At 70.9% G+C, this 55111-nt stretch carries 59 protein-coding genes; 34 read left to right on the plus strand and 25 right to left on the minus strand.

Translation table 11 applies throughout. The annotated features are described in order from the left end of the window. The first annotated feature begins 134 nt into the window (after positions 1 to 134). Positions 135 to 707, plus strand: coding sequence for an HNH endonuclease signature motif containing protein (locus Aco03nite_RS46495; protein WP_203808469.1), 573 nt, complete (start codon positions 135 to 137; stop codon positions 705 to 707). 50 nt (positions 708 to 757) lie between these two features. Here Aco03nite_RS46495 and Aco03nite_RS46500 read toward each other — a convergent pair whose 3' ends face one another. Then, positions 758 to 1645: a YihY/virulence factor BrkB family protein gene (locus tag Aco03nite_RS46500; RefSeq protein WP_203808471.1), complete on the minus strand. Its 888-nt coding sequence runs from the start codon at positions 1643 to 1645 to the stop codon at positions 758 to 760. Positions 1646 to 1699: 54 nt separating this feature from the next. Beyond that, positions 1700 to 2155, minus strand: coding sequence for a hypothetical protein (locus Aco03nite_RS46505; protein WP_203808603.1), 456 nt, complete (start codon positions 2153 to 2155; stop codon positions 1700 to 1702). Between the two features lie 47 nt (positions 2156 to 2202). Here Aco03nite_RS46505 and Aco03nite_RS46510 point away from each other — a divergent pair, with 47 nt between their 5' ends. The 3 genes from Aco03nite_RS46510 (at position 2203) to Aco03nite_RS46520 (ending at position 4333) form a co-directional block, all read left to right on the plus strand. Continuing rightward, positions 2203 to 2904 (plus strand): hypothetical protein, encoded by a 702-nt coding sequence (locus tag Aco03nite_RS46510; protein WP_203808473.1) that lies wholly within the window; start codon positions 2203 to 2205, stop codon positions 2902 to 2904. Between the two features lie 239 nt (positions 2905 to 3143). Next, the gene (locus tag Aco03nite_RS46515) at positions 3144 to 4076 is read left to right on the plus strand and encodes an NADP-dependent oxidoreductase (protein WP_203808475.1); all 933 of its coding nucleotides are present in this window, start codon (positions 3144 to 3146) and stop codon (positions 4074 to 4076) included. Between the two features lie 41 nt (positions 4077 to 4117). Continuing rightward, entirely contained in the window at positions 4118 to 4333 is a 216-nt protein-coding gene (locus tag Aco03nite_RS46520) for a nuclear transport factor 2 family protein (RefSeq protein WP_203808477.1), read from the plus strand. Between the two features lie 29 nt (positions 4334 to 4362). On the opposite strand, the gene Aco03nite_RS46525 is transcribed toward Aco03nite_RS46520, so the two are convergent. Further along, positions 4363 to 5043, minus strand: coding sequence for a hypothetical protein (locus tag Aco03nite_RS46525; protein ID WP_203808479.1), 681 nt, complete (start codon positions 5041 to 5043; stop codon positions 4363 to 4365). A 202-nt stretch (positions 5044 to 5245) separates the two neighbouring features. Here Aco03nite_RS46525 and Aco03nite_RS46530 point away from each other — a divergent pair, with 202 nt between their 5' ends. Next, on the plus strand, positions 5246 to 6280 hold the full coding sequence (locus Aco03nite_RS46530; protein WP_203808481.1) for a hypothetical protein: 1035 nt from the start codon (positions 5246 to 5248) through the stop codon (positions 6278 to 6280). Between the two features lie 22 nt (positions 6281 to 6302). Here the strand turns inward: Aco03nite_RS46530 and Aco03nite_RS46535 are convergent, their stop codons facing one another. Next, positions 6303 to 7610 (minus strand): extracellular catalytic domain type 1 short-chain-length polyhydroxyalkanoate depolymerase, encoded by a 1308-nt coding sequence (locus Aco03nite_RS46535; protein ID WP_203808483.1) that lies wholly within the window; start codon positions 7608 to 7610, stop codon positions 6303 to 6305. A gap of 323 nt (positions 7611 to 7933) precedes the next feature. On the opposite strand from Aco03nite_RS46535, the gene Aco03nite_RS46540 reads away from it, so the two are divergent. The 7 genes from Aco03nite_RS46540 (at position 7934) to Aco03nite_RS46570 (ending at position 15130) form a co-directional block, all read left to right on the plus strand. Continuing rightward, complete coding sequence (locus Aco03nite_RS46540; RefSeq protein WP_203808485.1) at positions 7934 to 9067, plus strand: efflux RND transporter periplasmic adaptor subunit; 1134 nt, start codon at positions 7934 to 7936, stop codon at positions 9065 to 9067. Then, complete coding sequence (locus Aco03nite_RS46545) at positions 9064 to 10251, plus strand: ABC transporter permease (protein WP_203808487.1); 1188 nt, start codon at positions 9064 to 9066, stop codon at positions 10249 to 10251. The genes Aco03nite_RS46540 and Aco03nite_RS46545 overlap by 4 nt, the downstream gene beginning before the upstream one ends. A 51-nt stretch (positions 10252 to 10302) precedes the next feature. After that, positions 10303 to 10866: a hypothetical protein gene (locus Aco03nite_RS46550; RefSeq protein ID WP_203808488.1), complete on the plus strand. Its 564-nt coding sequence runs from the start codon at positions 10303 to 10305 to the stop codon at positions 10864 to 10866. Positions 10867 to 10892: 26 nt separating this feature from the next. After that, positions 10893 to 11582, plus strand: coding sequence for a response regulator transcription factor (locus Aco03nite_RS46555; RefSeq protein WP_203808490.1), 690 nt, complete (start codon positions 10893 to 10895; stop codon positions 11580 to 11582). After that, positions 11579 to 13345, plus strand: a complete 1767-nt coding sequence (locus Aco03nite_RS46560; RefSeq protein ID WP_203808492.1) for a sensor histidine kinase — start codon at positions 11579 to 11581, stop codon at positions 13343 to 13345. The genes Aco03nite_RS46555 and Aco03nite_RS46560 overlap by 4 nt, the downstream gene beginning before the upstream one ends. 73 nt (positions 13346 to 13418) lie before the next feature. Then, positions 13419 to 13919, plus strand: a complete 501-nt coding sequence (locus tag Aco03nite_RS46565; RefSeq protein ID WP_203808494.1) for a SigE family RNA polymerase sigma factor — start codon at positions 13419 to 13421, stop codon at positions 13917 to 13919. Then, positions 13916 to 15130, plus strand: a complete 1215-nt coding sequence (locus tag Aco03nite_RS46570; protein ID WP_203808496.1) for a hypothetical protein — start codon at positions 13916 to 13918, stop codon at positions 15128 to 15130. The genes Aco03nite_RS46565 and Aco03nite_RS46570 overlap by 4 nt, the downstream gene beginning before the upstream one ends. A 104-nt stretch (positions 15131 to 15234) precedes the next feature. Here Aco03nite_RS46570 and Aco03nite_RS46575 read toward each other — a convergent pair whose 3' ends face one another. Continuing rightward, entirely contained in the window at positions 15235 to 15876 is a 642-nt protein-coding gene (locus tag Aco03nite_RS46575) for an NADPH-dependent F420 reductase (protein ID WP_203808498.1), read from the minus strand. Between the two features lie 115 nt (positions 15877 to 15991). Between Aco03nite_RS46575 and Aco03nite_RS46580 the strand changes: the two genes are divergently transcribed. Next, positions 15992 to 16786: a sulfite exporter TauE/SafE family protein gene (locus Aco03nite_RS46580; protein ID WP_203808500.1), complete on the plus strand. Its 795-nt coding sequence runs from the start codon at positions 15992 to 15994 to the stop codon at positions 16784 to 16786. 322 nt (positions 16787 to 17108) lie between these two features. Here Aco03nite_RS46580 and Aco03nite_RS46585 read toward each other — a convergent pair whose 3' ends face one another. Further along, positions 17109 to 17252: a hypothetical protein gene (locus Aco03nite_RS46585; protein WP_203808502.1), complete on the minus strand. Its 144-nt coding sequence runs from the start codon at positions 17250 to 17252 to the stop codon at positions 17109 to 17111. Between the two features lie 129 nt (positions 17253 to 17381). Then, positions 17382 to 17984: a TetR/AcrR family transcriptional regulator gene (locus Aco03nite_RS46590; RefSeq protein ID WP_203808504.1), complete on the minus strand. Its 603-nt coding sequence runs from the start codon at positions 17982 to 17984 to the stop codon at positions 17382 to 17384. Positions 17985 to 18082: 98 nt separating this feature from the next. Between Aco03nite_RS46590 and Aco03nite_RS46595 the strand changes: the two genes are divergently transcribed. The 3 genes from Aco03nite_RS46595 (at position 18083) to Aco03nite_RS46605 (ending at position 21107) form a co-directional block, all read left to right on the plus strand. Then, positions 18083 to 19021, plus strand: a complete 939-nt coding sequence (locus tag Aco03nite_RS46595; protein ID WP_203808506.1) for an aldo/keto reductase — start codon at positions 18083 to 18085, stop codon at positions 19019 to 19021. 192 nt (positions 19022 to 19213) lie between these two features. Next, positions 19214 to 20491 carry a phenylacetate--CoA ligase PaaK gene (gene paaK / locus Aco03nite_RS46600; RefSeq protein WP_203808509.1) on the plus strand — a complete coding sequence of 426 codons (1278 nt, stop codon included), beginning with the start codon at positions 19214 to 19216 and terminating at the stop codon, positions 20489 to 20491. Between the two features lie 13 nt (positions 20492 to 20504). Then, positions 20505 to 21107 carry a TetR/AcrR family transcriptional regulator gene (locus Aco03nite_RS46605; RefSeq protein WP_203808511.1) on the plus strand — a complete coding sequence of 201 codons (603 nt, stop codon included), beginning with the start codon at positions 20505 to 20507 and terminating at the stop codon, positions 21105 to 21107. Here the strand turns inward: Aco03nite_RS46605 and Aco03nite_RS46610 are convergent. The 6 genes from Aco03nite_RS46610 to paaA are packed head-to-tail and all read right to left on the minus strand — an operon-like array spanning position 21104 to position 25536. After that, complete coding sequence (locus Aco03nite_RS46610; protein ID WP_203808513.1) at positions 21104 to 21904, minus strand: 3-hydroxyacyl-CoA dehydrogenase family protein; 801 nt, start codon at positions 21902 to 21904, stop codon at positions 21104 to 21106. The genes Aco03nite_RS46605 and Aco03nite_RS46610 overlap by 4 nt on opposite strands. A gap of 12 nt (positions 21905 to 21916) precedes the next feature. After that, positions 21917 to 22975, minus strand: a complete 1059-nt coding sequence (paaE, locus tag Aco03nite_RS46615) for a 1,2-phenylacetyl-CoA epoxidase subunit PaaE (RefSeq protein WP_203808515.1) — start codon at positions 22973 to 22975, stop codon at positions 21917 to 21919. After that, entirely contained in the window at positions 22976 to 23476 is a 501-nt protein-coding gene (gene paaD, locus Aco03nite_RS46620; protein ID WP_203808594.1) for a 1,2-phenylacetyl-CoA epoxidase subunit PaaD, read from the minus strand. Further along, positions 23470 to 24312, minus strand: a complete 843-nt coding sequence (paaC, locus tag Aco03nite_RS46625) for a 1,2-phenylacetyl-CoA epoxidase subunit PaaC (RefSeq protein ID WP_203808517.1) — start codon at positions 24310 to 24312, stop codon at positions 23470 to 23472. The genes paaD and paaC overlap by 7 nt, the downstream gene beginning before the upstream one ends. Before the next feature lie 7 nt (positions 24313 to 24319). Beyond that, complete coding sequence (paaB, locus tag Aco03nite_RS46630) at positions 24320 to 24607, minus strand: 1,2-phenylacetyl-CoA epoxidase subunit PaaB (protein ID WP_203808519.1); 288 nt, start codon at positions 24605 to 24607, stop codon at positions 24320 to 24322. Further along, positions 24604 to 25536: a 1,2-phenylacetyl-CoA epoxidase subunit PaaA gene (paaA, locus tag Aco03nite_RS46635; RefSeq protein ID WP_203808521.1), complete on the minus strand. Its 933-nt coding sequence runs from the start codon at positions 25534 to 25536 to the stop codon at positions 24604 to 24606. The genes paaB and paaA overlap by 4 nt, the downstream gene beginning before the upstream one ends. A gap of 90 nt (positions 25537 to 25626) precedes the next feature. Here paaA and paaZ point away from each other — a divergent pair, with 90 nt between their 5' ends. The 4 genes from paaZ to Aco03nite_RS46655 all read left to right on the plus strand — a co-directional run bounded on the left by paaZ (position 25627) and on the right by Aco03nite_RS46655 (position 29547). Continuing rightward, positions 25627 to 27636, plus strand: a complete 2010-nt coding sequence (paaZ, locus tag Aco03nite_RS46640; RefSeq protein WP_239146000.1) for a phenylacetic acid degradation bifunctional protein PaaZ — start codon at positions 25627 to 25629, stop codon at positions 27634 to 27636. Between the two features lie 10 nt (positions 27637 to 27646). After that, positions 27647 to 28168 carry a hypothetical protein gene (locus Aco03nite_RS46645; protein ID WP_203808523.1) on the plus strand — a complete coding sequence of 174 codons (522 nt, stop codon included), beginning with the start codon at positions 27647 to 27649 and terminating at the stop codon, positions 28166 to 28168. Next, positions 28168 to 28875, plus strand: a complete 708-nt coding sequence (locus Aco03nite_RS46650) for a DUF7003 family protein (protein WP_203808598.1) — start codon at positions 28168 to 28170, stop codon at positions 28873 to 28875. The genes Aco03nite_RS46645 and Aco03nite_RS46650 overlap by 1 nt, the downstream gene beginning before the upstream one ends. A 78-nt stretch (positions 28876 to 28953) precedes the next feature. Further along, positions 28954 to 29547 carry a TetR-like C-terminal domain-containing protein gene (locus Aco03nite_RS46655; protein WP_203808525.1) on the plus strand — a complete coding sequence of 198 codons (594 nt, stop codon included), beginning with the start codon at positions 28954 to 28956 and terminating at the stop codon, positions 29545 to 29547. Positions 29548 to 29571: 24 nt separating this feature from the next. Here the strand turns inward: Aco03nite_RS46655 and Aco03nite_RS46660 are convergent, their stop codons facing one another. Together Aco03nite_RS46660 and Aco03nite_RS46665 are read right to left on the minus strand one after the other, a co-directional pair. Next, the gene (locus Aco03nite_RS46660) at positions 29572 to 30171 is read right to left on the minus strand and encodes a Type 1 glutamine amidotransferase-like domain-containing protein (RefSeq protein WP_203808527.1); all 600 of its coding nucleotides are present in this window, start codon (positions 30169 to 30171) and stop codon (positions 29572 to 29574) included. Between the two features lie 53 nt (positions 30172 to 30224). Then, the gene (locus Aco03nite_RS46665) at positions 30225 to 31076 is read right to left on the minus strand and encodes a TIGR03619 family F420-dependent LLM class oxidoreductase (protein WP_203808529.1); all 852 of its coding nucleotides are present in this window, start codon (positions 31074 to 31076) and stop codon (positions 30225 to 30227) included. A 369-nt stretch (positions 31077 to 31445) separates the two neighbouring features. Between Aco03nite_RS46665 and Aco03nite_RS46670 the strand changes: the two genes are divergently transcribed. The 5 genes from Aco03nite_RS46670 (at position 31446) to Aco03nite_RS46690 (ending at position 35038) form a co-directional block, all read left to right on the plus strand. Next, positions 31446 to 31673, plus strand: coding sequence for a hypothetical protein (locus Aco03nite_RS46670; RefSeq protein WP_203808531.1), 228 nt, complete (start codon positions 31446 to 31448; stop codon positions 31671 to 31673). 84 nt (positions 31674 to 31757) lie between these two features. Next, a complete protein-coding gene (locus Aco03nite_RS46675) occupies positions 31758 to 32603 on the plus strand; it encodes a helix-turn-helix transcriptional regulator (protein ID WP_203808533.1) in 846 nt (281 codons plus the stop codon). A 69-nt stretch (positions 32604 to 32672) separates the two neighbouring features. Further along, the gene (locus Aco03nite_RS46680; RefSeq protein ID WP_203808535.1) at positions 32673 to 32900 is read left to right on the plus strand and encodes an MmyB family transcriptional regulator; all 228 of its coding nucleotides are present in this window, start codon (positions 32673 to 32675) and stop codon (positions 32898 to 32900) included. A gap of 135 nt (positions 32901 to 33035) precedes the next feature. Further along, positions 33036 to 33959, plus strand: coding sequence for an NADP-dependent oxidoreductase (locus Aco03nite_RS46685; protein ID WP_203808537.1), 924 nt, complete (start codon positions 33036 to 33038; stop codon positions 33957 to 33959). A 14-nt stretch (positions 33960 to 33973) separates the two neighbouring features. Beyond that, a complete protein-coding gene (locus tag Aco03nite_RS46690) occupies positions 33974 to 35038 on the plus strand; it encodes an alkene reductase (protein WP_203808539.1) in 1065 nt (354 codons plus the stop codon). Positions 35039 to 35048: 10 nt separating this feature from the next. Here Aco03nite_RS46690 and Aco03nite_RS46695 read toward each other — a convergent pair whose 3' ends face one another. Together Aco03nite_RS46695 and Aco03nite_RS46700 are read right to left on the minus strand one after the other, a co-directional pair. Further along, positions 35049 to 35660 (minus strand): DsbA family protein, encoded by a 612-nt coding sequence (locus tag Aco03nite_RS46695; protein ID WP_203808541.1) that lies wholly within the window; start codon positions 35658 to 35660, stop codon positions 35049 to 35051. A 77-nt stretch (positions 35661 to 35737) separates the two neighbouring features. Then, positions 35738 to 36229, minus strand: coding sequence for a MarR family winged helix-turn-helix transcriptional regulator (locus tag Aco03nite_RS46700; protein WP_203808543.1), 492 nt, complete (start codon positions 36227 to 36229; stop codon positions 35738 to 35740). A gap of 113 nt (positions 36230 to 36342) precedes the next feature. On the opposite strand from Aco03nite_RS46700, the gene Aco03nite_RS46705 reads away from it, so the two are divergent. The 5 genes from Aco03nite_RS46705 to Aco03nite_RS46725 all read left to right on the plus strand — a co-directional run bounded on the left by Aco03nite_RS46705 (position 36343) and on the right by Aco03nite_RS46725 (position 41611). Next, a complete protein-coding gene (locus Aco03nite_RS46705; protein ID WP_203808545.1) occupies positions 36343 to 36705 on the plus strand; it encodes a hypothetical protein in 363 nt (120 codons plus the stop codon). Next, a complete protein-coding gene (locus tag Aco03nite_RS46710; RefSeq protein ID WP_203808548.1) occupies positions 36695 to 38149 on the plus strand; it encodes a sensor histidine kinase in 1455 nt (484 codons plus the stop codon). The genes Aco03nite_RS46705 and Aco03nite_RS46710 overlap by 11 nt, the downstream gene beginning before the upstream one ends. Positions 38150 to 38225: 76 nt before the next feature. Then, positions 38226 to 38897: a response regulator transcription factor gene (locus Aco03nite_RS46715; protein WP_203808550.1), complete on the plus strand. Its 672-nt coding sequence runs from the start codon at positions 38226 to 38228 to the stop codon at positions 38895 to 38897. Beyond that, positions 38894 to 40402, plus strand: a complete 1509-nt coding sequence (locus Aco03nite_RS46720) for an SLC13 family permease (protein WP_203808552.1) — start codon at positions 38894 to 38896, stop codon at positions 40400 to 40402. Before Aco03nite_RS46715 ends, Aco03nite_RS46720 begins: the two co-directional genes overlap by 4 nt. Before the next feature lie 15 nt (positions 40403 to 40417). Further along, complete coding sequence (locus Aco03nite_RS46725) at positions 40418 to 41611, plus strand: glycerate kinase family protein (RefSeq protein ID WP_203808554.1); 1194 nt, start codon at positions 40418 to 40420, stop codon at positions 41609 to 41611. Here Aco03nite_RS46725 and Aco03nite_RS46730 read toward each other — a convergent pair. Next, positions 41608 to 44337, minus strand: coding sequence for an nSTAND1 domain-containing NTPase (locus Aco03nite_RS46730; RefSeq protein WP_203808556.1), 2730 nt, complete (start codon positions 44335 to 44337; stop codon positions 41608 to 41610). The two genes, Aco03nite_RS46725 and Aco03nite_RS46730, sit on opposite strands and share 4 nt — an antisense overlap. A gap of 89 nt (positions 44338 to 44426) precedes the next feature. Here Aco03nite_RS46730 and chvE point away from each other — a divergent pair, with 89 nt between their 5' ends. The 3 genes from chvE to Aco03nite_RS46745 all read left to right on the plus strand — a co-directional run bounded on the left by chvE (position 44427) and on the right by Aco03nite_RS46745 (position 48934). Next, positions 44427 to 45539 (plus strand): multiple monosaccharide ABC transporter substrate-binding protein, encoded by a 1113-nt coding sequence (gene chvE, locus Aco03nite_RS46735; protein ID WP_203808558.1) that lies wholly within the window; start codon positions 44427 to 44429, stop codon positions 45537 to 45539. A gap of 103 nt (positions 45540 to 45642) precedes the next feature. Further along, positions 45643 to 47994: a carboxypeptidase regulatory-like domain-containing protein gene (locus tag Aco03nite_RS46740; RefSeq protein WP_203808560.1), complete on the plus strand. Its 2352-nt coding sequence runs from the start codon at positions 45643 to 45645 to the stop codon at positions 47992 to 47994. A gap of 79 nt (positions 47995 to 48073) precedes the next feature. Further along, positions 48074 to 48934 (plus strand): hypothetical protein, encoded by an 861-nt coding sequence (locus tag Aco03nite_RS46745; protein ID WP_203808562.1) that lies wholly within the window; start codon positions 48074 to 48076, stop codon positions 48932 to 48934. Between the two features lie 17 nt (positions 48935 to 48951). Here the strand turns inward: Aco03nite_RS46745 and Aco03nite_RS46750 are convergent, their stop codons facing one another. The 3 genes from Aco03nite_RS46750 to Aco03nite_RS46760 all read right to left on the minus strand — a co-directional run bounded on the left by Aco03nite_RS46750 (position 48952) and on the right by Aco03nite_RS46760 (position 50710). Continuing rightward, the gene (locus tag Aco03nite_RS46750) at positions 48952 to 49359 is read right to left on the minus strand and encodes a hypothetical protein (protein WP_203808564.1); all 408 of its coding nucleotides are present in this window, start codon (positions 49357 to 49359) and stop codon (positions 48952 to 48954) included. Between the two features lie 64 nt (positions 49360 to 49423). Further along, on the minus strand, positions 49424 to 49759 hold the full coding sequence (locus Aco03nite_RS46755) for a cupin domain-containing protein (RefSeq protein ID WP_203808566.1): 336 nt from the start codon (positions 49757 to 49759) through the stop codon (positions 49424 to 49426). 60 nt (positions 49760 to 49819) lie between these two features. Continuing rightward, positions 49820 to 50710: an SDR family NAD(P)-dependent oxidoreductase gene (locus Aco03nite_RS46760; RefSeq protein WP_203808568.1), complete on the minus strand. Its 891-nt coding sequence runs from the start codon at positions 50708 to 50710 to the stop codon at positions 49820 to 49822. A 59-nt stretch (positions 50711 to 50769) separates the two neighbouring features. On the opposite strand from Aco03nite_RS46760, the gene Aco03nite_RS46765 reads away from it, so the two are divergent. After that, positions 50770 to 51681, plus strand: a complete 912-nt coding sequence (locus Aco03nite_RS46765; protein ID WP_203808570.1) for an AraC family transcriptional regulator — start codon at positions 50770 to 50772, stop codon at positions 51679 to 51681. 8 nt (positions 51682 to 51689) lie between these two features. Here the strand turns inward: Aco03nite_RS46765 and Aco03nite_RS46770 are convergent, their stop codons facing one another. From Aco03nite_RS46770 to Aco03nite_RS46785, 4 genes are all read right to left on the minus strand, one after another. Then, on the minus strand, positions 51690 to 52157 hold the full coding sequence (locus Aco03nite_RS46770; RefSeq protein WP_203808600.1) for an RrF2 family transcriptional regulator: 468 nt from the start codon (positions 52155 to 52157) through the stop codon (positions 51690 to 51692). Positions 52158 to 52229: 72 nt separating this feature from the next. Further along, positions 52230 to 52979 (minus strand): SDR family oxidoreductase, encoded by a 750-nt coding sequence (locus Aco03nite_RS46775; protein WP_203808572.1) that lies wholly within the window; start codon positions 52977 to 52979, stop codon positions 52230 to 52232. 117 nt (positions 52980 to 53096) lie between these two features. Next, complete coding sequence (locus Aco03nite_RS46780) at positions 53097 to 54554, minus strand: restriction endonuclease (RefSeq protein WP_203808574.1); 1458 nt, start codon at positions 54552 to 54554, stop codon at positions 53097 to 53099. A 166-nt stretch (positions 54555 to 54720) separates the two neighbouring features. Further along, on the minus strand, positions 54721 to 55104 hold the full coding sequence (locus Aco03nite_RS46785; protein ID WP_203808601.1) for a DoxX family protein: 384 nt from the start codon (positions 55102 to 55104) through the stop codon (positions 54721 to 54723). Positions 55105 to 55111 lie beyond the last annotated feature (7 nt).

Here is a 55111-nt window from a genome sequence, read left to right on the forward strand (position 1 = left end):
CCGGCACACGCAGCGGCAGAACGCCCGGAACACCCAGGATCGCATAGGAAAACCGAGACGCTGCCCGGGCACTCTGGCGCAAGACGAGCACCCGGACCAATGTGGCGGAGCCATTACGAGTAGTCCTGCAACGGATGGCGCCGGACATCGAACGTTGCATGTACTGCAGGGACAGCTTCGGTACCGACATCGACCACCATGAGCCGATCGTTCGGAATGCGCTGCGAACCTTCGATTGGAACAATCATCTCCTTGCCTGCTCCCATTGCAACAGTCATCACAAACGAGAAGCCTTTCCCGTGGACGAACACGGAAATTCGCTACTGATCGACCCGTCTTCGGAGGATCCGTTCGAACACTTGCTGCTCGCCTTGTCGATGGGGGAGTACGTGCCTTTGACTGAAAAGGGCCGGGCAACCATCACCGTGTTCGGTCTCAATCGCTTTCCTCTGGCGCGAGCGCGTCAGCAAGCGTATCGAGTGGTGGTCCTGTGCCTACGGCAATGGCGACGGGAAATCCTCGAACAGTCCACGAACCTTGCCGACGCGATGCTTCACACCATCCGGGAACAGCCGTGCGCCGACGTCTGCCAAGCGATGCTTCGACAGGTCGAACAGCCAGGAGCTGCCATCGTCTTCGCTGACGCACCTGACATCGTCGATCTGTTGCGCGATCAGACCGTACGCCGAGCACTTCTCCTGAGCTGACTCAGCCCGCGTTGGCTGACCGGGGACGGATCAGACCGGCGACGTCGAGCTTACGGGCGTTCGTCGGGTTCGGTGTCGGTGGTGGCCAGGTCGCGGAAGTGGCCTGTCGTGCTCGTCGCGGTGAGGGCGGCTGCGAACAGCAGCAGCTGGTTCACCGCGTTGAGCAGGACCAGCAGGCCGACCGACCCGGCGACCAGCTGGTAGACCGGGTTGGCCTCGGCGGCCTGGACGTACCGGCTGCCCAGCGTCTTGAGCAGTTCGATGGCGACACCGGCCGCCAGCGCCGGGCCGAGCAGGCGCCGCCACGACATCCGGATCCGGGGCAGGCCGGTCAGCGCGCCGCAGGCCAGTGCGGTATTCACGCCGGTGCCGACGGCGAACCCGACCAGCTGGAGCAGAAATCCGGAGACCCCGGCGCCGGGGTCCGCGACCGCGGTGACCCGGCCGGCGGCGACCGTCGTCACGTAGGCGACCACCAGCGACGCCACCAGCAGCGCGCCCAGGCCGGCGAGCACACCGAGGTCGATGAGCACCCGCTTCGGCAGCCGGCCGGGGTATTCGTGCAGCTGCCAGATCCGGCGGATGGAGGAGCGGTAGGCGTCGATCCAGAACCAGCCGGTGACCGGCAGACCCACAAAGGCGATCACCCCCGCGGTGGTACGGGCGTCGCGCAGCGCCTGCACCTCCAGCCCGGTCATGTCCTGCCCCAGATAGCGCTGCACCGCCCCGAGCACCTGCGGGTCGCCCAGGAGGGAACCGAAGACGGCGAAGCCCATCAGCCAGGCGGCGAACGTACCGAAGAACGCGTAGTACGTCACCGCCGCGGCCAGTCTGCCGCCGTCGGCCTCGTCGTAGCGGATCCCGGCCCGCGCCACGTGATCGACCCACGCGAAGCGGTGCCGCAGCTCCCGCCAACGGGCCGTGATCCGCCCTGTCACATCGGGGTTTCTACCCGCCCCACCGGCAGGTCACGCGTACCGGCGGCTGCTGGTTCACAGGCCGAGCGCGGTCACGAAGGCCGAGAACGTCGGAGTCACCTGCCGCCACGAACACGGTCCCGGCCCGGTCCAGAAGTCACTCGCGACCACCCTCGGGTCCGCGGGGCCGGTCCGGTAGTCGAGTGCCACGGCCACGTCGTCGCCCGCTCGCTCGTTCACCGCGATGAGCACCGCCTTGTCGACATCCAGCCAGGGCAGCTCGACCGGTGCGGCCCGCTCGGTGCCTCGGGCCTGCCTGAAGAGCTGAGCTGTCAGGGCGTCGTCGGTGAGGAAGTCCAACGACTTCGACTCTCCCGCCATCGCGTGTAGGTCGGTGAGAAAGTGCAGTGGATCCTCGAACCACGGCATCACGCGGGCGAGAGCGACTTCGCCGGGGTGCTGCCATCTGCCCTCCTCGATGAGGCTCAGCAGCAGCGGCGGAACAGCAAGGCCACGGACCTGGCTCGTCATACGGCGTCTTCCCCTGTTTCGTTCGGCATCGAAGATTATGATCAGCTGTGCGCTCCGTGGTGCGGTCGGTCGGACTACTCGTGCTGTGGGTCGTCGTCTATGGGACGGCGGCTCTTCTTCTCCAGCTTGGCGGCTGGGGCATGTCGACGCTGCGGTACACCTGTCCCGATCTGTTCCTCGCCCTCTTCGGGGTTCCCCTCACCGGTTTTCTGCTTTTCCGGTTGCTGCGCCGGCTGGCCCGCCGCTGGGCGTTCCGCCGGTTCGCCGATGGCTCCGGCTGGCAGCGGGTCGATCCGGGGTGCCGGGACTGGCCGTGGGCCGGACCCGGGTTGCACCGGGACGACCCGGCCCGGTTCCGGGTGCGGGGCCGGGTGCTGGTCAGGTCGGCCTGGACATTCCGATCCGGAGACCGTCAAGTAACCGTCGGCGAGGTGACCGGGTTCGGCGGCATCCTGCGGGGCACTCTCGAACACGACTTCGGGCAGATCGTGTTCGTCCTGGTCACGTTGCCCGCACCGCTCGGTTCGATGGCGATGCGCAAGCCGTTCGAGTTCATCGGTGACCGTCATGGCTACACGTCGACCTTGAATGTCGCGTTCCTGAACGGCGAGATTCCTCCGTGGACGGTGCGCGGCGACGAGCTGTTCACCTTTCAGAGACTCCGAAGCGGTACCGATCCGAGCGGGATCCCGGCAGCCGTCCAGCGTGCTCTCCGCGTCGCGGAACTGTTGCCGGAACCTACCCGCTGACCCGCCGGGCGCCGGGTGCCCATGATCGCTTTCAGGGCTGGGGCCGCTGACGTCATCCATGGTCTGCGAAACCATGGATGACGCCGACATTCATCCGCCTGCCGTTTCCGGCCATGCTGGGGCGGTCTGGCCGGGCGGGGTGCCCGGCAGGTCACACCAGAACGAGGTTGCTTCGAGTTCGAAGCATGCTACTGTTCTCGAGTGCTTCGAGTTCGAAGCAAACCTGATGGAGGTCGGTCATGAAGGCAGTGCGTTTCCACGAGTACGGCGGCCCCGAGGTCCTGCGGGTCGAAGACGTCGCGCAGCCGGTCCCCGGTTCCGGTGAGGTCCGGATCCGGGTGGCGGCGACGTCGTTCAACCCGGTCGAGGGCAACATCCGGTTCGGCCGCATGCAGGGCCCGATCCCGGTGGCTCTGCCGCACACCCCGGGCATCGACATCGCCGGCACGGTCGACGCCCTCGGCGACGGTGTCACCGGCTTCGCCGTCGGTGACCGGGTCATCGGTGCCCTGACGCTGACCGACGACGGCGCCGCCGCCGAGTACGTGATCGCCCCGGCCGCGTACCTGACCGCTGCGCCGGTGAGCGTCCCCCTCGAAGACGTGGCCGGCCTGCCCCTGGTCGGGCTCACCGCCTGGCAGGCCCTGTTCGAGCACGCCGCGGTGACGGCCGGCCAGCGGGTGCTGATCAACGGTGCGGGCGGCGTCGTCGGTTCCTACGCCGTGCAGCTGGCCAAGAACGCCGGCGCGTATGTCATCGCCACCACCGGCGCGCACAGCGCCGAGCAGGCGAAAATTGCCGGCGCCGACGAGATCCACAGTGCGGGCCTGCCGGACCTGGCCGGGCCGGTCGACGTGGCGCTCAACTTCGCGGCGGTCGACCCGGAGCAGCTGGCCGCTACCGCCGGCCTGGTCCGCGACGGCGGCGTCGTCGTCAACACCACGATCTGGATGCCCGCGCCCGCCGACGAGGCCCGCGGTGTCCGCGGCATCAACCTCTTCTTCCACCCCGATGCCGATCAACTCGCCCGCATCGTCGCTCTGATCGACGCCGGCGTGCTGCGCCTCGGCCCGACCCGGCGGGTGCCACTGGCCGACCTGGCGCGGGTCCACGCCGAAACCCTCGAGGGCCCGATCACGGGCAAGGTCGTCGTCGTGACCTCCGGCAACTGACGGACAGCCGAAACACCGATCACATCCCCGAAAGGTTGATCATGATTCGCTCGCCGCAGATCCGGTTCGTGAACCAGCAGTGGTCGGTCTCCGACGATGCGCGCTACGTCCACCTGCACGCCGACGGCGACATGGTGGCGAAGACCGGCGCCCCGTACCGCAACAAGTATGTCTACCGGCTGACCTTCCGCGACGGCCGGATCGCTGCGATCGACGAATACGCGAACCCGGTCGCCTGGGTGAACCTGGGCCTCTGACCGCCGATGGCGCCGCGGCCGGAACCGTCCTACTGCAGGCGGGTGTCCAGGCGCAGGGTGGATCTGGTGGGAATCAGGTCGATGGTTGCGGTCTTCTCGCGGCCCTCGATGCGGACGTAGCAGTGCTGGGCGATCGGCCGGCCGGTCGGGACGAGGGCGACCTGGGGGAGTTCCTCGCATCGGAGGTCGCTGAAGCGTGGGGTGCGGAATCGGTCGGCCACCGCGGTCAGTATGCCGGTGCGGGTCACCACGTTCTGGGCCGTGTCGGCGTCCCAGGAGAAGGTGAGGCCGCTGCTGGGCTTGGCGTTCACCTCGTACGTCACGGTGTTCTTCTCGTAGGTGACCGTGCAGGAGAACGTCGCCGCCGAGCCGCCGGTGAATCTGCCGGGCAGGTCGCAGGAGCTCTTCGTGGGCTTCGCCGTGCCGGCCGACTCCAGTACCCAGGATTCGAGTTCGTGCCGGATCTGCAGTTCCGGGTTCGGGTCGGTGAGTTCGTTCGGTGGCTGCCACGTCGGTGCCGGGGCGGACGGGGTGGTGCTCGCGGCGGGGACCGGGGTGCCGAGCCCGGCCAGATCGTCACGGCTGGTGATCTTGGTGATCCACTGGAACAGGCCGCACAATGCCACGACGACGACGATCACGCCGATCAGTACGAATACCGGCTTCTTCGTACCGGACGGTGGCTTCGGTGCGGCGGTGGGTTGCGTCATGATCAGCGACCGTAGCCGCAGGTGGGCGGGTCTGCAGCGGTCGTGTGACGCACTGTCCCCGTTCAGCCCCGTATGCGCCATACCGATGCCGTGGCGCTCGAGTGGAGGAAGCCGGGCAGGGCGGTTACCGTCGGATCATGATCATTTCGCTGGCCGAGGGAACCGCCCTCATCGCCTACGTCGTCGTCCTCGCCGGAATCTGATGCGGACGCGACGACTTCTTCACCTCGATCTCGTACGGTCGGAGAAGGCCGGCGTCCATCTGACGACGTTCGTCGTCTCCGCCGTCTCGACCATCCTGGTGACCCGGGCCTATCTGGCGTTGACCGGATATCCGCAGATCGGCGGCGACAGCGGCCTGCACATCGCCCACGTGCTGCCCGGTGGTCTGCTGATGGCGGCGGGGCTGGTGATCGGGTTCGCCTACATCGGCCGCGGTCCCCGGCCGGTCGCCGCCCTGCTGGGCGGGGTGGGATTCGGGCTGTTCATCGACGAGGTCGGCAAGTTCGTCACCGCCGACAACGATTACTTCTTCGAACCGGCCGCGGCCATCATGTACATCATATTTGTCTGTCTGGTGGTGGGTGCCAACGTCTGGCGCCGCCGACGCCCGCTGACCGACGAGGAGAAGGTCGCCAACGCCGCCCATGTGCTCGTCGACGGGCTGGCGGGCCGGCTGCCCGCCAACCGCCGCCGGGAGGTCCTGCGCACTCTGGAGTCCCTCGGTGACGCCCGCGGTGCCCGGCAACTCCACGATTTGCTCACGACACTCGAGCCACGGACGTCACCGCTCCCGCAACGCCTGGAATTGCTCTGGCACCGGATCGCGGAGGCCTTCACACGGTTGGCGGCATCCCGGTTCGCGGCGGCGGTCGTGGGCGCGCTGCTCGTACTGCAGGCGGTCGGAGCCGTGCTGGTGGTCGTCGTACTGTGGCGTGCGAATGGCTCCTCTGCCCCGGTCATGGCGGGAACCGCGACGGGCACGGTCATCTCCCTGGCCCTCGCCGCCATGGCGTGGTGGCGGTGGCGCATCGGTGATCGCCGCGGCGCGGTGGAGTGGTTGCAGCGCTCCGCGCTGGCCAGCCTGCTGATCACTCAGGTGTTCCAGTTCGCCGCCTCGCAGTTCGCCGCCGTCGTCGGTCTGTTCGTCGACCTGCTGCTGCTCGGAGTCGTCGGTGGAGGGCTCCGGGCCCACGACACCGGCCGGGCCTCCGGCGATCAGGTGCGGTCGCCCTGACCGGCGGAAGCCCGCCTGCTGGTCAGCGGGCGGTGCAGGTGGCGCCGGCCGGGCCGGTGCCGGTGCCCTGGAAGTCGAACTGTGTGGTGCCGCCGGCGGCGACGGTGCCGTTGTAGCTCACATTCGTGAAGCTCACCGTTCCGGTGGTGCCGTTGCCGGTCGCGCTCCACGCGTTGGTGACGGCCGAGCCGGCCGGCAGGGTGGTGCCCACGGTCCAGCCGTTGATCGCCGCTGTGCCGGCGGTGACCGTGACAGTGGCGACGTAGCCGCCGTTCCACGAGTTCAGCGAGATCGAGGCGGTGCAGCCGCCCGGAACCGGTGAGGTCGACGGCGACGGGGACGGCGACGAAGGCGACGGCGACGGCGAGCCGGTGGTCGTGTCCAGGCCGAAGAAGCTGATCACCATCTTGGCCTGGCCGGACAGCGGCAGCGAGTGACCGACACCGGCGAGACTGATCGCCTGGACCGGTGGCTGCCCGGACGTGTTGCCGTACCAGGTGCGGGTCCAGCCGGACTGCGGCGTGTCGGTTCGGACCGGTGTCTGGCTGACGCCGACCACGTCGGTCCACTGCTTGATCTCTTCGCCGAAGTTGTTGTAGTGCAGCGTGGTGTCGTCGGTGCCGTGCCACAACTGCATGCGCGGCCGGGTGCCGGAGTAGCCGGGATAGGAGTTGCGGACCGCGTCGCCCCATTGGGCCGGAACCTTGCTGACCTGCCCGTTCGCGCACGCGCTGTTCCATCCGGCCTGCTGGGTGGGGTCGGCGGGATTGCCCGCGCTCGCCTGGAAACAGGTGTCCGGCACACCCATGAACGCGGCCCCGCCGGCGAACACGTCCGGGTAGTCGGCGAGCAGCACATTGGTCATCATCGCGCCGGACGAGGCGCCGGTGACGAAGGTCCGCGAGGTGTCGGTGGTGTACCGCTGCTGCACGTACCGCACCATCGAGGTGATGCCGGCCGGGTCGCTGTTGCCGTTGTGGGTCAGTGCGCCCGCCGAGGAGACGTCCCAGCAGTTGCCGGTACGCACGGTCGACGGGTAGATGACGATGAAGCCGTACTGGTCGGCCAGTGATTTGAACTCGGTGCCGGAGTAGAACGCCGGGCCGGAGCCGGTGCAGTAGTGCACGGCGACCAGCAGCGCCGGTCTGGTGGGCAGCCGGTCCGGGACGTACAGGTGCATCCGGAGACCGGTGGGATTGGTGCCGAACCCGGTGACCTCGGTCAATGCCGCCGCGGCGGCCGGTGACGCCGGGAGGAGCGTGGTGGTGGCCACCGCGCCGGCCAGAACCGCGGCGGCCGAGGCCAGCACCGCACGCCAGTGTCTTCTCATGAACGGATCCTCTCGGGATACGGCCGGGGCGGCGGGCCCGTGATCGGGCAACGAGCGAAACATTACCGGTGGTTAGTCGGCAAGAACAGCGATAGGTATTCGCTGTCCCTGACACTTCAGACGCGAATGTCGGCAGAAAAAACGCATTCAGCTGCGTAAATGCTAGTGGTGTCGGCCGATCGTCTTCCGGAAGTTCCGGAATTCCGCGCCGTCTTGTCGGGAAGCCGCGCGGCCCGGCCTAATCGGATGCTGACATCAGGCGGTCACAATCCGGCGCTGTGCAGCAGACTCAGCCATCACCGGCTCAGCGCCGGAATCGCCGCGTGATCGCCATCGCGGTACCGACAGCGACGGCCGTTCTGGTCGCAGCCGGTTACCTGTGGTTCGAGCGGCGCGCCGCGGCCGGCCCGGCCCTCGACGACGCGGTCGCGGTACAGACGCAAGCCGTCGTCCGGACCGATCTGTCGGTCACCGCATCGCTGACCGGTTCCCTCGGGTACGGCGGGGCGGTGCCGGTGAAGGGCGGCCCGGACGGCATCGTCACCTGGCTGCCGCGGTCGGGCGCGCAGATCCGGCGCGGTGAGCAGGTGTTCCGGGCCGACGACCGGCCGGTGCCCCTGTTCTACGGCGTCATGCCGCTCTACCGCGACCTGGTGACGCCCGGCATGGTGGGCCGGGACGTGCGGATCGTCGCCGTCAACCTCAGAGCGCTCGGTTATCCGGTCGGGCGGCAGCCGGGCGCCGGGCAGACGGTCACCCGGACGGTTCCGGTCCCCGCCACGGCGCCGTCCGCGGCACCCGGCACGAAGACCGAGCGGACCACCGTACGAAAAGGGGAAGGGGTGTTGACCTCGGGTCTCATCGCGGCGCTCAAGCGCTGGCAGCAGGACCGGAACCTGCCGGTGACCGGAACGATCGGGCCCGGTGACGTGGTGGTGCTGCCGGGTGCCGTGCGGGTCGATGCCGTCACGGCCTTGAAGGGCGACAGCGCCGCCACCCCCCTGATGACCGTGACGTCGACCGCGAAGGTGGTCACCGCGTCGGTCGCGGTCGAGGTGGCGGGCACGATCCGGGCCGGGGACCGGGTGACGGTGCTGCTGCCCGGCGACACGTCGGTGCCGGGTGAGGTGTCGGCCGTCGGCACCGAGGTACAGCCGGGCGAGGACGGAGGCTCGGCCGGGGAGCCGAAGCGGACCGTCACGGTCACGCTCGACAGCACGAAGCAACTGAACGGGATCGAGGCCGCGCAGGTGCAGGTCGAGTTGGCGGGGGAGACCCGCGAGGGGGTGCTGGCGGTTCCGGTGGGCGCCCTGGTCGCGCTCAGTGAGGGCGGTTACGCGGTACAGGTGTCCGGCGGCGGTCTGGTGGCGGTCGAGACGGGCTTGTTCGCCAAGGGCCTGGTCGAGGTGACGGGTGCCGGGATCGCCGAGGGCGTGCGGGTGGTGACGACGTCATGACCGGGTCGGCCCGCCCGGTGCGGCTCGCGGTGTCCGACCTGCTCGCCCTGGGGCTGCTGGGGTTGCGTACCCGCAAGATGCGGGCGGTGCTGTCGGCGCTGGGCATCGCCATCGGCATGGCCACCATGGTCGTGGTCACCGGCATCCCCGCGTCCAGCCAGGCGCAGCTGATGCGCGAGCTGTCGGCGCTGGGGACCAACATGCTGGAGGTGCGCGCGTTGCCCGATCAGCAGCCGCCGGTGCTGCTGCCGGAGGAGTCCGTCGGCATGGTCCAGCGGATCGGGCCGGTCACCCGGGCCAGCGCGGTCGCCAACACCCACTCGGTCGTACGCCGTTCCGACCGCACCGATCCACAGGACGGCTCCGGGCTGACCGTACTGGCCACCCGCCTGGATCTTCTGGCAGCCGTCAACGCCCGGGTGGCGCACGGACAGTGGCTCAACGAGGCGACCTCGCGGTTCCCGGCCGTGGTGCTCGGCTCGGTGTCGGCGGCCCGGCTCGGCGTCACCGGCAGCGGCCAGCAGCTGATGATCGGCGACCGGTGGTTCACCGCCGTCGGCATCCTCGCCACCACGCCCCTGCTGCCGGAGATCGACCGCTCGGTGCTGGTGGGCTGGCCGGTGGCGCGGGAGCTGCTCGGCTTCGACGGTCATCCCACGGTCCTGTACGTCCAGGCGGCGGAACCGTCCATCGAACAGGTCCGTGGTGTGCTGCCGGAGACCGTGCACCCGGCCTACCCGGCCGGCGTGGCGGTGAGCCGGCCCTCCGACGCGCTCGCCGCCAAACGGGCCACCGAGAACGCGTTCTCCGCCCTGTTCCTGGGCCTGGCCGCGGTGGCCTTGCTGGTCGGCGGGATCGGCGTGGCCAACACCATGATCATTTCGGTGCTGGAGCGCCGCGGTGAGATCGGCCTGCGCCGGGCCCTGGGAGCGACCAGAGGCCAGATCCGCGCCCAGTTCCTCACCGAGGCGGTGATGTTGTCAGCGCTCGGCGGACTGGCCGGAACCGTGCTCGGCGTGCTGGCCACGTTCGGTTACGCGGCGTACCAGCAGTGGCCGCCGGTCATCCCGCTGTCGTCGACGCTGGCCGGGCTGGGTGGGGCGCTGCTGGTCGGGGTGGTCGCCGGCCTGTATCCGTCGATGCGGGCGGCCGCACTCCCGCCGACCGTGGCGCTGGCGCTGTGAGATCCCGCCACCCTTGCAAGATCTGAACATTGGTCTGTCAGGGTTCCTGACATGTCGTACAGAACACGCCTCATCGTCGTCACCGCCGGCCTCGCTCTCGCACTCTCCGGATGCTCCGGCGCCGGTGACACGGCGGAGACGCCGTCGGTGGCCACGCTGCAGAGCGGTGTGCCGGCCGCCGGCGCCGCGGCCGGCGCGCAGCGGCCGGTCTACCGGATGGACGCCACCGAGGACGAGATCAAAGCCCTCGCCAAGCCGTGGATGGACTGCCTGGCCGGCGAGGGCGTCCAGAACCCGGACCAGGCCCTGGGCGTCGTCCTCAAGGGCGGCACCGTCGAAGACCTGCGGAAGGTGGACCTGGGCGGGCAGGAGGCCGCCTGGAAGACCTGCCTGGCCGAGCAGCCGGAATCGTTCGAGCAGAACCAGCTGCGCAGCGACCCGACCGAGTTCAAGGACAACCAGCGCGAGTGGTACCGGTGCGCCCAGGCCGCCGGTTATAAGCTGACCGCCCCGGATCCGGAGACCGGCCAGTTCGGCATCACCGAGGTCGGCCCGAACGGGGACTTCGGGTCGGAGAAGATGCAGGAGTGCCGTCGCCAGGCCTTCGAGAACTGACCACCGGCGCGGTTAGGGTCATCGGAGTGTGCGCATATGTGCTGGTCGCCGAGGATGACCGCGGGCAGGCCGAGGTACTGCGACGGTATCTGACCGCCGCCGGTCACGACACCGTGGTGGTGCATGACGGGTCCGCCGCGCTGGAGCAGGCGCGGCGGCGGCGCCCGGATCTGCTGGTGCTGGACGTCATGATGCCGGGGCTGGACGGCCTGACCGTGGCCCGGGTGCTGCGGGCGGAGTCGGAGGTGCCGATCCTGATGCTGACCGCGCGGGCCTCCGAGGACGATCTGCTGGCCGGCCTGGACGGCGGCGCCGACGACTACCTGACCAAGCCGTACAGCGCCCGGGAGCTGACGGCCCGGGCCCGGGCCCTGCTGCGGCGCAGCCGCGGAAGTCAGGGGAAGGAGACGGTGCTGCTCGTGGGGGCGCTCGCCGTCGACGTCGGCCGTCACCAGGTGCGGGTGGACGGCGAGCAGGTGGAGTGCACACCCGGCGAGTTCGCGATCCTGGCCGCGATGGCGGGGCAGCCGGAGCGGGTGTTCACCCGGGCGCAGTTGCTGGAGCACACCAACGGTGTGGAACGGGAGTCGGTGGAGCGCAGCATCGACGTGCACGTGCTCAACCTGCGGCGCAAGATCGAACCGCAGCCGAAGCGGCCGGCGCGGCTGCTCACGGTGTACGGGATCGGCTACCGGCTGACCGCGGGCACGGTATGACCCACGTACCGCTGCACCGCAGTCTGATCTTCCGCCTGCTGGTGACGTCGGTGACGATCGCGATCATCGCGGTCGTGGCGACGTCGTGGCTGGCCGCGCAGTCCACGTCGCGGGCGATCCGGCAGGAGATCGGGCAGACGCTCAGCGACGACAAGAGCGTGTACGACGAACTGCTCACCTACGCCGCCACCCACCGGGACTGGTCCGGGGTGCGGCCGCTGATCGCCGACCGGGCGGATGCGCTGGGCCGGCGGATCACACTGATGACCGAGAACCGGCAGCTGATCGTGGACTCGGCGACCGGGCCGTCGCTGGAGCTGGCCCGGCCGTCGGCGACCGTGGACCCGTTGCAGGTGGATCTGGTGCTCACCGGGCGTACCGAACGTATCGATCCCCGGATCGTCGGCCCCTACCGGCTGACGGCGGCGGAGCAACGGGCGATGCGCGATCAGCTCGACGAGGCGCTGGAATGTGTCCGCGGCTACGGCAGCGAGGCGATCATCACGACCGGCCCGCATGCCCGGCCCCGGCTCGCCGTCACCAGGGCCGGCGTCGTGCCGTACGCCTGCCCGCTCGCTCCGGACCTGACCCGCAGCGAACGGGCGCCGATCGAGGAACTGCGCGAACTCGTCGCCGCCTGCGCGCAGGAGCGGGAGGTGACGGTGACGCCCGATCTCGTCGTCGCGGTCCTCGACCCGGTGAAGGGCGTGCCGATCCCGGACCGGACCGAACGGGCCGCCGACTGTCTGGACAGCGCCCGGTACACGCAGCTCAAACCGTACGTGGCCCCGCCGGCCCTGCTGTTCGTGACCGACCCGGCGGATCCGTACGCCGCTCCGGCGTCCCCGTTCTCCCGCGACAACATCGTCCGGACCGGCACGACCACGGCTGTCGTGCTGGTCCTCGCCGTACTCGTCACCGTCGTGGTGGGCGGCCGGCTCGTCCGCCCGCTACGGGCGCTGGCCGAGGCCGCCCGACGACCGGGGAACCATCAGCGGGTGCCGGTGACCGCCAAGGACGAGATCGGCTATCTGGCCACCGCGCTCAACGAACTCGCCGAGCACCGGGAACGGGCCGAACAGTTGCGTCAGGCGATGGTCGACGACGTGGCCCATGAGCTGCGTAATCCGCTGAACAACATCCGCAACTGGCTGGAGGCGGCACAGGACGGGCTGGCCACGATCGACGGGCCGGTCCTGACACTGCTGCACGACGAGACCATGCACCTGCAGCACATCGTCGACGACCTGCGTGACCTGGCCGCCGCGGATGCCGGCAACCTGCGCATGCATCCCGAACTGCTCTACCTCGACGACGTGATCGAACAGGTCGCCGAGGCACACACCCGCAGCGCCACCACGGCCGGAGTGTCCCTGGTGACCTCCTTCGACGGCGATCCGGCGGTGGTCGCCGACCCGGTGCGGCTACGTCAGCTCATCGGCAACCTGCTGTCGAATGCGATCCGGCACAGCCACCGGGACGGCACCGTGACGGTGCGATCCTCGACCGGCGCGGGCCGGGTGACGATCGCGGTGACCGACACCGGTTCCGGGATCGCGGCGGAGGACCTGCCGCGGGTGTTCGACCGGTTCTGGCGGGCCGACGAGTCGCGGGCCCGATCGACCGGCGGCAGCGGCCTGGGCCTGTCGATCGCCCGCAAGCTCGCGGAGGCGCACGGCGGGAACATCACGGTCGAGAGCGTGCCCGGCGCCGGCACGACGTTCACGGTCCGCATCGCGGTGGCGGCGCAACCATCTTCCTGAGGTCGTCTCAACCTTTCCGGGTGCCGGTCGCGACAGTAAGCCGACAACACATCCCCTTCGAGAAAGGAGCAGGATGCGGCCCGAGAGAGTCCGGGAGTTCGTCGATTTCGTTTCCGGCCGGCTGCCACGCCTGCACCGCACCGCGTACCTGTTATGCGGCGACCGACACCTGGCCGAGGACATCGTCCAATCCACCCTGACGGCACTGTTCGTCCAGTGGAAACGCAACACGACCATCGAGAACGCCGATGGCTACCTGCAACGGATCCTGGTACGCCGCTACCTGGACGAACGCCGCCGCAGGTGGTTCGGCGTCCTGCTCGGTGACCGGCTGCCCGACACACCGGCACGGCCGCAGGCGGCCGTCGAGGAACGCGACGCGCTGATGACGGCGCTGCGGACCCTGCCGAACAAGCAGCGCGCGGCGATCGTGCTGCGCTACTACGACGACCTGTCCGTCGAGCAGACCGCCGAACTCCTGCGCTGTTCGCCGAGCACCGTCAAGAGCCAATGTTCCCGTGGCCTGATCGCCCTGCGCGAGGTCCTGCAAACAGAGATGCGAGTCCAGTCGTGAACGATGAACAACTGCTGCGCGATCGCCTGAACGAGGTCGTCGTACCGCCGATGGGATCGATCCTGGACCGGGCGGTCGCCGACGGCGAACGCCGGGTCCGCCGGCGCCGGACGGTGACCGCGTCCGCGGCGGCCGTGGTCAGTCTCGGACTGCTCGTGGGTGTCCCCACCCTGCTGCCCGGTGACCGCGACCCCGGCGGCGCATCGCCCGTGAACCGGGACATCCCGGTGGCGGCGGCCCCGTCGACGGCCCCGGCCGGGTTGACGTGCCGGACGGCCGGCGCGCTGGAGAAGCCGAAGAACGCCGAGGACGTCGTGGTCGCCGCCACCGATCCGACCGGCCGGTACGCCGTCGGCAACGGCTCGAAGGGCCAGGATTTCGTGCCCTTCCTCTGGACCGACGGCAAGCCCGAACGGGTTCCCTACCCGGAGGCCTCCGGTGAGATGATCGACGTCAACTCCGCGGGGGTCGCGGTGGGGCGTGGCTCCGACGGCGGAAGCGGGCCCGACACCTTCTTCCGGTACGCCGACCGCAAGATCGTCGAGTTGAGGATGCCGGCCGGGGAGTGGACCACACACGGCTGGCCGCAGATCAACACGGCCGGCGACGTCCTCGCCACCATCCAGCCCCAGGGGAGCTCCGAGGGGCGCGGCGCCTACATCGTGCTCTGGCCGGCCGGCTCGGTGGAACCCCGGAAACTGCCGCTGCCGTCGAACGCCACCTCCGACATCGTCTCGGACAACGGCATCGTCGCCGGTGTCCTGCGTAACCGGGAGGGCCGGGAAGGCTACGACACCGAGGACATGCAGAGCCTGCCGGAGGGCACCGCCGAGGACGGCACCCTGGCCTACGTCTGGGACCTCGCCGGCAAGGGCCGCCGGCTGGAGACGCCGGCCGGCTGGTCCAGCGCGGGCTACGGCATCAGCAGCGACGGCGCCTGGGTCACCGGCGGTCTCTGGAACGATGCCCCCGGTGACCCCAGAAGCCCGGAGACGGGCCTGTGGAACGTCGGCACCGGCAAGCTCGTCGCCAAGATCGCCATCAGCGACATCGGCAGCGCCGTCAGCACCGCCGGCCAGGTCCTGACCCAGGCCGGCGGCGTCTACGGCACCGACGGCGAACGCATCGCCGTCGACGGAGACACCCTGATCCGCGGCATGACCGACACCAACCGCTTCATCGACGAGAAACTGCGCATCTGGCAGTGCTGAGCGCACGCCGGCGGTAGAGCCGCGGGTAGTGATCCAGGGTCACCGCCGATCCGGCCGGGGCCCTGGATCACTGTCCACGGCGCGAACCAGTGGAGCGGGCGCGGTCAGATCGTGCGTGGGGCCTTCGCCAGGTTCGCTTCCAGTTCGGCCTTGTCCTGCCGGGAGACATATGCCGGACGGTCGCGTTCGACCCGCCACGACTCGCTCAGCGGGGTGACGGCGACCGTGTCGAAACCGATGCGGTCGTAGAGGTCGGTGGCGAAGGCGACGGCGTCGGGGTGGTCCGAGGACACCACGAGTGCCCGTCGTCCGGGCGTGCCGGAGGGTGAGCCGCTGGTGGTGATGTCGGCGGCCGTGATGTGGTTGAACGCCTTGACCACCCTGGCACCGGGCAGGTGCTGCTGCAGCAGGCCCGAGGTGGTCGCCTCGCCGCGGTCAAGTTCGCCGAAGCGGCCGTCACGTTCCCAGTAGTAGTTGTTGGTGTCGAGCACGATCTTCCCGGCCAGCGGCTCGGCCGGAACCTCTTTGTATTTGCCGAAGGGCACGGTGACGACCACCACGTCACCGGCTTCGGCGGCCTCCTGAGCCGTCGCGGCCCGCGCGGACGGGCCGAGGTCGTCGATCAGGGCGGTGAGGGTCTCGGGCCCGCGCGAGTTCGCGATCACCACGTCGTGGCCGAGGGCGATCACCGCTCGGGCGACCTGACTCCCGATGTGTCCCGCCCCGATGATTCCGAAAGTCGTCATGGTCTGTCGTAACTCCGGCGACGGCGCCTCTATTCCTTCTAGGATGATCGGGGCGGTAGGTCTTCGGCCCGGTTAGGGTGTCGATCATGATGCGTGCTGTGCCGGGCCGAGATCGATGACCTGGCAGACCGGGCTCTCCGGTTTTCTGGCCGGGCTGCTGATCTCGATCGTCACCGCCCCGGTCGGGGTGTCCGGCGCGGTGTTCCTGCTCCCGGTCCAGCTCAGCGTCCTGCACGTGCCGAACCCGGCGGTCACCCCCACCAACCTGCTGTTCAACGTCGTCGCTGGCCCCGGGGCGCTGGCCCGGTACCGTCGTAACGGCCAGCTCACCGGGCCCCTCGCCCGGCTGCTGATCACCGGAACCGTCCCCGGTGTCGTCCTCGGCGCGATCATCCGGGTCTTCGCCATCCCCGGCCCGCAGGTCTTCCGCCTGGTGGCCGCCGCGGTCCTGCTGCCGCTCGGCCTCTGGCTGTGTGCCCGGGCCCTGCGCCCCGCTGCCGGCGACCGGCCGCCGCTGACCCGGCGCACCATCCTCGGACTCGGCCTGGCCACCGGCACCGTCGGCGGTGTCTACGGCATCGGCGGCGGTTCCATCCTCGGCCCGATCCTCGCCGGCCGCGGCACCCCGATGACCCACATCGCCCCCGCCGCCCTGGCCTCCACCTTCCTCACCTCGATCGTCGGCGCCGCCACCTACGCCGTCCTCGCGCTCACCACCGACGGCGACATCGCCCCACACTGGATCCTCGGCCTGCTCTGCGGCATCGGCGGGCTCATCGGCGGCTATCTCGGCGCCCGGCTCCAGCCGCGGCTGCCCGAGAAGGCACTACGCCTGCTGCTCGGCAGCCTCGCCACCGCCCTCGCGGCGCTCTACCTGTTCCAGGGCCTGAACCCGTCCGGCGGCAACTGACCAGGCTCACCCGCGGTGTCGGAGGGCCTGCGTCAGCGTCGTCGCGGCCAGGTCCGCGGCGGCGGCCGGCAGGCCGTGCATGTCCCTGCTGACCGGGCCGCGGCGCATGCCGGCCGCGACGAGGATCGCGGAGAGCCGCTCGTGGTCGGCGTCGTCCAGGGGCTCCGGCAGGTCACGGGCGGTGACCAGGTCACGGGCGGCACAACCGTCGCCGGACGTGACGGCGATCCCGGCAGCGTGCCGGAGGACGGTACGGGCCGGACGGCCACGTCCGCGCCGCCGTGGCGGATCGCGAGCCGGGCCAGGTCGACCATCGGCTCGATCATGTGCGGCCCTCGACCGGCGCGAGTGACCGGGAGACCTGGCGGTAGACGTTCGCGTGCAGCCAGCAGAGTTCGGTGGCCCCCGCGGGCGGGCCGATGTCGTCGGCCACCAGCGCCAGCCGGTTCAGGGCGTCCGAGGCCACCGACGCCGCCTCGCCGGACTCGGGTGGCGCGGCATGCGCCGCCCACCAGCGGTGCGAACAGGGTTGCGGGGTGGCAGAGCTGAACGAAGAGGCGATCGCGCTGCTGGAGGTGGCGCTGACCCTGACCGGCTAGGCGTCGTGCGGCGGATGTGAGCCGGTCGCGGCGGGGAACAGGCGTTGTACGGCCATGACGATCGCGGCGCGGCGTGCGGCCAGGAAGGCGTCGCGGCCGGAGCTGTCGCCGCTCAGCCCGGTCGGGACCGACCATGAGGTCGCGATCTGGCTGACGAACATCATCACGTCCTCCGGGGCCCAGGCGGGGTCGAGGTCGCCGGTCTGCTGGGCCTCGCGGATCCGTTGCACCTTGTGGCGGATCGATGCTTGGAAGGGGTCGTCGGGCGGGGCCTCACCCGGTGGGAGTTCCAGCTGGCCCCACATCATCAGCCGGTGGCGCTGCGGGTGGCCGGCGAGGTGATCGTGGACCCGGCCGGCGTACCCGGGAAGATTCGCCGGGTCCAGCTGCACCGCGTCGCCCATCGCGGCGAGTTCGCGTCCGGCGACGAACCGGTAGAGCTGCTCCTTGCTGCGGTGGTAGGCGTAGACGCGTTCCTTGCTGGTGCGGGCCGTCCTGGCGATGCGCTCGACCCGGGCACCGGCGATGCCGTAGCGGGCGAACTCCTCGGTCGCGGCCGCGATGATCCGGTCGCCGGTCGAGTCGGTGGAGGCGGTCACAGCACCCAGCATACCCAACCGAACTGTTCGGTTTGGCAAAGGGCGATAGTCGGGGTAGCTTCAAACCGAACCGTTCGGTTTTACACGAGGAGCACCTGATGCAGCAGCGCACACTCGGCCGGCAGGGCCTGACCGTCTCCGCTCTCGGCTACGGCGCGATGGGCACCGTGATCGCCTTCGGCCCCTCCGACGACACCGAGTCGATCGCCGCGATCCGCCGGGCCCACGAACTCGGCGTCACCCACTTCGACACCGCCGAGCTCTACGGCTGGGGCGCCGGCGAGAAACTGCTCGGCCAGGCTCTCGCCCCGATCCGCGACCAGGTCACCATCGCGACCAAGTTCGGGTTCACCCCCAGCTACGGCGCCGACTCCCGGCCCGACCACATCCGCGAGGTCGTCGACAACAGCCTGCGCAGCCTGAACGTCGACATGATCGACCTGCTCTACCAGCACCAGCCCGACCCGAACGTCCCCGTCGAGGACGTCGTCGGCACGATGAAGGAACTCGTCGACGCCGGCAAGGTCAAATACCTCGGCCTGTCGAACACCGGGGCCGACGACATCCGTCGCGCCCACGCCGTCCACCCGATCTCGGCGTTCCAAGGCGAATACTCGATCTTCGAACGCGGCGTCGAATCACTCCTGCCCACCCTCGAAGAACTAGGCATCGGCCTGGTCGCCTACTCCCCGGTGGCCCGCGGCTTCCTCACCGGCACCGCCAAGTCCCGCGAGCACTACACCGCCGACGACTTCCGCCAGAACGTCGGATGGTGGGCTCCCGAGAACTTCGACGCCAACGTCGCCCTCGCCGCCGAGTTGACCAAGGTCGCCGACAGCAAGGGCGCCGCCCTGTCGCAGCTCGCCCTCGCCTGGCTGCTCGCCAGGAAGGACTACATCGTTCCGATCCCCGGCTCCCGCAACCCCGCCCGCGTCGAGGAGAACATCGCCGCCGCCGGCCTCACCCTGACCGCCGACGACCTCGCCCGGATCGACGCCATCGTCCCCAACGGCGCCATCGGCGGACGATGGACCTGATCTGCCGGCACTGACAGCAGACCCGTCCTCGAACACCGGGAGCGGGCCTTCGCCCGGGCTGGGCCGGGGCGGTTCCCAGCCTCGGGGATCCCGGACGGGCCGTCGACAGAGTCAAGGCGGGATCTTCGCGAATGGTGACGAAAGATCATCGCTGTGGTGTTCTCGTCCGGCGTTCGCGGATAGGGATGAGGGATGAGCGACCTCGAACCCGTCGAGACGGCGTCGATCGACGAACTGCGGGCGGTTCAGCTGGAGCGTCTGCGCTGGACCCTTCGTCACGCGTACGACAACGTGGGGTTCTATCGCCGGAGCTTCGATGCCGCCGGCGTGCACCCGGACGACTGCCGGGATCTCGCCGACCTGGCCCGGTTTCCCCTCACCACCAAGCAGGACCTGCGGGACAACTATCCGTACGGGATGTTCGCCGTGCCGCGGGAGCGGATCGCGCGGATCCATGCCTCCAGCGGCACCACCGGGCAGCCCACCGTCGTCGGATACACGCAGGGTGACCTGGACATGTGGGCCGATGTGATGGCCCGGTCGCTGCGGGCCGCGGGGGCCCGGCCGGGGGACCGGGTGCACGTCGCCTACGGGTACGGGCTGTTCACCGGCGGGCTCGGCGCCCACTACGGCGCCGAACGGCTGGGCTGCACGGTCGTTCCGGTGTCCGGTGGGATGACCGAACGGCAGGTGCGGCTGATCACCGATCTGGAACCGGACGTCGTGATGGTGACCCCGTCGTACATGCTGACGATCCTCGACGAGTTCGACCGGCAGGGCATCGATCCGCGTACGACAAGTCTGCGGGTCGGGCTTTTCGGGGCCGAACCGTGGACACCGGGCATGCGGGCCGAGGTGGAGGGCCGCACGGGGATGGACGCGGTGGACATCTACGGGCTGTCCGAGGTGATCGGGCCGGGTGTCAGCCAGGAGTGTGTGGAGACCAAGGACGGCCTGCACGTCTGGGAGGACCACTTCTATCCGGAGATCATCGACCCGGTGTCCGGCGCGGTGCTGCCCGACGGTACGCCCGGTGAGCTGGTGTTCACCTCGCTGACCAAGGAGGCGATGCCGATCATCAGGTACCGCACCCGGGACCTGACCCGGCTGCTGCCCGGCACCGCCCGCACCATGCGGCGGATGGAGCGGATCACCGGCCGCAGCGACGACATGATGATCCTGCGCGGGGTGAACGTCTTCCCGACCCAGATCGAGGAGCTGATCCTGCGGGTTCCGGGACTCGCCCCGCACTACCAGTGTGTGCTCGACCGGCCGGGGCGGCTCGACGAGATGACCGTGCGGGTCGAGGCCAGGCCCGGGGCCGGCGACGACGGTTCGGCCGCTGCCCTGGCCGCGTTGATCAAGGACAACATCGGCGTCACCGTACGCGTGGACGTCGTCGAGCCGGCCACCCTGGAACGTTCGATCGGCAAGGCCCGGCGCATCGTCGATCAACGACCGGGAGCGTGAGAGGCTTTCCGGCGTGACGTCACCAGCGCGCCGCGGACGTGGACGGCCCGGCCATGATCAGGCCGCCGTGCTGCGGACCGCGGTGACCCTGTTCAACCGCAAGGGCTACGACGCGACGAGCATCGGTGACCTGGCCGCCGAGCTGGGCGTCACCAAGTCGGCGATCTACCACCATGTCGCCAGCAAGGAGGAACTGCTCCGGCTCGCCCTCGACGACGCCCTCGACGAGCTGACCCAGGTGGTGTCGGCGGCGGTCGGTGACGACGGCACCAGCGCCCACGACCGGCTGCGCGAGGTGGTCCGCCGGTCGGTGGAGGTGCTGGTCGCCCACCAGCCCGCGGTCACCCTGCTGCTGCGGGTGCGCGGCAACACCCCGGTCGAGGTGGAGGCCCTGAAACGCCGGCGCTGGCTCGACGACCAGCTCGCCGACCTGGTCCGGGCGGCCGCCGCCGAGGGCGCGCTGCGCGCGGACATCGCCCCCGACCTGGTCAGCCGCCTGCTGTTCGGCATGGTGAACTCGCTGATTGAGTGGTACCGCCCGCAGGGCACCCACGCCCCCGCCACCCTCGCCGAAGCCGTGACGACGATGGCCTTCGACGGCCTGCTGCGGCGTTAGACCCAGTCGAAGAACCCCTTGCCGGTCTTGCGGCCCAGATGGCCGGCGGCGACCAGGTCGCGCAGGACGGCCGGCGGCTCGAACCTCGGGCCCAGCTCGCGGGCGAGATGTTCGGCGATGGCCAGCCGCACGTCCAGGCCGACCAGGTCGGTGGTGCGCAGCGGCCCGGTCGGGTGCCGGTAACCGAGGGTCATCGCGGCGTCGATGTCGGCAGCGCTCGCCACGCCTTCCTCCAGCATCCGCATCGCCTCCAGCGCCAGGTGCACGCCGAGGCGGCTGCTGGCGAAGCCGGGGGAGTCCCGCACGACGATCGCGGTCTTGCCGAGTGCCCGCACCCATCCCTGGGCTTTTTCGATCAACTCCTTGCCGGTACGGCTACCGGCCACGACCTCGACCAGACCACTGACCGGAACCGGATTGAAGAAGTGCAGCCCGAGGAACCGCTCCGGCGCGTCCAGCCCGGCGGCGAGCCCGTCGATCGACAGGCTGCTCGTGTTGCTGGCCAGCACCGCCCCCGGCGCGTGCTTCTCGGCGGCGGTCAGCACCGAGGCCTTGAGCGCCGCGTCCTCCGGCACCGCCTCCACCACCAGATCACAATCGGCCAGCGCCGACGGATCCATCGCCGTCCGGAATGAGTGCCCGCCGCCGGAGCGGTCCAGGTAGCGCTGCACCCGCTCACGCGCGGCCACGGCGGCCCGCTCGCCGGTCTCGATGACGACGACCTCGTCACCGGAGGTCAGGAACGCGTGCGCGATCCCGGCACCCATCCGGCCGCCGCCGAAGATTCCTACGAGCATCGATCCATCTCCTCAGGCGTCGTAGTCTACGGTGAGTGTGTCGCCTACCGGGAAGGTCTGGCAGGTCAGCACAAAACCGGCGGTCACCTCGGACGGCTCCAGGGCGTAGTTGCGGCGCATGTCGGCCTCGCCGTCGCGGACCAGGGCGCGGCAGGTGCCGCACACGCCGCCCTTGCAGGCGAACGGCAGGTCGGCCCGGTCGGCCTGGGCGCCGTCCAGGACCGTCACGTCCCGCGACACCGTGGTGGTCGACTTGCGGCCGTCCAGGATCGTGGTCAGTGCGGTGGTCGCCCCGGTGATCTCCACCGCGGCCCGGCGCGGCCGGGGTGGTGGCGCGTCGACGTAGAACAGCTCCACGTGCACCCGGTCCGGCGGCACGCCCAGGTCGGCCAGCACCGTCCGTGCGTCGTCGATCAACGGCAACGGGCCACAGAGCCAGACGTGGTCGTACGTCTCGGCCGGGATCACGTCGGTCAGCAACCGCCGTAACCGGTCCGCGTCGAGGCGGCCGGAGAACAGTTCGACGTCCCGCGGTTCCCGGGACAGCACGTGCGCGACCTGCAGCCGGTGCCCGTAGCGGTTCTTCAGGTCACCGATCTCCTCGGCGAACATCACGGTGTGCCCGGCCCGGTTGCCGTACAGCAGTGCCACCCGGGCGTCCGGGTGCGGCAGCACCGTCGCGGCGATCGACAGCAGCGGGGTGATCCCGGATCCGGCGGCGATCAGCAGGTGCCGTTCACCGCTGCCGGGGTCGGCGTCCCAGGCGCCGGCCGGGGTCTGCACGTCCACGACGGTGCCCGGTCGCACGTCGTGCACCAGCCACGACGAGAACAGCCCGTCGGGGATCTCGCGCACCCCGATCCGCGGGGCGGCCCCGACCGGGGAGCAGATCGAGTACGACCGGCGTTCCTCCCGGCCGTCGACGTCGCGGCGCAGGGTGAGCGACTGCCCGGCCCGGAACGCGTACGCTCCCGCCAGTTCATCGGGCACCGCGAACGTGACCGCGACCGCGTCGTCGCAGAGCCGCTCGACCGCCGCGACCCGCAGCGGGTGAAAAACCGACCGGGCCACCTATATCTCCTTGATGTGGTCGAAGGATTCCAGGCAGTCGTCGCAACGGTAGAGCGCCTTGCACGCGGTCGCCCCGAACTCGGACACCCTGCTGGTACGCCCGGAGCCGCACCGTGGGCAGGTCAGCGCTCGCCGGGTCGTCCCCAGGGTGAGCGGCACCGGCCCGGTGACAGCGGGAGCCGGCACGGGCGGCGACAGTCCCGCGGCCCGCAGCGCGGCCCGGCCCGCGTCGGTGATCCAGTCGCTGGACCAGGCGGGGGAGAGCACCACCCGGACCCGGACCCGCGCGAAACCGGCGTCGGTGAGCCGGTGCACCAGGTCGTCGCGCATCGTCGCCATCGCCGGGCACCCGGAGTAGGTGGGGGTGATCGACGCGACGACCACGTCGTCCTGCACCGCCACGTCCCGCAGCACACCGAGGTCGGCCAGGGTCAGCATCGGCATCTCGGGGTCGCGAACCTGCGCGGCGACGGCGGCGGCCCGCTCCCGGACGTTCACCAGCGGCCCATCGGGTGTGCGCGGGCCACCACCTGCATCTCGGCCAGCATCAGGCTCAGCGCCTCGGTGTGTGTGCCGGCCCCGCCCAGTGGGGCGAGTTGCGGCCGGGGCACGCCGGCGACGGCCAGGACCTGGTCGAGGACGACGTCGGTGCCGGCCCGGAGGTCGTCGGTGGTGAACAGCTCGTCGTAGAGCGGCCAGAGCTGATCCAACGCGGTCAGCAGGCGCCGCCGGGACTCGTCGGTGCCCTGCGCGCAGGTGACGAACCAGCGGCCGGCCCAGTCCCGGTGGTAGGTGAGTTCCTTGACGCCCTTGGCGGCGATCGCGGCCAGCACCGCGTCGGGGCTGCCGGTCAGGCGTTCCAGCGTCGCCAGGCGGACCAGGGAGAACAGCAGCAGGCGTACGACGACATGGGCGAAGTCGCCGTTGGGCACCTCGGCCATCCGCACGTTGCGGAACTGCCCCGCCTCGCGGAAGAAGGCGAGCGCGTCCTCGGCCGGGACCGGTGACCCCTCGGGCAGCACCGGCACGATCGACGGGTCGGCGGCCGCGGCCCGGGCCAGCAGCAGCCGGGCCTGGCCGAGCAGGTCGAGGGCGAAGTTGGCCAGGGCGATGTCCTCCTCCAGCTCCGGGGCGCGGCTGCACCATTCGGCCAGGCGCTGCGACAGCACGAGCGCGTCGTCACCGAGCCGCAGACAGAGCCCGGCCAGCTCGGCGGCGTGCACCCCGTCCGGCACGGTCGTGTCGACCCCGGCGAGGGGATCCTCGAAGTCGGTCCCGAACGCCCACTGCGAGGAGTCCCCGCCGAGCAGGCCGTCGTAGACGCTGTCGTCATTCATCGCGGCCTCACATGTGCGGGACGTTGTCGGGGATCTCGTAGAACGTGGGGTGCCGGTAGACCTTGTCGCCGTTCGGGGCGAACAGCGGGTCCTTCTCGTCGGGGCTGGACGCGGTGATCGCGTCGGCGCGGACCACCCAGATGCTCACGCCCTCGTTGCGGCGGGTGTAGACGTCCCGGGCGTGTGCCACGGCGAACGCGTCGTCGGGGGCGTGCAGCGAACCGACGTGCACGTGGTTGAGGCCCCGCTTGCCGCGGATGAACACCTCGTACAGCGGCCAGTCCCGGCGGCTCATCGCGCCACCTCCGCCTGACGGGCGGCGAACGCGGTGGCGGCCTCGCGGACCCAGGCGCCGTCCTCGTGGGCGGCCCGGCGGTGGGCCAGGCGCTGGGTGTTGCACGGGCCGTTGCCCTTGATCACGGCGGTCAGCTCGGCCCAGTCCGGTTGGCCGAAGTCGTGGTGGCCACGTTCGGCGTTCCACCGCAGCTCCGGGTCGGGCAGGGTGATGCCGAGGGCGTCGGCCTGCGGCACGGTCATGTCGACGAACTTCTGCCGCAGCTCGTCGTTGGAGTTGCGTTTGATGCCCCAGGCCATCGACTGCTCGCTGTTGGGTGACTTGTCGTCGGGTGGGCCGAACATCATCAGCGACGGCCACCAGAACCGGTCGACCGACTCCTGCACCATCGCCCGCTGTTCGCCGGTGCCGCGCATCATCGTCATCAGCAGCTCGTATCCCTGCCGCTGGTGGAAGGGTTCCTCCTTGCAGATGCGGATCATCGAGCGGCCGTACGGTCCGTAGGAGGTGCGGCACAACGGCACCTGATTGCAGATGGCGGCGCCGTCCACGAGCCATCCGATGGTGCCTACGTCGGCGTACGACAGGGTCGGGTAGTTGAAGATCGAGGAGTATTTCTGCTTTCCGGCGAGGAGCAGCTCGACCAGCTCGTCGCGGGAGATGCCGAGGGTTTCGCACGCGGAGTAGAGGTAGAGCCCGTGGCCGGCCTCGTCCTGGACCTTGGCGAGCAGGATCGCCTTGCGGCGCAGCGACGGCGCGCGGCTGATCCAGTTGCCCTCCGGCTGCATGCCGATGATCTCGGAGTGTGCGTGCTGGGCGATCTGCCGGATCAGTGTCCTACGGTAGCCGTCCGGCATCCAGTCGCGGGGCTCGATGCGATCGTGCCGCGCGATCGTCGCGTCGAAGCCGGCTTGCAGCGGCGTCGTCATGAGCCCTCCGATTTACTAAACGATCGGTCTGTAATACCGTGACATGTGCCTGCCCATCCCGCAACCGTCCCGACTGACGAGGGAGTCAGAGTGAGCACGCTGCTGGAGAGCTACACCGCCGGACGCTGGTTCCGGGCCGCTGACGAGGGCGAACCACTGCTCGACGCCACCACCGGCGAGGAGGTCGCCCGGATCTCCAGCCGCGGCCTGGACCTCTCCGCGATGCTCGCCCACGCCCGCGACACCGGCGGTCCCGCGCTGCGGGCGCTGACCTTCCACCAGCGCGCCGCCGCCCTCAAGGCCGTCGCCAAGCACCTGCTCGCCGGCAAGGACGAGTTCTACGCCCTGTCCGTGCGCACCGGGGCCACCACCCGCGACACCGCGGTGGACGTCGACGGCGGCATCGGCACCCTGTTCAGTTTCGCCAGCAAAGGCGTCCGGGAGTTGCCGAACGACACCATCGTGATGGACGGCGCCGTCGAACAACTCGGTAAGGCCGGAACCTTCGTCGGCCGGCACGTGTACACATCCCGGCCCGGTGTCGCCGTGCAGATCAACGCGTTCAACTTCCCGGTCTGGGGCATGCTGGAGAAACTCGCCCCCGCCTTCCTCGCCGGGCTGCCGAGCATCGTCAAACCGGCCAGCCAGACCGCGTACCTCACCGAGCTGGTCGTGCGCCGGATCATCGAATCCGGCCTGCTGCCCGAAGGCACCCTGCAATTGATCTCCGGTAGCGCCGGCAGCCTGCTCGACGAGCTGGATCTGCAGGACTCGGTCGCCTTCACCGGCTCCGCGCACACCGCCGGCATCCTGCGCCGGCACGTCTCGGTGCTCGACGGTGGTGTCCGCCTCGGCGTCGAGGCCGACTCGCTGAACTGCTCGATCCTCGGCCCCGACGTCCACGTCGACGACCCCGAGTTCGACCTGTTCATCAAGGGTGTGGTCACCGAGATGACGGTCAAGGCCGGGCAGAAGTGCACCGCGATCCGCCGTGTCATCGTGCCGTCGCAGATCGCCGGCCGGGTCGAGGACGCGCTCGCCGCCCGCCTTTCCCAGATCAACATCGGAGACCCCCGCGACCCTGCGGTACGGATGGGCCCGCTCGCGTCCATCGGGCAACGCGATGAGGTCTACAAGGCCGTCGAGTCACTGCGGGCCGGGGCCGAGATCGTGTCCGGTTCCCTGGCGGAGAACGGCGCCTTCTTCCACCCGCTGGTGCTGCGGGCCACCCCGGGCGCCGTCGAGCCGCACAACGTCGAGCCGTTCGGGCCGGTCAGCACCGTGATCAGCTACGACGGCCTGGACGAGGCCGTCGCCCTGGCCGCCCGGGGCCGGGGCAGCCTGGTCGCGTCGGTCGCCACCCACGACGCGGACGTCGCCCGTACCGTCGTCCTCGGCCTGGCCCCCTGGCACGGCCGGGTGCTGGTGCTCGACCGCGACGACGCCAAGGAGTCCACCGGCCACGGCTCCCCGCTGCCGATGCTGGTGCACGGCGGCCCGGGCCGGGCCGGCGGCGGCGAGGAACTCGGCGGGATCCGCGCCGTCCTGCACCACCTGCAGCGCACCGCCGTGCAGGCCTCCCCGGACCTGCTCACCGCGGTCACCGGCCAGTGGACCACCGGCGCGGCCCAGCGGGTCGAGGACGTCCACCCGTTCCGCAAGAGCCTGGCCGAGCTGCGCATCGGCGACACCATCCGGTCCGCGCCGCGCACCGTCAGCCTGGCCGACATCGATCACTTCGCCGAGTTCACCGGTGACACCTTCTACGCCCACACCGACCCCGAGGCGGCGGCCCGCAACCCGCTGTTCGGCGGCATCGTCGCCCACGGCTACCTGGTGGTGTCGCTAGCCGCCGGCCTGTTCGTCGACCCGGCGCCCGGCCCGGTGCTGGCCAACTACGGCGTCGACGGGCTGCGGTTCCTGACTCCGGTCAAGGCCGGCGACACCATCGCGGTGACGCTGACGGTCAAGCAGATCAAACCCCGCAACAGCGCCGACTACGGCGAGGTCCACTGGGACGCGGTGGTGACGAACCAGAACCAGGAGAAGGTCGCGACGTACGACGTCCTGACGCTCGTCGCCAAGACCCAGCCGTCATAATGACGCGGAGATGTCAGACGATTTGATGAGCATCGCCCGGCGCCGGTTCCCGTGCGGAACCCGGGTCCGCGGAACCGTGTCGGGTTTCCCGGCCGGCGTCGGGGCGGCCGGGGCGTCGATCGACCTCGGCGGCCCGCTGCCCGGCTGGGTGGATCTCCTGCTGCTGCCCGAGGAGGCGGCCGGCTGGCCACCGGTCGGCCGGTCGGGTTTCTTCGAGATCCTGCAACACCGCGACCACGAGATCCGCCTGTTCCCCCTGGACGCGGGGATGCGCAGTCTCCGGTGCCGGTACTCGGACATCACCGGGCCGGAGTGGGCGGCGCTCAGTGCCCGCCGCCCGGTCGGCTCCACCGTCGAGGCGACGGTGGAGCACGTCTACACGGGCAACCGCGAGTACTCGGTGAGGTACGCCGACGGCTGGGAGACCGTGGAGTACGACGGCGTCCCACTTTCGCCTGGCACACCGGTCCGTCTCGTCGTCGAGCGCCAGTCGGAGTGGACCCGCCGCCTGATCCTGCGGCTCGCCTCGTGATGGAGCCGTCGGCCATCCTCGACCAGCTCGACGCGGTGCGGTTCTTCCCGGAGCCGGGAGACGTACGGAGCTATCAGGTCGCGGAGCGGCTGCATGCCTTCAGCGACGGGCAGACCCGGTGGGCGCTGATCATCGAGTTCGCCGGGTACAACCCGCGGGCGTCGAATCTGGTCGACCAACTGCGCATCTTCGGCAACTGCGTCACCGCCGACGACTGGCAGTTGATCCGGCGGATCGAGAACGTCGAGGAGGCCTTCGACCGCGAGGAGTGGCCGCTGCAATACCAGGGCGCACCGCTGCGGATCCGGGGCCGGCTCATCACGCCGGAGCCCGGCGGGCCCTGTAGACCCGAGGAGGTGATGCGGCAGGTTCCCCGGGACCTGCTGCTCGCCGACGAGCAGGAGTTGCGGCGTTGGGTTCCGGCGGACCTTCCCGAGGTGTTGCGCCTGGACGAGTGGCATCACACCCCGCTGTGGCCGTACCGCGACAAGTCGGCCGACCGGGCGGCGATCCGCGCCTTCCTCGGCTGGTCGGACGACGTCCATCCCGACCTACCGCCGGCGCGTAGCGAAGGGGTCGCCGTCTCCGACATCGAGACATACCGGCAGGTGGCGGACGTGCTGGCGACCGGCGACAGCTCCCGCTACCGCCCGGCGCTGCCCCCGAACACGCACTGGAGGAACTGGCCGGCGACCGGCTCGATCTGAGACCAGGCCTCCCTCCATCATGTGGACGGCTCGTGGCCTTCCCGTGCCGGGCGTTCACGACGAGAAGAGGAGCCGGCGATGCCGCAGCCCGAACCGGCGCCCCGGGGGCGCGGCCGGCGGCCCACCGGCGAGGTGCGCGCCGACGTGCTGCACGCGGCCGGCGCGATGGTCCTGTCCGAGGGCATCGCCCAGCTGACCTTCGAACGGGTGTCCAAGGCATCCGGCGTCAGCAAGACGACCCTGTACAAGATGTGGCCGTCCCCGGGAGTCCTGGCCCTGGACGCCTACTTCCACGCGGTGGCCGACACCCTGGCCTTCGACGACGACGGCGACATCCGCAGCGATCTGCTGCGCCAGCTGCACTCGTTCGCCCGGCTGATGCGCACCCCCGGCGGCCGCGCGCTGCTGGAATTCATCGGGGCGTCGCAGAGCGATCCGGCTCTGGCCAGGTCGTTCCGGGAGCTGTACTCGGGCGGCCGGCGGGCCTTGGCCTACGAACGACTGGCCAAGGCCCAGTCCCGCGGTGAGATCCGGCCCGACGTGGACGTCCGGGTCCTGGTCGACCAGCTGTGGGGCGCGATCTACCACCGCCTACTGGTCCCGGACGAGCCGGTGACCGACGAGTTCGTAGAGGCCTTGGTGACCAACCTCTTCACCGGCATCAGCACCTGACCCGCGCCAGACCGGGTCGACGTTCTAGCTGTTCCCGAGACCCAGGACGTCGCCGTGGACGATGGCTGCCTGGTCGTCGCGGATGACGACGAAGTCGTGCCGGTCGCCCTCCTCGGCGATGACCTTGGAGTAGCGCTCCTCCCGGCCTCGGTTCGCATGGGGCAGTGGATAGAACGACACGAGTTCCAGGCCGGCGGTGTCGTTCACCCGTCCCGGATCGTCGTCGCCGCGATAGCGTTCGAGGTCCGGCGCCGCGAGCAGGGCACCGGCAGAGATTCCCGCGTAGGCGAGTCGTCCCGAGGTGACGTCCTGTCTGACGGCGTGGAGGAAGCCGCTTCGTTGCGCGTGTTCGAGCAGGAAGATCGGATATCCGCCGGTGACGAACACCAGATCCGCGCCGGCCAGGACCGCCTGCACCTGTTCGGGCGTGGCGGACTCGAGGTCGAAACGGTGCACGGACAGGCCCTCGGCCGTCATCGCCGCCTCGGCCACGTCGACCCACGGCGTTGCCGGCATCGGGTTGCCTGCCGTCGGGACGAGAACCGCTCGCCCGGGTCGGCGGGTCAGGCCGTCGAGCCAGCTCCCCAGCGCACCGAGGCCCTGACTGCCGAGAAAGAGATCCATCGCGCCAGTATCACCGACCGGCCAACCTCAGCCGATCCGCTGCTCCCGCGAGGTCACAGCGCGAAGCGTTCGGCCAGCGCTGACATCTCGGCCTGCTGTTCGGCCCAGTCCGTCGAGGTCACGTTGACCACCACCCGGGTCACACCCTCGGCGGCCAGTGCCTCCGCCCGGTCCCGGGTGATCGCGATCGAGGCCCATCTCGTGTATTCCAGCGCGCCGGGGTCACGACCGGCCGCCGCGGCCTCGGACCGGGCGAGATCGAGCTGGGCAGCGCGCTCCTGCGGGCTCAGCATCCCGCCCGGGAAATAGCCGTCGCCGCGTTGCCCGGCCCGGCGGGCGGCGGCCCGGCTGGATCCGCCGACGTGAATCGGCAGGGTTGGCACGCCGTACGGTTTGGGGAAGCTGCACAACCCGTCGAAGTCGAAGAACTCGCCGTGGAAACCGACGCCCTCCACCCCACCGGACCACAGCAGGCGCAGCACGTCGATCGCCTCGTCGGCGCGCCGGCCCCGCGACCGGAAGTCGACACCGACCGCCCGCGCCTCGCCGGGCAGGCTGCCCAGCCCCACGGTCAGCAACCGCATGCGCCCCCGGGACAGCACATCGACGGTGGCGAGACGCTTGGCCAGCACGACCGGATGCTGGTACGGCACCAGCAGCACACCGGTACCGAGCAGGATCCGGCTGGTCGCGGCGGCCACAAAACTCAGCGCGTCGAGCGGGTCGACCAGCGGCAGGTCCGGCGGGAACTCCATCGACCCGAGCATCGCCCCGCGGTACAACACCACATGCTCGGGCATGTACAGCGCCTCGAAACCACATGCCTCCGCATGGCGCGCAAAAGCGATCAGGTGCTCAGGATCCACGCCGAGCGAACCGGTGCTGTAACTGATGGCGAACTTCACGACCGGGCTCCATGCTCACGAGGTACGGGACGCCCGGCACGTTAAAGGTTGACGTCGGTGTCAGGGCAAGCAGGCGCCCCGTCTTTGATAGGTTTCGTCGCAGTGAGCCGGTCCGAGCAACCCTTGTGGGACAGCGCGGCTACGGGGAGCGGGCACTGGTAGGTCCCCGGAGCGATCCCGGGACTGAATATGGGACACCACGACCCGCTCCCCGCCGCCGCGAGGGGCGTTGCCGGGCCTAAGATCGTTCGTGACTTCCGAGATCCCGCCTCTGACGCCGGCCCACCTCGCAGTGGAACTCGACGACATGGACGGCCTGCGCCGGCTCCTGGACGAAGGGCCGACATCGAAGATCCCAATTTCCAGGGAATGACGCTGCTGATTCATGCCGTGGACGGCGAGGGTGACGGTGCGGTGCAGACCGGAACGCCGGCTCATGTCGATATGACGGCGTTTCTGCTGGCGCGGGGAGCCGACCCGCATGCCGCCATGCACGATGGCGGGACGGCGTTGAGTCTCGCCCGGCGGTACGGGCATTGGCTCGCGGTGGAACTGTTGGAGGCCTGGGCGCTACGGCACCCGTCGACAGCCGAGTAGCTGAGATCCCGGCGGTGCGGCAGGGTCAGTCGTGCTCCGTCGTACGAAATCTAGTTTCGAATTTTAAGTAGGTAGGATCTCGGGGTGAGTGAGACCGAGCCCCGCGCCCTGCTGGCGGATTTTCTCCGGGCCCGGCGGGAAGCGTTGCAGCCGGAGGACGTCGGGTTGCCGCGGGGGCCTCGGCGCCGGGCCGGTGGGTTGCGGCGGGAAGAGGTCGCGATGCTGGCCGGCATGTCGGCCGACTACTACAGCCGGCTCGAGCAGAAGCGCGGGCCGATGCCGTCCGAGCAGATCCTGACCGCGGTGGCCCGGACGTTGCGGCTGCGGGCGGGGGAGACGGAGCATCTGTTCGCGCTGGCGGGGCATGCGGCGCCGCGGCGGGCGCTGCCGGACGAGCGGGTCGGTACGGCGGTCCGGCACATCGCGGAGCGGCTCGCCGACACCCCGGCGATCGTGTTCTCCCGGTTCGGTGAGGCGCTGTTGCAGACTCCGGCGGCGAAGGCCCTGTTCGGTGACTACACCCGGTTCACCGGCATGTCGCGGTACCTGGTGTACCGCTTCTTCACCGATCCGCGGCAGCGTGCTCTCTATCCGCCGGAGGATCTGGACGTGCGTGGCCGGGTGTTCACCGTGGACCTGCGCACCGCGTACACCGCTGATCCGACAAGCGTCGCCGGGGAGATCGTCGACGCGCTGCTGGCGGAGAGCCCGGAGTTCGCCGAGGTGTGGCGGCGGCACGAGGTGGACTTCAACCACGACCGTGACCTCAAGCGGTACCGGCATCCGGAGCTGGGGGAGTTCGAGTTGTACAGCCGCTGGCTGGTGGATCCGGAGGCGGGCCAGGATCTGCTGGTCTTCATGGCCGAACCGGGCTCGCCGAGTGAGGCGAAGCTGCGTCAGCTGATCCATGTTCTCCCGGACCATGGATAACCGAGACATTCCTGCGCCCGCGGTCTTCCGCCACGCTTGACCGGTCGGACCGGGGAGGCGGTGAGTGGTGTGGATCGGGTCAGTCCGACCCTGCGGCTCGTCGTCGACCATCTGCCGGACTGTCCGGTGATGGTGTTCTCCCGGTCCGGTGCGGTGCTGTGGCGCAACGGCCCGGCGGTCGCCCTGTTCGGCGACGGTGGGGTGGAGGTCCTGGACCGGCGCGGTGATCTGGCGTCGTACCGCCGCCAGGTTCTGGTCGATCCGGTGGAGGGCCAGATCCTGCTGATCCTGATCTGAGGCCGGGGTCAGGCAAAACCGCAGGCGTGAGGCCCGGGTCACACCGCGCTCAACTTGCTTCGAATTCGAAGCGTGCTACGGTTCAGAAGTGCTTCGAAAACGAAGCACTTAGGTTGAAGAGGGAAGAGAATCGCCATGAAGGCAGTGCGTTTCCACGAGTACGGCACCCCCGAGGTCCTGCGCTACGAGGACGCCGACCAGCCCGTCCCCGGCGCCGGTGAGATCCGGATCCGGGTGGCGGCGACGTCGTTCAACCCGGTCGAGGGCAACATTCGGGCCGGGTTCATGCAGGGCCCGATCCCGGTGGCCATGCCGCACACCCCGGGCATCGACATCGCCGGCACGGTCGACGCCCTCGGCGACGGCGTGACCGGCTTCGCGATCGGGGACCGGGTGATCGGCGCCCTGCCGCTGACCAGCCCGGGCGCCGCCGCCGAGTTCGTCGTCGCCCCGGCCGCGATCCTGACGGCCGCCCCCACGAGCGTCCCGCTGGAGGACGTCGCCGGCCTGCCGCTGGTCGGCCTCACCGCCTGGCAGGCCCTGTTCGACCACGCGAAGCTGACCACCGGCCAGCGGGTGCTGATCAACGGCGCGGGCGGTGTCGTCGGTGGCTACGCGGTGCAGCTGGCCAAGAACGCCGGGGCGTACGTGATCGCCACCACCGGATCGCGCAGCGCCGACCAGGCCAAGGCCGCGGGCGCCGACGAGGTCCACGCCGCCGGTCTGCCCGAGCTGGCCGAGCCGGTCGACGTGGTGCTCAACCTCGCGGCGGTCGACCCGGAGCAGCTGGCCGCCACCGCCGCCCTGATCCGCGACGGTGGTGTGGCGGTGAACACGACGGTGTGGATGCCCGCGCCGGCCGACGAGGCCCGCGGCGTACGCGGCATCAATCTCTTCTTTCGTCCCGACGGCGACCAGCTCGCCCAGCTGGTGACGCTGCTCGACACCGGCAAGCTGCGCCTGGCCACCACCCGGCGGGTGCCGCTGGCCGACCTGGCCCGGATCCACACCGAGGTCGCCACCGCCCCGGTCAACGGCAAGATCGTCTTCACGGTTTAATCGAAGGAATCGACATGACTCTCTGGACCCCCACCACCGTCGGCGCGATCGAACTGCCGCACCGGCTCGCGATGGCGCCGATGACCCGCGACCGGTCGCACGCCGACGGTGTGCCCACCGACCTCAACCGGGAGTACTACACGCAGCGCGCGTCGATGGCGCTGATCGTCACCGAGGGCACCCAGCCGTCGGCCGACGGGCAGGGTTACCTGCTCACACCCGGTATCTACACCGCGGCACACATCGACGGCTGGCGTACGGTGACCGACGCCGTGCACGCCGCCGGTGGCCGGATCGTGGTGCAGCTGATGCACACCGGCCGGATCGCGCACCCGGACAACACCCCGCACCACCGGCAGCCGGTCGCGCCGTCGGCGGTGCGCCCGTCGGGTGTCATGTTCACCGCCACCGGCCCGCAGGAGATGCCCGTCCCGCGGGCCCTGGAGACCGGCGAGATCGCCGGCGTGGTCGACGAGTTCCGGCACGCCGCGGCGTCGGCGATCGCGGCCGGCTTCGACGGTGTCGAGATCCACGGCGCCAACGGCTACCTGATCCACCAGTTCCTGTCGAGCAACGCCAACCAGCGCACCGACGGTTACGGCGGCAGCGTCGCCAACCGGATCCGGTTCGCCGTCGAGGTCGTGCGGGCGGTGGCCGGGGAGATCGGCGCGGCCCGGACCGGGTTGCGTCTCTCACCCGCCAACCCCTACAACGACATCACCGAGTACGACACCGCGGAGCTGTACCCGGCCCTGGTCGACGCTCTCGCTCCGCTGAACCTCGCCTACCTGCACCTGATCCACGCCGGTGACGACGACCTGCTGGGCAAGCTGCGTGCCGGGTGGCCGACGGCGCTGGTGCTCAACCGGGCCGGCGCGCCCCTCGACCGGCGGGCCGCCGACCTCGACACCGGCCTGGCCGACGTGATCACGGTCGGCGCCGCCGCCCTGGCCAACCCCGATCTGCCGGTACGGCTACGGACCGGCGCCGCACTGAACGAGCCCGACCCGTCCACCTTCTACGGCGGCGACCACCGCGGGTACACCGATTATCCCGCCCTGGCCCCCGCGGACCACTGAGCGGCGGGTCTCAGCCGAGGGCGGCGATCCGGGTGGTGACCTCGTCCGCGGTGGCGTTGCCACGGGCGAGCGTGACGACCTCGTCACCACGGATCGCCACCAGGGTGGGGAATCCGGTGGCGCCGAGCCGGGCGGCGCGCTCGAAGTCGGCGTGCGCCGCCGCCAGGCTCGCCGGATCCTGGAAGGCCTCGACCACGGCGTCCGCGTCGAGCCCGGCCGACGTGGCGATCAGCCGGTACGTGCCGGGCTCGGACAGGCTGTGCCCGTCCAGGTAGAACGCCGACTGCATGATCTCGGCCAGCTCGACCGGGGAGTGGGTGCCGGTGGTGCGCAGGGCCGCGAAGCCCCGGGCGGCGGCCTCGGAGTCCATCACGAACGATCCGTCGGCGATCAGTCGCTGGTAACCCGCGCCGAACCGGGCGCCGGTGATCTCGCTGATCTTCGCGTTCGCCCCGTCGATGTAACCGAACCGGCCGATCGGCACCCGTCGCTCGCCGACGAACAGGCCACCGGAGACGACCTCGATCGGCAGGTGCGGGTGGCGGGCGGCGACCTCCCGGATCGTGGTGGCGAAGCCGTGGCACCAGCCGCAGTAGGCGTCGAAGACGTAGACGAGCCGCATGGGAAATCCTGACGGAGAGGGGCTGAGGAAACTCCCTTACCCTACAACATCTGACACGTCAGGCATTTATCGGCGGTTCAGCGCAGCCGCGGCACCTCGTCACGGGCCGCGTGGCTCAGGATCCGCAGATCGTCCATGAACCGCTCCCGGTGCCCGGCCGGCAACGGGTCGACGAAGTACCGCTGGATGTTCTCCACGTGCAGCCGGGACGCGCGGACCACCGTCTCCTCGCCCAGCGCCGTGAGCCGGACCAGGCGGCTGCGCCGGTCACCGGGGTCGTCCGCGCGTGCCACCAGCCCGGCCGCCTCCATGCGGTCGACCAGCCGGGTCACGCCACCGGTGGTCAGCACCTGCTCCTGGGCCACGCTGCGCATCGGCAGCCCGGCGCCGCCGGCCCGGCCGAGGATCAGCAGCACCTCGAACATCAGGTGGCTGATGCCGCACTGCTCCTCCAGGGCACGCCCGAGGATGTAGTCGAGGCGGTTCGCCGCACCCTGCAGCCGCCCGAAACCGAGCACCAGCTCGTGATCCGCGGCCTGTTTCGCCGTCGAGATCTCCGCACTCGTCATTCGTGTCCTTCCGTGTCTCCCGGTCCCGATCGGCGAAGGCTACCCGCGAGCTGCCGATGAGAACGTCTTCATGATCATCCCGGGAAGGATGAAAGGATCTTCACGGCGTTCTCATGACCAGGTCATCGCTGGTCGGCAGGCTGACCGGTGTGAAAGTCCTTCCCCGGTTGCTGGTTCTGCTCGCGGTTCTCGCCGTGCCGGTGCTGCTCGCGGTGGCCAGTCAGGCGATGACCCGGCCGCCCGACCCGCCCCGGCTGCCGAGCGCCCCGATCGACGTGTCGTTCGCCCCGCAGCCGTCCGCCACCGCGCCCGGACCCGTCTCACCCTCCGCCGGACCGGCACCCGGCGGGACACCCGGCGGCGAGACGAGTCCCAGCGCGTCGGCGAGCCCCAGCGAGGACCTCGGCGTCATCCGGACGCCCCGGCCCACCCTCGACGACGATGACGACGACCTGGAGACCGGCGATGACGACTGATCCACCGGTCAGCCGGGGATCGTCGGTCCCGGCCCGCTGGCGGATCACCGGATGGATCCTGCTCGCCACCACGATCGCGCTGACCGCGGTGATCGTGACCGTGCGCAGCGCGCTGCTCGCCGACGGGGAACGCCGGGCCAACGCCGAACTGGTGCAGGAGGCCGCCGAGTTCTCCGCGTTCCTCGCCGAGGGTGTCGACCCGACCACCGCGCAGGCCTTCACCTCACCGGACCGGGTGCTGGAGGTCTACCTGAACCGTCAGCACCCGGACGACGACGAGGTGCTGCTCGGGCTGGTCGGCGCGGACGTGCTGCAGGCCGACCGGCCCGGCCGGGGTGTGGCCGCCGCGCCGTACGACCTGGCCGCCGACGCCGGGCTGCTGGCCGCGTTCACCGACCCGGCGCACACCTTCGGCACCACCGGCACTCCGGCCGGGCCGATGCGCTGGGGCCGGGTCGACGTCGGCGCGGCGACGGCCCGCGGCTCGCTGGTCATCGCGATCTTCACCGAGCAGCGCCGGGACGAGACCGACCAGGTCGTACGGCTGATGGCGCTGGTGTCGTTGGGTGGTCTGCTGTTGACCCTGGCGATCGGCTGGATCGCGGCCGGCCGGATCCTGGCGCCGGTCCGCGCCCTGCACGAGGTAGCCGCCGACATCGGCGAACGGGACCTGACCGTGCGGGTGCCGGTGCACGGCCGCGACGACATCGCGGCGATGGCCGAGACCTTCAACGCGATGCTGGACCGCCTGGAGGAGGCGTACGGGCTGCAGCGGCGGTTCGTCGACGACGCCGCCCACGAACTGCGCACCCCGATCACGGTGATCCGCGGGCACCTGGAACTGCTCGGCGACGACCCGGCCGAACGGGCGCACACCCTGCGGCTGGTCGACGACGAACTGGCCCGGATGAGCCGGATCGTCTCCGACCTGCTGGTGCTGGCCCGGGCGGAACGACCGGACTTCGTCAACGCCCGCCCGGTCGAGACCACCGACCTGATGCTCGACATCGAGGCCAAGTGCCAGGCGCTCGCCGACCGGTCCTGGCTGCTCGGCGACATCGCCGAGGGCGCCGTCACGATCGACGGCCAGCGGGTCACCCAGGCGGTGCTGCAGCTCGCGGCCAACGCGGTGCAGCACACCGCGGACGGCGACGAGATCCGGATGGGCTCCCGGTTCGAGGGGGTGGGCGACCGGCGACGGCTGCTGCTGTGGGTCTCGGACACCGGTCCCGGCGTACGGCCGGAAGAGGTTGAAGAGATCTTCGAAAGGTTCCATCACGGATCCGCGACCCGGGCGGGGGCCGGCCTGGGGCTGGCGATCGTGCGGGCCATCGCCGACGCGCACGGCGGCCGGGCGTTCGTCCGCAGCACCCCCGGCGAGGGCGCCACGTTCGGCCTGGACCTGCCCGCACCCGACGACACCACGGAGGTGATCAACGCATGAGCGAGCTTGCGAGCGAATCATCCAGCTCAGTTGTTGAGAACTCATGGCGACGCCGGAGCGCAGCGGAGGTGTCGGCATGAGCCGGATCCTGATCGCCGAGGACGACGTCAACATCGCCTCGTTCATCCAGAAGGGGCTGCACTCGGCCGGGTTCGTCACCACCCACGTCGCCGACGGCGGCACCGCGCTGCTGCTGGCCCGGGGCGGCGGGTTCGACCTGGTCATCCTGGACATCGGCCTGCCGCTGATCGACGGGTTCGAGGTGCTGCGGCAGCTGCGCGCCGAGGGCCTGCGGCTGCCGGTGATCGTGCTGACCGCCCGCGACGGCGTGGAGGACACCGTCGCCGGGCTGGAGGGCGGCGCCAACGACTACGTGTCCAAGCCGTTCCGGTTCGCCGAGTTGCTGGCCCGGATCCGGGTCCGGTTGCAGGAGGCCGGGCCGCCCCCGGCCGCCGGTGACGCCGGGATGCGGCTGGAACACGGCGACCTGCTGCTGGACCTGCGGACCCGGCGCGCGCACGTCGACGACCGGGTGTACGACCTGACCGCCCGCGAGTTCGGGCTGCTGGAGATGTTCCTGCGGCATCCCGGCCAGGTGCTGACCCGGGAACAGATCCTCGCGCACGTGTGGGGCTTCGACTTCGACCCGGCCTCGAACGTGGTCGACGTCTACGTCCGCACGCTGCGCAAGAAGGTCGGCGAGGCGCGGATCCACACCGTCTACGGGCAGGGTTACCGGCTGCCGTGACCACCGTCGAGTACTCCACCACACCACCACCGGACCCGGCGCCCGGACGACCGGACCGCCCGGCCGTCAACCGGATCTCGCCACGCGTACTGCTGCCGGTCGTCGGTCTGGTCCTGGCCGGGCTGTTCGGCTGGGCCGCGACCCGGGCCGGCACCGGACCCGGCGGCGCGGCGACCGTCACCCTGCTCGTCTTCGCCGCCGCCGTCTGGTTCTGGACCTTCACCAAGGTCGACGACACCTACATCGCCCTCGGCGCGGCCACCCTGCTCGTGCTGGCCGGGGTGATCGACACCTCCGAGCTGTTCGCGACACTCGGCGACGAGACGGTCTGGCTGCTGCTGGCCGCGTTCGTGATCGCCGCCGGGCTGACGTCGTCCGGCCTGACCCGGCGGGCGGCCGCGTTCGTGGTCGCCGGGGCCGGCACCCCACGGCAACTGGTGCACCTGGTCACCGCGTCGATGGTGGTCACCACGTACGCGATGCCGTCCACCTCGGGCCGGGCCGCGCTGGCCGTGCCGGTCTTCACCGCGCTGGCCGCCGTCCTGGCCGAACGCCCGAAACTGGTGCGGGCGCTGTCGGTGCTGATCCCGTCGGTGATCCTGCTGTCCGCCGTCGGCTCCCTGCTCGGCGCCGGCGCCCACCTGGTCACCAGCCAGGTGGTGGCCGCCGCCACCGGCGAGGGCTTCAGCTTCGTCACCTGGATGCTGCTCGGCCTGCCGCTCGCCCTGGCGTGCAGCCACGTCTGCGCCGAGATCGTGCTGTGGATGTTCACCGACCGGGCCGAACGGCGTGCCCCGGTGCACGTGAGCGTCGCCGACCTCGACAACGATCCGGCACAACCCGTGACCGGACCCCTCACCGTGTACGAGTCACGAGCGGCCCTGCTGCTCGCCGCGGTCGTGACGCTCTGGTGCACCGAGCCGCTGCACCACGTGCACCCGGCGATCGTGGCCCTGATCGGCGCGCTGGTCGCCACCTCGCCCCGCTACGGCGCCACCACCCTGAACAGCGCTTTCAAGACCGTACCGTGGTCGATGCTGTTGTTCCTGTCGGCGACCCTGGCGCTGGGGACCGCCCTGACCACCACCGGCGCCGCGGAATGGGTCGCGGGCGCCCTGCTCGGACCGTTCACCGGCGGCACCGCACCCGGGGTGTTCCTGGTGGTGATCGTGCTGGTCTCGGCCGCGTCGCACCTGCTGATCCAGTCCCGGTCGGCGCGGTCGGCGGTGCTGATCCCGGTGATCGTCGCGCTCGCCCCGCTGGCCGGTGTCAACCCGGCGGCGGCGGCTTTCGCGTCGACCGCCGCGGCCGGTTTCTGCCACACCCTGCCCAGCTCCGCCAAACCGGTCGGCATGTTCGCCCGGCTGGAGGGCGTGCCCACCTACACCCCACCGGACCTGCTGCGCCTGTCAGCGGTCCTCGCCCCGGCCACGATCGCCCTGGTCCTGGTCTTCACCTGGTTCGTCTGGCCGCTCCTCGGGCTGCCAGTGCTCCAGCCCCGGTAGAAAGCAGCACACCCGATGTCGATGATCGTTCCGCAGCGCATTCTGATCGCACCCAGCGGCTTCAAGGAGAGTCTGTCCGCACCCCAGGTCGCCCGGGCCATCGCCGCCGGGGTGCGCCGGGTCCTGCCCGGCGCCAACATCACCGCCGTGCCGGTGCCGGACGGCGGGGAGGGCACCGCCGAAGCCCTGGCCGACGCCACCGGCGGCAGCCTGGTCCCGATCACCGTCACCGGCCCGGTCGGTGACCCGGTCACCGCCGCGTGGGCCCGGCTCGGCGGCGCCGCCCGGGGCACCGCGGTCGTCGAGATGGCCAGCGCGGCCGGTCTGAGCCTGGTCCCGGCCGACCGCCGCGACCCGACCCGGACCACCACCCACGGGGTCGGCGAGCTGATCCGGGCCGCCCTCGACGACGGCGCCCGGCGCATCCTGATCGGCTGCGGCGACTCCGGCACCAGCGACGGCGGAGCGGGCGCGCTGCAGGCCCTCGGCGCCCGGATCCTCGACGCCGACGGCCGTGACCTGCCGCCCGGCGGTGGCGCCCTGGCCCGCGCCGACCGCCTCGACCTGAGCGGCCTGCACCCCGGCGTGGCCGGCACCGAGATCGTGGTGGCCTGCAACCCGCACAACGTGCTGTGCGGGCCGGCCGGGGTGGCCCGGGTCTTCGCCGCTCAGAAGGGCGCGACACCGGACCAGATCGAGCAGCTCGCGCACGCTTTCGACGTGTGGGCGGCACTGCTGGACCGGGACGGCCGGCCGGGCGCGCTCGACGTGCGGTCCGGGCCGGGCACCGGCGCCTCCGGCGGGCTCGGCGCCGGGCTGGCCGCGGTCCTCGGGGCCCGGCTGGAACCCCGGTTCACCGCACTGCTCGACAGCGGCCTGGCCGGGTTCGACCTGGACGCGCTGATGGCCCGCGCCGACCTGGCGATCACCGCGGAGGGCGCGATCGACGGCCAGACCCGGATGAGCAAGGTCCCGGCCGAGGTGGCCCGCCGCGCCCAGCGCACCGGCACCCCGGTCCTGGCGCTGGCCGGTTCGCTGCGCGACGGCTCGGAGACGGTCCGGGACATCGGCATCGACACGGTGGTCGCGCTGCCGCCGGCACCGATGCCGATGGCGTACGCGGTGGCCAACGCCGAGCCGCTGCTGCGCGACGCCGCCGAACGGGCCCTGCGCCTGATCGTCCTGGGCGCCGCCATCGCCGCCCGCTAGGTCCGGCGGGGCGGGCACAGCGGGACCGGGGTGGTGTCCGGGAACTGCCGGTTCCAGTCGATGTGCAGCGGGCCGGTGCAGGTCCGGTCGACGACGCTGTCCAGGTCGTCGTCGATGCGCCACAGGGCGGACTTCACGTCCAGCAGCTGGAGCTGGGCGCCCTGGAGGCGGGGCGTGGTCAGGCGCAGGCCCTGGGTGCGCAGCGCCAGCAGTCGCCGGCCGTCCCGGGTGTCCCAGATCCGGGCCTCGGCCCCGTCGACGACGGCGACCGTCCGGCCGGCCGGATCGAAGGCGGTGGTCGCGGTCTCGTCCAGGCCACCGGCGGACCCGATGATCCGCGGGGCGTGCGGGTCGCCGACGTCCAGGACCGTCGCCGTGATGTCGTCGGCGTAGGACGTGACGGCGATCAGCCCGCCCGGCCCGGCCTGCACGACCGCCGGGTGCGGCACCCGGGCGAGGACGGCGACCGGCCCGTCCGCGGTCCAGGACTCGATGACGTCCTGGTCACCCTCCCGGCGGCTCAGGACGATGCCGGAGCCGTCGGCGAGCACCGCCGCCCCGGTGACGTCCTTCGCGGCCAGGGTGCGGAAGTCCGGGCTCCCGGTCCGCCACAGCCGCACGGTCCGGTCGGCGCCGATCGCGGCCACCAGGGAACCCGTCGCGTCCAGGCTGTGGATCAGCCCCAGCCCGGCCGGCAGCCCGATCCTGCGGGGCCGGCCCAGGTCGGTGAGGTCCCACAGGTCGGAGCCGGTGGTGCCGTGCCAGTAGACGGCACGGTTCTCGTCGAGGCTCGCGGTCCGGAAGTAGCCGCCCCCGGTGGCGATCGAACCGGCCGCCCGCCAGCCGGTGGCGGCCCGGCGCCAGAGCCGCAGCACGTCGGTCTCGTCGGTGCGGGTGGCCGCGTACCGGCCGGGCGGCTGCTGGTAGCCGCGTTCCAGCGTGGTCGAGTCCGCGGCGGCCCGGGCCAGCACCAGCACGTCCCGGGCCTCGCCGGTGGGCGACAGCCGGTAGGCGGCCAGCGCCAGCACGGCCGCGTCGTACGGATGACCGGCGATCATGTCCCGGGCGGTGCCGGCGGCCCGCAGCGAGAGCGCCTCGTCGCGTTTCTGCCCGGCCCGGTGCTGTGCGGTGAACGCCACCAGCGCGGTCCCGGCCAGCAGAACGGCCAGTGCGGTCAGCCCGGCGGCCAGCCGGCGCTGGCGCCGGGTGTTGCGCCGGTCGGTCTCCCGCCGGACGGTGTCGGCCCGCAGCGAGGCGCTGAGGAAGGCGTGCTCGCGGGGATTGAGCAGGTCCCGCAGCCCGGACGCCTGCTCCAGCCGGGCCCCGCGGTACAGGGTGTCCGGATCGTGGTCGTCGGCCTCCCAGACGGCGGCGGCCTCGGCGAGTTCGTGCCGGCGGCGCAGGGTCTCCCGGTCCCGGGCGAGCCATCCGGCCAGCCGTGGCCAGGCACGCAGCAGAGCCTCGTGGGTCAGTTCGACGGTGCGCCGGTCGATGGTGACCAGCCGGGCCGCGGCCAGCCGTTCCAGCAGCGCGTCCGGGATCGGCAGGTCGGTACGCCGGACCCGGCGCTTGGTGTCCCCGGTGCCGTCGCCCAGCACCACCAGACGGGTGAAGACCAGGCGTACCGCCTCGCGGTCCTCGGGGGTGAGCTGCTCGAAGGTGTGTTCGGCGGTCCGGGCCAGCGCGTGTTCGAGACCACCGACGTCCTGGTAGCCGGTCAGCGTCATGACCATGCCGCGGCGGCGCCGCCACGTCTCGGCCAGGGCGTGCGACACCAGCGGCAGCGCGCCCGGTTGCCCGGTGACGTCCGAGATGACCCGGGCCACCAGCGCGGTCTCCAGGGTCGCTCCGGCGTGGGCCGCCGGCTCGGTGATCGCCGACCGGAGTTCCTCGGTGCTCATCGGGCCGACCAGCACCTGGGCCCGGTGCAGGGCGGTGACGAGTTCCGGGTACCCGGCGCAGTGGCCGTAGAAGTCCGCGCGGACGCCGATCACCACCTTCGTCCTCGGCCCGGCCGCGGCGGTGAGCGAGCGGATCAGCCACAGCCGGTCGGTGTCGCCGCAGAGCGTGAACACCTCCTCGAACTGGTCGACCACCAGCAGCACCTCGGCCGCCGTGCTCGCCAGCCGGGCCCGTAACGCCCCGGTGCCGGCGGCCAGGTCCCGGCGGACGTGATCGACCGGTTCGTCGGTGAGCGCCGCGACGGACACCGCCAACTCGGTGACCGGATCGGTGCCCGGGGTGATCAGAATCGGCGTCCGGTCGCTGCCGGCGACCAGACCGGCCTGCAGCAGCGAGGACTTGCCGGCGCCGGAGGAACCGAAGACACCGACGAAGGGACGTTCCTCGACCAGCCTCGCCAGGGTCCCGGTGACCGCTTCCCGGCCGAAGAACCGGTCGGAGTCCTCGACCCGGTACGCGGCCAGACCGACGTACGGCAGCGAATCTCTCTTGATCCCGGGGTTGGTCCCGGCGAGGTGGCGCCACCGCTCGGTCCACTCGCCGATGTCGCCGCCGCACGCCCGGACGACCGCGCCGGTGATGGCGAGACTGGGCAGCCGCCGCCCGGACAGCGCGTCGGACAGGGCGGCGGCCGAATAGTTCGTCCGCTTGCCCAGCTCCCGGTACGACAGCCGGCCGGCCCGCTGGCGCAGCCGTCGCAGATCGCCGGCGAACCGGAGCAGGGGAGTGTCCTCCGATTCCAGCGGGCGCTCCTGCCGGGGCATGTGACCTCCGTCAGCCGTCGATGTCCGGTGTTTGTTGTTCAGTTCCCGACGACGAACCCGAACATCACCGGGAATCCTAGGTTCGGCCCATGCGATTGCGATATGCCGGAGTCCTCGCCGCCACGCTGCTGTTGTCCGTGGCGGCCTGCGGCTCCAGTGAGAAGACTGTGGACCAGAACCAGCCGGACGGCGGCAACCTGATCGGCGTCACCATGCCCACCCGGTCGTCGCAGCGGTGGATCGGCGACGGCGACAACGTCAAGAAGGCCCTCGAGGCGCTCGGCTACCAGGTCGATCTGCAGTACGCCGAGGACGACATCCCGACCCAGGTGAACCAGGTGGAGAGCCAGATCACCAAGGGCGCCAAACTGTTGATCATCGCGCCGGTCGACGGCACTTCGATGACCACCCAGCTGCAGGCGGCCGCGGACAAGAAGATCCCGGTCATCGCGTACGACCGGCTCCTGCGCAACAGCCCGAACGTCGGCTGGTACGCCACGTTCGACAACTACAAGGTCGGAGTCCAGCAGGCGACCTCCCTGCTGATCGGGCTCGAGCTGCTCAAGGAGGACGGGTCGCCGGGAACCGCGAAGGGCCCGTTCAACGTCGAGCTGTTCGCCGGTTCGCCGGACGACAACAACGCCACCTTCTTCTACGAGGGTGCGATGTCGGTGCTCAAGCCCTACCTGGACAACGGCACTCTGGTGGTGCCGAGCAAGCAGACCGACTTCAAGACGATCGCCATCCTGCGGTGGCAGGCCGAGGTCGCCCAGAAACGGATGGAGAACCTGCTGACCTCCACGTATCAGTCGGGGCGCAAGGTGCAGGGGGTGCTGTCGCCGTACGACGGGCTCTCGATCGGCATCGTGTCCGCGCTGCGCAGCGACGGCTACGGCCTGAACGGGCAGCCGTACCCGGTGATCACCGGCCAGGACGCCGAGACGACCTCGGTCAAGTCGATCGTCCTCGGCGAGCAGTACTCGACCATCTTCAAGGACTTCCGGGACCTGGCGAAGAGCAGCGCCGAGATGGCCGACGCCATCCTCAAGGGCAAGCAGCCGCCGGTGAACAATGACAAGGACTACGACAACGGCGTCAAGGTGGTCCCGACGATGATGCTCAAGACCAGCATCGTCAACAAGGCCAACTACAAGGAGGCCCTGATCACCAGCGGCTTCTACCGCGAGGACCAGATCAAATAGTTGGCCTGATCTATGCTCTCCCGTGATGCGGTGACGGCCGTCGATGCCTGTGGCGGCCGCACCGTTTGATCGGATACGGGGGAGTTCGTTGATCAGATCCTGGGTGACACGTATCGGCGGTGCGGTCCTCGCCGGCCTGCTGGCGGCCGGCGGGCTCGCCGCACCGGCCGCGGCCGCGGGGACCGGCACCGTGGACGGCGTCTTCGTCGACGCCGGCGGCGCCCCGGTGGGCGAGGTGTGGGTGGAGATCTTCTCCGCCGACGACGGTGGCTGGCTCACCTACGCGTCGAGCGGCGACGACGGGCGGTTCCAGGCGACCGGGGTGCCGGCCGGTGACGTCAAGGTGTCGTTCTACCGCGCGGGGCTGACCCAGTGGGCACCCGGCAAGCGGGTTCAGGAGGACGCCGCCACCTACACGGTGACCGACGGCGCGACGGTCACCATCGACGAGCGGGGGCTGCCCACCGGCACCATCGCCGGGGCGGTCACCGCCGCGGACGGCGCACCCGTCGCCGACGGCCTGCCGGTGCACGCCGTCGAGACCGAACACGGCGACAACCTGAGCACCTGGACCGACGAGAACGGACGGTACGCGCTGACCGTCTGGACCGGCACCTACCGCGTCGGGTTCGGGCCGGAGTCGGCACGGCAGTGGGCGCCGCGCAAGACCGCCGAACAGGACGCCGACACCGTCACGATCGTCGAAGGCGGCACCGTCGAGGTCGACGAGCAGCTGCTGCCGACCGGCACGATCCGTGGGCGCCTGACCGCCGCGGACGGCAGCACCGGGCTGCCCTACATCGACGTCTTCCTCTACCGTGGCACCGAGTCGATCGCCCGGAACAGCACGAACGAGGACGGCCGCTACGAGTTCACCGTGCTGCCCGGCGACTACGCCGTCTCGTTCCGGGCCGAGACCAACGGGTCCGAGCAGTTCGTTCCCGGAGCCGCCGACCTGTCGAAGGCGGAGATCCACCGGGTGGCTGCGGGGCAGACCGTGGTCGCCGACGACTCGGTGGTGGGCCCGGCGAGCGTGCAGGGCCGGCTGGTCGACGCGGCCGGGCGCCCGCAGGCCGGCTTCCAGGTCTTCGTCAACTCCACCGACGACGAGTACGGCTACGGCGACCTGACCGGCGCCGACGGCAGCTGGCGGGTGACCGACGTGCACCCCGGCGACTACCGGGTGTCGTTCCACAACCCGTCGTGGAGCCGCACCCAGTACGCGTACGGCAAGACGAGGTCCGAGGACGCCCAGGTGTTCCCGGTCGCCGGTGGGGCCACGGTCACCGTCGACGACACCTGGCTGCCCGGCGCGACCCTGACCGTCACAGCCGTGGACGCGGCCACCGGCGCCGCGGTGTCCCGGTTCTGCGCGCAGATCGAAGGCGCGGAACAGTGCACGACCAACGGCACCGCGACCGTCGCCGACCTGCCCGCCGGACGGCTCGGCCTGGCGGTCGTGCCCGAGTCCACCGGCTACCACCTGCGTAACGACTCGACGGTCACCCTCACCGCCGGCCGGACGGTCACCACCACGGTCCGGCTGGCCACCGGGGGCAAGGTGTCCTTCAGCTCCGTGGACGCGGCGACCGGGCGGGCATTGCGGGACACCTGCTTCGTTCTGGAGTCCCTCGGCAGCGGCGGCCTGCCCGACGGTGCCGGGGACTGCACCAACTCCCAGGGGCGGCTGACCGGCGGCACCCTGGCACCGGGCACCTACGAGGCGTTCGCGTTCGCCCCCGGCACGTACGGCAACCAGTGGGTGGGCGCGACCGGCGGCACCGGCGACCAGCGGGCGGCCGCCCGGATCGTCGTCGTGGCCGGCGCCACGGTCACGGCACCGGCGGCCCGCCTCGACCGGGCCGGATCGATCACCGGTGTGGTGACCGGGGCGGACGGCGCGGCCATCGAGGACGCCGACGTGTCGTTCACGGCCTGGAGCATGGGGGCCGGCTCGTCGAACAGCGTCAGCACCGACGCGCGGGGCCGGTACACGATCGGCAAGCTGGGGCCGTACGCCTGGCCGCTGTCGGTGACCGCAGCCGATCACCCGCGGCAGTGGTCCGGCAACGTCGGCGACCGCTTCCAGGCGGTGCACATCCCGGTCACCGCGGGCGGTACCGCCACCCACGACATCGCGCTGACCAAGGGCGCGGCGCTGACCGGCAAGGTCACGCTGGCCGACGGCCCGCCGGGGCGGGGCTGGCGCCTCACCGCGGTCAACGCGGTGACCGGTGACCAGATGGCTGAGTTCGACAGCTACAGCGCCGGCCCGGACGGTGCCTACCGGATGCCGGTGATCGGCGACCAGCAGGTCAAGATCAGCTGGTCGGTACACTCCGACGACCAGCCCGCCACCACAGGCTGGTACGACGGAGCCACCGACCAGGCCTCAGCGACCACCGTGGACATCCCGGCAACCGGCGACAAGACCCTCGACCTGACGCTCGGCTGACCACCCGCTGAATGCCCGGATCACCGGGCCCGGGCATTCAGCGGATCAGGATTTCGGAGCGATCCGGTTCTATGGAACGATGCCGTCGCTCTATGTCGCTCATGACGACCGGATGGTCATCGTCTCCCGCCTTCCGCTCAAGATCGCCGGCGGGAGCGGGTACTCGTACAGCTGGGGTGATGTCCTTGAACTCACCCCCGCCGACCAGGGCGTCCGGCGCGGGCCGTGGGTGGGCTTCCTGTACATCCTGCGAGCCGTCATCGGCATCTTCATCGCCTCCAACCTGATCGGTCTGGTGTCCTCGAACGACGTTCTCCCCGCGCTCGCCGTCGCTGCCGGTGTGACCCTCGCGGTGCTCGGCTGGCGGCGTAAACCTGGCGTGATCGAGGCACCCCACCTCGGCACCGACCGCGCCGAACACCATGTGCTCGTCGAGGATCAGGACCGCATGGTCTTCTCGGACGCCATCGACCTGTGCCGGCGAACCTCGGAGACCTGGCCGGCGCTCGGCGACCTCATCGACGTGCCGACCGCGAAACGGCAGCTCGCTCAGGCCCTGTTCGACATCGCCGGGGTCCTGGAACGGCGACAGGAACTCCGGGAACTACACGATGAACTGGCCGAGCACGCCGGCGCCCCGGAACTGGCACCACGGTTGGCCAAGGCGACCGAGGCGCTGGTCGATGTGGACGACGAACTGACCCGCCGTCTGGCCACGCTGAACGCCGTCGCGGTGACCGGCGAGCAGTTGATTCACGACGAGAGGATCGGTGCGCTGGCCCGGGAGGCGGACGAAGTGCTGACACGCCTCGCGTCGCCGCCTCCGGCAGCCGTCCCCGACGCCGCCTCCGAGCTGGCCGAACGCACCGAAGCGGTCTTGCGGGCCTACCGCGAGCTGACCGACCGTGCCCCGGCCGATCGAGGAGCCCGCGGCGACTGACGGTGACGGCGAAGCCGTCATGAATGCCGTTTCTCCGGGATCATCGGCAGGATCGAGAAGACGACGATCAGGGCCAGGGAGAGCACCGCGCCGATGCGGCTCCAGGTCGGGAACGCGGCCAGGTGGAACATGTGCCAGAGGAAATGGAAGCTGGAGTAGACCAGCCAGCCGCCGCCGAGTACCCGCAGGGACTCCTCGGTGGGTTTACGGAACGCCCACACGGTGAACACCAGCAGGGCCAGGTTGGAGAGTCCGTAGTCGCGGACCAGGTGCTCGTTGTACGGGCCCAGATTGGCGACCCAGCCCCAGCCCGGGATCGGGAAATGCTCGTGGAACGACAGCGGGAAGAACCCGGCCCAGAACCCGACGACTGCCGCCACCAGGGCCAGGAACGCGGCCGAGAACCGTTTGATCGACATGCTCATGTGCACAGGACGCCGTGGCCGGGCCGGATGTGACAGTGGACGGCCCGCGCCACCACGCCGCGCCTCAATCTCCGGGGACGAGGACCGTGAGCAGTACGGCGGAGTCCTCCTCGGCCAGCAGATCGTGGCGGTCGCGGGAGATGACCAGGTGGTCGCCGGTGGTTCCGGTCCAGCTGTCGGCCGCGGTCCGCAGGGTGACCCGGCCGGTCAGCACCTGGAGGGTGGCCTCGGCGGGGCTGTTGTGCTCGGCGAGGCTCTGGCCGGCGGCCAGGGCGATGACGGTCTGCCGCAGGTGGTGGTCGTGGTGGCCGAAGAGAGTGTGTGAACTGCGGCCACTGTGTGCGGTGCGGGCCTCGGCCAGCAGCCGGTCGGCCAGGTCGGTGAGCCGGGTGGTCTGCATGGTGGTTCCTTTCCAGCGGCGGTGCGGCCGCGCGGGTCGGTGGTGCGGCACGAATCTAGTTCATCCGATCGCGCGCTCGGCGAGGTCCCACAGGCGGGTGGCGGCGGCCGGGTCCATCGACCAGGACGCGACGCCGGACTCGGCGTCCGGGCCGCCGGGGACCACGGTGGCCTCGTGCCGGTCCTCCTCGAAGTAGCGGCCGGTCACGTTGCCGGGGACGGGGGCGGCGGCCAGCATCGTCGCGGGGGCGGCGCCCTGCTGCGGGGTCTTGAAACCGGCCGGGTGCAGCAGGTTGCCGGACTCGTCCATGGCGCCCATCGCGCGCATCGTCGCGGCGTCCACGTGGCGTTGCAGGTTGGTGTGGATGCGGCCGGGGTTGGCGGCGTTGGCGACCACCCCGTCCGGCGCCCACCGTTTCGCGATCTCCACGGCTAGCAGCACCCCGGCGGCCTTGGACTGGGCGTAGGCGGTCCATGGATCGTACGGCCGCCGCTGGAAGTTGATGTCCTCGAAGTCGACGCCGGAGCGCAGCTGGGCGCCGGAGCTGACGATTGCGACCCGGGCGTCACCGGCTGCCCGCAGGTGGGTGTGCAGGCCGGTGGCCAGGGCGAAGTGGCCGAGGAAGTTGGTGGCGAGCTGGAGTTCCCAGCCGGCCGGGCTGAGCCGGCGCTCCGGGATCGCCATCACCCCGGCGTTGGCGACCAGGGCGTGCAGCGGGCCGTCCCAGCCGGTGGTGAACGCGCGGACCGCGTCCAGGTCGGTCAGGTCGAGGGTGACCACCCGCAGGCCCGCCAGGTGCAGCGGCCGGCGGGCGGTGACGGTGACGTCGGCGCCGGCCGCGGACAGGGCACGGGCGGTCTCCAGGCCGATCCCGGAGGTGCCGCCGGTGACGATCATGCGGCGGCCGGTCAGGTCGATACCGGTCAGGACTTCGGTGGCGGTGAGTGTCATGTCTCCACGGTAGGAACCCGAGACTGGACTGCCTATGATCTCTGCTCCAGGATAGTTGCGTGAGAGTCCAGACGGATCCGCTCGAGGACGTGCTCGCGCTGGTCGGCGCGTCCAGCCGCCTGTCCGCCGGGCTGCTGGCCGGCGGGGCGTGGGCGCTGTCGTTCGAGGCACCGGACACGGTCAAGTTCAACGCGGTCCGCCGCGGCCACTGCCTGCTCGTGGTGGACGGGGTGGAGCCGATCGCGCTCGGGCCCGGCGACTGTTTCCTGCTCGTCGAGCCGCGGCCGTTCACGATGGCCAGTGCGGCCGATGTGGCGCCGGAGCCGGCCGGGCCGTACTTCGCGGCGGCTGCCGACGGGGTCGCCCGGGTGGGGGAGGGTGCTGACACGTACGTCATCGGCGGCCGTTTCGATTTCGGCGATCGGGCCCGGGAACTGTTGCTCGACACGTTGCCGCCGGTGGTGCACGTGCCTGGCGGCAGTGCGGCGGCCGCCACCCTGGGCTGGGCGCTGGACCTGATCGACGCCGAGACCCGGGACCGGCCGGTGGGCTCCGGGCTGGTCGCCGAACACCTGGCCATGGTGATGCTGATCCACATCCTGCGGCTGCACCTCGACCGGGCGCCGGCCCGTACCGGATGGCTGGCCGGGCTGTCCGATCCGGTGGTGGGCGTGGCGCTGCGGGTGATGCACGCCCGCCCGGCCGACCCGTGGACGGTGGCCGAGCTGGCCCGGGAAGCGTCGGTGTCCCGGTCGCTGCTGGCCGCCCGGTTCCGGGCCGTGGTCGGGCGCGGGCCGCTGGAATACCTGACCGGCTGGCGCATCGAACTGGCCGCCGGGCGGCTGCGCCGGGGCGAGGACACCGTGGCGGCCATCGCCCGGGACGTCGGCTACGGGTCGGAGAGCGCGCTGAGCAACGCCTTCAAACGTGTCACCGGCACCTCGCCCCGCGACTACCGCAAGGCCCGCTGATCCGGTGGTCAGGCCCGGAGCCACTCCTGAGCACGCCGCAGGGTGCCCGGGGTCAGGTCGCGGTCGGCGTCGGCGACCAGGTCGGCGATGGTGACCGTGCGCAGCGAGTCGCGCCAGGCCCGGTCGGCGGAGTCCATCACCCGCGCGATCGGGCACGGTGCCGTGCAGTCCTGTGCCGGTGTCGCCAGCGGGCCCCGCTGCCGCACCTCGGTGCACCGGAACGCCGGCAGTGCGCCGTCGACGGCTTCGACGACGTCCAGCACGGTGATCCGCGCCGCGTCCCGGGTCAGCGTGTACCCACCGGAGTTGCCCTGGGTCGAGCGCACCAGCCCGGCCCGGGACAACGCCTGGAGCTGCTTGGCGAGATAGGTGGGGGAGACGTCGTGGAACTCGGCGAGCTTGGCCGCCGGAACCGGCTCGGAAGCCCTGCTCAACAGGGTGCAGCAGTGCAGCGCCCACTCGACGCCTCCGGACATCTTCACCGGGTGAGCCTAACGATCCGGAATTCCGGGGCGAACGTGTGTGGTCATGCCGACTCCAGGGTGGGATCAGGAAACTTGGGCGGTGGACCAGTGCCGGAAGCTGGTCCGGGCGATGCGGGCGTCGCCGACCGGGACCAGCGAGTCGCGCACGATCGGCACACCGAAGTAGCCGACTCCGGCGTCCTCCCGGACCGGGCGGTGGTCACCCTGTGCCGCCAGCGCCGGGCCGACGAACTCGGCGAACGACGCGCGCTCGGGCCCGGCGATCTCGACGGCGCCGTCGACCGGGGTGGCGGTGACGACGTCGGCCAGCACCGCGGCGACCTCCGCGGCGGCGATCGGCTGCAGATCGGCGGCGGGGAGCACCACACTGTCGCCCTCGGCCAGGCCGGCGCCGATGGTCGCGAGGAACTCGAAGAACTGGGTGGCCCGCACGATGGTGAAGGGGATGCCGGACCGGGCGACCAGTCGTTCCTGCGCGGCCTTGGCGTCCAGGTAACCCGGGTGCGAGAGCCGGTCGGTGCCGACGATCGACAGCACCACGTGATGGCGCACCCCGGCTTCCCGGCCGGCGGTGAGCAGGGTGGTGGTGGAGGTGGTGAAGAAGTCCATGACGGCGGCCGGCTCGAAGGCCATCCGGTTGGTCACGTCGACCACCGCGTCCGCCCCGGCCAGCGACGCGGCGACACCCTGACCGGTGATGGTGTCGACCCCGGTCGCGGGGGCGGCGGCCACGACGTCATGCCCCCGGGCACCGAGGATCTCGACCACCTGCGAACCGATGAGCCCGGTTCCTCCGACGACGACGATACGCATGAGCCCTCTCCTTGACTCGGACAACTCTTGTCCGCAACTGTACTCGGACAACTCTTGTCCGAGTCAAGGAGATGTGGCGCGCACGCCGACGACACCGCCGAACCGCGGCCGTGGGCGTCAGCCGTAGAAGTCCTCCAGAGCGTCCGGAACCTTGTCACCGGCTCCACCGGGATAGGCAATCCCCAGCTCACGGAAGTACACGGCGGCGAGTAGTTCGTTGTGGTGGTAGAAGATGACCGCCGCCCTCGTCGAGTCGAAGGTGTCCGGTGCGGCTTCCAGGTTCTTCAGAGCCTGCAGCTGATATCCGGCCACCCGCTTCCACTGCCCCGGATACCGTTCCTGATGCGCGGCCCGCTTGGCGTCGGTCGAGTTGATCGCCGTCATGACCCGGTCACACAGTTCCTGGGCCCATTCCTGCAGATCAGGACCTTCCAGCGGTACGCCGGACCGGAGGCCGCCGGTGCGGACCAGCCCTCGTGCCATGGCGTTCACGGGCGAGACCGCGCCGGACGGGGCGATGGTGAAGAGCCCGACCTGGCTCCGGTCGGCCGCCTTCCGCGCGTCGCCGGTGTATCCGGAGGTCGAGTAGAACAGATGATGCACCACATCGGGCCGGCTGCCGCGCAGCTGCTGGACCGGTCCGGAGCTGACCGGCTGGGCCTGCATCTTGACCTGGGCCACCCCCAGCTCGGAGATCACGTCGATGCCGCCGTCCCGTCCGGCGCCGGTGAGCCGGGCGTCCGGGAACCCGATCTCGCTCATGTGGGCCCGGGCGATCTCCTCCGCGGCCTTCCAGTCCGTCGGCATTCCGGTCGGCAGCACCGGGGCGAAGTTCGTCATCGTCTCGGGATCGGGTGGCGACGGCACCTCGGGGGTCTCCGGCAGCCGCCTGATGTGAGCCGCGGCGCCGTCCTCCAGGATGTCGAGGCCGGTGGTGTCCAGACGGTCGAGGAAGACCTTGAGGGTGAACTTGGGTCGACCGGGCGCCACGAGCTCCATGGCCAGCCCGCTCACCGGCCAGGTGGTCTGGTCGGACGTCCGGACCGCCCGGCCGGTGGCCAGCGGACCGGGCGCCACGGTGATCCGGGCCGTCTTGCGGTCGGCGACGATCCATCCGCGCAGGGTTCGCAGTGCGATGTCACCACCGCCGGCCGGCCGGGTCTTCTTCAGGATCGGATCGATCTGCCAGCCGGGGCCGGTGACGGCGTCCACCATGAGTTCGACATGGTCACCGGGTTGTAGCGTGGCCAGGATCCGGTCGGCGAGGATCGGTGAGACCGGGTCGGACGCGAGCCCGCCGAGATACCGCCGGTAGGCCCAGGCCGACCGGGCGTCGTCGGCGAAGGGTTGCCGATCGTCCGGAACCAGCGGTGTGCCCACGACCGGGGTGCCGCCGAGAGCCGCCTGCTCCTCCTTCTTGCGCTTGCGCCAGGCGAAGAACGCCCAGCCCCACAACACGATCGCGATCGGCGGCGCCCCGGCGGCCGACCCGAGCGCCCCCACGACCACGGCCGCCAGAAGCACGTTGTTCGAAACCGGATGCGACCAGGGACGCTTGGTGTTCTCGCTGGACAATGGACCCCCATGTGGAAATGATCTTGCTGAAGGTATCCATTGCCCGGTCCCCTTTCATCGCCCGTTCGTCGCGAGTGGAATCCGTCGATCAGCTGCGGATCGCCGGCCGGGCCGCAGCGCCGATGCGCTGGGGGCGACGCCTGCCGGTCGCCCCCAGCGCCCGATGTCAGACCGCTGCCGCGGCCGGCTCGCGGCGCCTGCCGATCAGCGCGTCCAGGGAGAAGTGGCCGGCGCCGAACGCCGCGATCAGCAGGAACGTCCAGGCGTACAGGGCGGCGCTGACACCGCCGTTCTCGACCGGGAGCAGGCCGTCGGGCTGGTGCACCACGAAGTAGGCGTACGCCATCGAGCCGGACGCCAGGATCGCCGCCGGGCGGGTGAGCAGCCCGAGCAGGACGAGGATGCCGCTGGCCAGCTGGATGACCGCGGCGTACCAGCCGGGCCAGGCGCCGACCGGGACCGCTCCACCGCCGGCGCCGCCGCCGAACAGTCCGAACAGGCTGGCCAGGCCGTGGCTGGCGAACAGCAGGCCGACGACGACCCGGAACATCGGCCAG

Origin of the sequence: Actinoplanes couchii (assembly GCF_016862075.1) — a bacterium.
Taxonomy (GTDB): domain Bacteria; phylum Actinomycetota; class Actinomycetes; order Mycobacteriales; family Micromonosporaceae; genus Actinoplanes; species Actinoplanes couchii.

Coding starts and splice junctions, on each gene's coding strand:
- Aco03nite_RS46595 (WP_203808506.1), top strand. CDS start 18,083: ATGCAGCAGCGCACACTCGGCCGGCAGGGCCTGACCGTCTCCGCTCTC.
- paaA (WP_203808521.1), bottom strand. CDS start 25,536: ATGACGACGCCGCTGCAAGCCGGCTTCGACGCGACGATCGCGCGGCAC.
- Aco03nite_RS46565 (WP_203808494.1), top strand. CDS start 13,419: ATGCGGCCCGAGAGAGTCCGGGAGTTCGTCGATTTCGTTTCCGGCCGG.
- Aco03nite_RS46705 (WP_203808545.1), top strand. CDS start 36,343: ATGACCAGGTCATCGCTGGTCGGCAGGCTGACCGGTGTGAAAGTCCTT.
- paaC (WP_203808517.1), bottom strand. CDS start 24,312: ATGAATGACGACAGCGTCTACGACGGCCTGCTCGGCGGGGACTCCTCG.
- paaK (WP_203808509.1), top strand. CDS start 19,214: ATGAGCGACCTCGAACCCGTCGAGACGGCGTCGATCGACGAACTGCGG.
- Aco03nite_RS46695 (WP_203808541.1), bottom strand. CDS start 35,660: ATGCGGCTCGTCTACGTCTTCGACGCCTACTGCGGCTGGTGCCACGGC.
- Aco03nite_RS46760 (WP_203808568.1), bottom strand. CDS start 50,710: ATGACACTCACCGCCACCGAAGTCCTGACCGGTATCGACCTGACCGGC.
- Aco03nite_RS46775 (WP_203808572.1), bottom strand. CDS start 52,979: ATGCGTATCGTCGTCGTCGGAGGAACCGGGCTCATCGGTTCGCAGGTG.
- Aco03nite_RS46530 (WP_203808481.1), top strand. CDS start 5,246: ATGCGGACGCGACGACTTCTTCACCTCGATCTCGTACGGTCGGAGAAG.
- Aco03nite_RS46580 (WP_203808500.1), top strand. CDS start 15,992: ATGACCTGGCAGACCGGGCTCTCCGGTTTTCTGGCCGGGCTGCTGATC.
- Aco03nite_RS46645 (WP_203808523.1), top strand. CDS start 27,647: ATGTCAGACGATTTGATGAGCATCGCCCGGCGCCGGTTCCCGTGCGGA.
- Aco03nite_RS46660 (WP_203808527.1), bottom strand. CDS start 30,171: ATGGATCTCTTTCTCGGCAGTCAGGGCCTCGGTGCGCTGGGGAGCTGG.
- Aco03nite_RS46670 (WP_203808531.1), top strand. CDS start 31,446: ATGACGCTGCTGATTCATGCCGTGGACGGCGAGGGTGACGGTGCGGTG.
- Aco03nite_RS46715 (WP_203808550.1), top strand. CDS start 38,226: ATGAGCCGGATCCTGATCGCCGAGGACGACGTCAACATCGCCTCGTTC.
- Aco03nite_RS46745 (WP_203808562.1), top strand. CDS start 48,074: ATGCCGTCGCTCTATGTCGCTCATGACGACCGGATGGTCATCGTCTCC.
- Aco03nite_RS46550 (WP_203808488.1), top strand. CDS start 10,303: ATGTCGTACAGAACACGCCTCATCGTCGTCACCGCCGGCCTCGCTCTC.
- Aco03nite_RS46685 (WP_203808537.1), top strand. CDS start 33,036: ATGAAGGCAGTGCGTTTCCACGAGTACGGCACCCCCGAGGTCCTGCGC.
- Aco03nite_RS46515 (WP_203808475.1), top strand. CDS start 3,144: ATGAAGGCAGTGCGTTTCCACGAGTACGGCGGCCCCGAGGTCCTGCGG.
- Aco03nite_RS46575 (WP_203808498.1), bottom strand. CDS start 15,876: ATGACGACTTTCGGAATCATCGGGGCGGGACACATCGGGAGTCAGGTC.
- Aco03nite_RS46650 (WP_203808598.1), top strand. CDS start 28,168: ATGGAGCCGTCGGCCATCCTCGACCAGCTCGACGCGGTGCGGTTCTTC.
- Aco03nite_RS46730 (WP_203808556.1), bottom strand. CDS start 44,337: ATGCCCCGGCAGGAGCGCCCGCTGGAATCGGAGGACACTCCCCTGCTC.
- Aco03nite_RS46785 (WP_203808601.1), bottom strand. CDS start 55,104: ATGTTCCGGGTCGTCGTCGGCCTGCTGTTCGCCAGCCACGGCCTGGCC.
- Aco03nite_RS46710 (WP_203808548.1), top strand. CDS start 36,695: ATGACGACTGATCCACCGGTCAGCCGGGGATCGTCGGTCCCGGCCCGC.
- Aco03nite_RS46535 (WP_203808483.1), bottom strand. CDS start 7,610: ATGAGAAGACACTGGCGTGCGGTGCTGGCCTCGGCCGCCGCGGTTCTG.
- Aco03nite_RS46505 (WP_203808603.1), bottom strand. CDS start 2,155: ATGACGAGCCAGGTCCGTGGCCTTGCTGTTCCGCCGCTGCTGCTGAGC.
- Aco03nite_RS46690 (WP_203808539.1), top strand. CDS start 33,974: ATGACTCTCTGGACCCCCACCACCGTCGGCGCGATCGAACTGCCGCAC.
- Aco03nite_RS46560 (WP_203808492.1), top strand. CDS start 11,579: ATGACCCACGTACCGCTGCACCGCAGTCTGATCTTCCGCCTGCTGGTG.
- Aco03nite_RS46520 (WP_203808477.1), top strand. CDS start 4,118: ATGATTCGCTCGCCGCAGATCCGGTTCGTGAACCAGCAGTGGTCGGTC.
- Aco03nite_RS46525 (WP_203808479.1), bottom strand. CDS start 5,043: ATGACGCAACCCACCGCCGCACCGAAGCCACCGTCCGGTACGAAGAAG.
- Aco03nite_RS46725 (WP_203808554.1), top strand. CDS start 40,418: ATGTCGATGATCGTTCCGCAGCGCATTCTGATCGCACCCAGCGGCTTC.
- Aco03nite_RS46655 (WP_203808525.1), top strand. CDS start 28,954: ATGCCGCAGCCCGAACCGGCGCCCCGGGGGCGCGGCCGGCGGCCCACC.
- paaB (WP_203808519.1), bottom strand. CDS start 24,607: ATGAGCCGCCGGGACTGGCCGCTGTACGAGGTGTTCATCCGCGGCAAG.
- Aco03nite_RS46750 (WP_203808564.1), bottom strand. CDS start 49,359: ATGAGCATGTCGATCAAACGGTTCTCGGCCGCGTTCCTGGCCCTGGTG.
- Aco03nite_RS46545 (WP_203808487.1), top strand. CDS start 9,064: ATGACCGGGTCGGCCCGCCCGGTGCGGCTCGCGGTGTCCGACCTGCTC.
- Aco03nite_RS46755 (WP_203808566.1), bottom strand. CDS start 49,759: ATGCAGACCACCCGGCTCACCGACCTGGCCGACCGGCTGCTGGCCGAG.
- Aco03nite_RS46495 (WP_203808469.1), top strand. CDS start 135: ATGGCGCCGGACATCGAACGTTGCATGTACTGCAGGGACAGCTTCGGT.
- Aco03nite_RS46700 (WP_203808543.1), bottom strand. CDS start 36,229: ATGACGAGTGCGGAGATCTCGACGGCGAAACAGGCCGCGGATCACGAG.
- Aco03nite_RS46770 (WP_203808600.1), bottom strand. CDS start 52,157: ATGTCCGGAGGCGTCGAGTGGGCGCTGCACTGCTGCACCCTGTTGAGC.
- Aco03nite_RS46610 (WP_203808513.1), bottom strand. CDS start 21,904: ATGCTCGTAGGAATCTTCGGCGGCGGCCGGATGGGTGCCGGGATCGCG.
- chvE (WP_203808558.1), top strand. CDS start 44,427: ATGCGATTGCGATATGCCGGAGTCCTCGCCGCCACGCTGCTGTTGTCC.